Below are 54320 nucleotides of genomic sequence, written 5' to 3' on the forward strand. Positions count from 1 at the left end.
AAAACTGAATTGAGTGGTCTAATTAACGGAACCACATCAGTATAGAAAAAGAAATAAAAGTCATTAATTATGATACAAGGATTAAAATAGTGAAAAATAATTTATTAAGTTGTTGATTGTAAATATTTAATTATTTGTATTGAATGGTTTTTTGATGATAAGGATAATGTAAATATATGAAAAATCAAAAAATAAAATTAGTAATTTTTTTATTTTAAAATATTAGATTGTAAATTGTAAGGTTTTGTAAGATTTTAATATTTAATGAAACTATTTTTTATTGAATATAAATAAATTAAAAAACAATAACTTATTTTTAATCTATTTTTTTAATTAAAAATATTGGTAGAAAATTGGTTTTTATAAATTTATCTTTAATTTGCTTTAATTCTAAAATTCGAAAAAATAATTCTTTAGAATATAGTGATCTAAGACAAAAGTGTGCCTTTGTTAAAGAATAATAAAACATATTGTGAAAGTTATCACATTTGTATGTTTTGGCACTAATAATAATAAGATAAGCCTACGGTTAGGTAGCTGCACTCATAATAATAAGAGTTTTGCATTAACCGTTCTTCGAAATAAATATTTATATTCTTTTAAAAGAATGGAGAAAAAAATGAATAAAATAGTTCTAACAGCATTAGCATCAGTTGTACTTGGCTTAGGATCAGCAAGTGTATATGCAGGTGGCCCAGATCGTGGCCCAGGTCCATCTAAACCGACTAAACCACATAAACCAGGCAAGCATGCTTGTGGTGATAAGTGTGATGGAAAAATTAATGTAGTTCTAGATGTCGCTCGACATTGCGACCTAGATATCGTAGATGAAACCTTAACGCTGGCTCAAGCACAAAATGGTACTTGGACAGATACAGGAACATTTAATGTACGTACAAATGCACCATACAGACTGCAAATCTCAGCACCAAATACCTTAACTGGAGCGGGTGGCGCAGTACCGGTACAAGTGAGCACACGTCAAAATGGCGCTTCTGATGCATACAATGGTGGTACTTTAGCTAGTACAGGCAATGCCGATCAGGCATTTAATGTAACTGCAACAGTTGCACAAAATGATTATAACAACGCTGATGCTGGTACTTACCGTGGTACTTATACAGTAGCGGTTCGATTCTAAAAATAAGAAAATCATTCTTATAAAATAGTTACACCGTTAGGAGATGTTTTAAACATCTCCTACTTTAATATAAAAAATTAATAATAATTATATTTAAATATTTGGAGTCAAAGGTGAATATAAAATTAATAGGGTTGCTAATTATGCTCCTCTACAGTGCTTCTTTGTCTGCAGGAATTAAATTTAATCCGATACAATTAAATATCCAAGATTTTAAAAGACAGAAAAGTACTACGGTTAATATCGAAAGTACTGGTCTATCTAAATCTAAAATCTATGAAGTTAATGCATTTAAATGGCAGCAGGATGAAAAAGGAGAAGATGTTCTCGTAGAAGATAGAACTTTATTATTTAATCCAAAAACTTTTGAACTTAAACCAGAAAGTAAGCAGATTGTGCGTATTGGCTTTAGTCAGCCGCCAGAAAACCTGGAAAAACAACAGTCTTGGAGAGTAGTTTTTAAGGAAGTAACACCGGTTGTAGAGGAGTCTGCAATTAACTTTTTATTTAATTTTTCTTTACCACTTTTTGCTGGAAAGGTAGTTCCTCCAAAGCTCAGTGTGGATCTACATAAAATTAATAATGTAGCCTATCTCAATATCATTAATTCAGAAAATTCTTTTGCGAAAATTACTGAAGTTGTTGTGCTCGATAATAAAAATAATGAATTACTGCGACAAGATTTGGCGTTGTATGTGTTAAGCGGTAATAAAATTAAATTTGAATTAGGTGAAATTAAAACTGGGAATATAGCCAAATTAAAAATTAAGTTAGATGAGCAGGCAGGGTATTTAGAGTTTCCAGTAAAAGGGTGATAGTTCTATCTCATAAAAATAAGAAATAGTAAAAGGATCATGCTATGAAAGCCACAAAACTTTTCCTAATGATTGCATGTGGTATGGGAGCGATAAATACAAATGCAGAACTTAGTCAAGAATCAAATCAAATAAAAAGTCCAGAAGTATTTATCGTTAATATATGGATCAATGGTGTGGATTATCACACTGAAACTGTAACATTTTCTGAGAATGGGAAAAGATTTGTTGAATGTGAAGCTTTGTCTGATATTGGAATACGGGTAGAAAAAATTTCACGACACCTAGCTAAGAAAGATTTTTGTTCATTAACACAGCCAGGAATTACAGTCGAGGATGATTATAGTCTTCAGGCGATTAAAATCTTCTTTCCTGCAGATTTTTTCGTAGGAACCGATTATGAGTTGGAAATAGAAGTTCCGGAAAAAGCAAACTTTGGTGGCTTTGTGAACTATAGTCTGTTCTATGGTAAGGATGAAGAAGATCAGGAGTTTAATACGTTCTCAGAGTTTGGAATCTTTAAAGATTATTGGTTGTTTAAAAATGCGTTTCTCTATCGGAATGAACCTGAGGAAACAGAACAAACGTTTTTGCGCGTAAACAGTACCTTAGATATCGATTTTCCGACAAAATTTTTAAAGCTGACTTTCGGTGATACAACCAGTCCTTATAACTTACTAAATAATTCTTTTCGTTTTGGCGGTTTAAGTTTTGGAACTAATTATATTGATCGTCCTGATTTTGTGTATTGGAATATCCCGGCCTTAAATGGTAGCGCCAGCTTACCCTCTACGGTAGATCTTTTTATTAATGGTGTAAGACTTTACCGGGATTCAATCACCCCGGGTAATTACAATTTACCAGCTGGAGGAGTCGTCAATCAGGCAGGTGATGCTCAAATTGTGGTGGAAGATATACTTGGAAATCGTACTGTTCGGAGTTTTCCTGTTTATATTAATAGCCGGTTATTGAAGCCAAGGTTAAATGAATACCATATTTCGTTAGGAAAGCTGCGTTATAACTATGATCTTGTGGATGATGATTATCGTGATTTTTTTAGCAAACTCTATTTTCGCCGAGGAATCACCTCTTCTACAACCTTGGGCCTAGATTTACTTTATAGTGAAGATGTTAGCAATGTGGATGTGTTGTGGACCCAAGGTATCAGTAAGTATTTTCTTTTAGATACTGCCGTATCAGCAAGCAAGGCAGATCGTATAGATGAGCAGGGTTATGCGGCTGCAGTTGGCTTGAGTCGAAGTTCCCAATACTGGTCAGTTGGCTTAAATAGTCGATATTTTACTCAAGAGTATCAATATTTAAATACTGACTTATATGATTCCGAAATCGAGACTTCAAGTATTTTATATTTTAACTTTTCTAATCTTAAAATTATTGATGGTCTAAATTTTAATTTTATTTATCAATCTTATTATAATGAATTTGATGATTCACCCCGAGAAGACCGTAAGTTTTTTGATATTAGAGCGACAAAAGCTCTAACGAGAAACTTATATACGGATTTTGGCTATTATAAAGATTTTAGTGAGGATGGAGATCAAGGATTTCGTATCGCCTTTTATTATAACTGGGGCGAACGAGGGCGGATTTCTCTGGATCATGATACCGCAGATAATGAAACAAGTTTAAGTTATGCCCATCGAACCATGACCCAGAATGGCTTTGATTATGTCGTGGGTGTAAACCGAAGTGATGAAGAAATTAACTACAATGCTTATGGTTTATGGAAAACCAGCGTAGGTAACTTGCAATTATCTCATGATGAATATGAGGATCGCCGTAATTCACAAGTTACATTTGATGGCGCATTAGTTTGGATGGGGAATAAAGTTGCATTGACCAAATATGCCGATAACGCTTTTGCCTTGGTTAATGTGGACCAACATTCAGATATTGATATTTATCGCTCGGCAACACGTGTAGGAAGTACCAATAAACAAGGGTATATGTTTGTTCATAATCTTATTCCTTATATTCATTATGACATTTCTTTTGATCATAACCAGCTGGCAATGGATGAAACTTTTGAACACTCTTCTAAGAAACTGGTGGGCTTAGATCAACGCGGATATCGTCTGGATTTTCCGATTTATAAAACAAAACGGGTTGCTGTCAAACTTAAGGATGCACAGCAAAATTCGCTGGTTGCAGGGTCTGAAGTTCTTGTAGACGGGCTCAGTCAGGAAGCTTCTTTTGTTGATAGCCAGGGTATGGTCTATCTTTATTTATTTAAGGCAGGGGCATATAACCTGAAAATTAAAACTCAAGGCGGAAAGCAATGCCAGGCACAATTTAATCTGAATGAAATACAATTCCAGAATGCGGACAAACATGTTTTTGAAACGGTTTGCGAGTAGGAGAAAACTATAATGAAACAACTCTTGTTATTAATAGCAGTATCCGCGATGAGCACCATGGCATCTGCTCAATATTGTTCAATTGATGGCTTTGCTAATGATGAGCTTCGTTTGCAAAGCTACCAGCGTAGCCAGGCAGCCACGTCTTTTAATATCAGCTGTGATACTGGTTATTCAATTTTATTTAATAGCCAAAATCTGGTTAGTACTGATGGTATGAGTTATGTATCTAATGGCGCCTATAAACTCCGCACTAAGTTAAATTTAAGAGGAGCAAGCGGTAATGCGTGGGGAGTACCACTCCAGCAGAGTGCAGCCCAGCGACAGAAATTTATCGTATCTGTTCAACTGGTAGATAATCCTTTTAATGGTGTTCCAGCAGGTACTTATCGTGATCGGATTTCAGTCGATATTAATTTCTAAATTTGATTTAAATAATTCGGTAGCTAAGAATCGATAAAATGAACTGAAAATATTACAGGAAGCCAAACGGTGAAATTCCATCACGCAAAACAAAAATTAATGGAGATGGATTTAAAAGGTTGCGTAGTATTAAATCATCTTTCGCATTCTGGACGTGTGGCTGCTTTTTTCAAAATTATCAGCCGGCTTGGCAATGGTGTATTCTGGTACGTGATGATCATCACTACCTGGGCGCTACAAGGTTTATTATATAGCCTACAAATGCTGTATTTAATTCTGGGAAGTACTGTTGGTACGGCAATCTACAAAGTATTAAAAACTAAAACTGTACGCCCCCGACCTTATCAGGTGCATCAGCTTATTCGTCTCGGTGACCATCCTCTAGACTATTACAGTTTTCCCTCAGGACATACCTTGCATGCCGTCATGGCAACGACGATGTTAGGTTATGCAGTTCCAGTTCTACTGATTTTAATGCTGCCTTTTACTGTGTTAGTCGCAGCCTCACGAATGATACTCGGTCTGCATTATCCGAGTGATGTAGCAATGGGGGCTGTCATCGGTATAACTGTGGCGGTAAGTTTTATATCTCTGGCACCGCTCTTGAACATTGTGTTGTAAAAATATAGCTCTGGAACCGCTAAACACTCGCAGATTCTGCCAGATTTGCTAAAGTACCACATCGAAGCAAATGGCTATTAGGAATAGATATGGGTTTACGTTGGACTGATACTCTTGATATCGCAATTGAACTGTATGAAGCACACCCAGACGTGGATCCGCAATGGATTCGTTTTACTGATTTGCATGCATGGGTTTGTGCACTTCCAGACTTTGAAGATAATCCTGAAAAATCAACTGAAGGCCTGCTTGAAGCCATTCAAATGGCATGGATTGACGAGGCACGCTAAGACCTCATCCAAAAAAGCGATTTTTTTACAGAGTAAAAGCAGAAAATTGCGGATTATCTCGGTATAATGCGCCAAATTTTCATGTCAACCATTGACTAAAGGAGCCAATCATGGCTATTGAACGTACATTATCTATCGTTAAACCAGATGCAGTTGCTAAAAACGTAATCGGTGAAATCTTTGCTCGTTTCGAAAAAGCGGGTCTTAAAATTGTTGCGACTAAAATGAAGCACCTGACTCAAGCTGAAGCTGAAGGCTTCTACGCTGAGCACAAAGAACGTGGTTTCTTTGGTGACCTAGTTGCATTCATGACTTCTGGTCCAGTTGTTGTTTCAGTTCTTGAAGGTGAAAACGCAGTTCTTGCTCACCGTGAAATTCTTGGCGCGACTAACCCTAAAGAAGCTGCTCCTGGTACTATCCGTGCAGATTTCGCTGTAAGCATCGACGAAAATGCTGCTCACGGTTCTGACTCTGTAGCATCTGCTGACCGTGAAGTTAACTACTTCTTCGCTCAAACTGAGATTGCTCCACGTACTCGTTAATTCGCAGTATTCAAGCCAGATAAGTGTTATTATACTTATCTGGTTTTTTTATTCCCTGAATAATTCTTTGCTCAGATATTGAGCTTCTCCTTTCATCTTTAGACATGGTTTAGGTAATACACATGAGTACTGAAGCAGTCGCTGTATCAGCAGTTTCTGATGCACAGCAACACACTCCATCCGCTCCAGCACAGCAAAAGGCTGTCGAGAAAGTGAACTTACTTGGCATGTCACGTCCGCAAATGGAAAAATTCTTCGAAGATATGGGTGAGAAGAAGTTTCGTGCCGGGCAGGTGATGAAGTGGATTCACCAATTTTTTGTGACTGATTTTGCTGAGATGACCAATATCTCAGGCAAGTTGCGTGAAAAGCTGGAAAAAATTTGTGAAATTAAAGCGCCAGAAGTGGTGCATAAAAATTATTCTAAAGACGGTACGCGTAAATGGGTGTTCCGTGTCGGTGATGGTGAAGGTTCACTGGTTGAAACTGTCCTCATTCCAGCAGAAGATAAAACTGGCTCACGTAAGACCTTGTGTATTTCTTCACAGGTGGGCTGTGCACTGGACTGTTCATTCTGTTCAACGGGTAAACAGGGTTTCCAGCGTGATTTAAGCCAGGCTGAAATTATCGGCCAGTTATGGATGGCAAACTATTCCTATATGGAAGATGTGCCTGTGGCAGAGCGTGAGCGTTCAGTGACGAATGTCGTCATGATGGGGATGGGCGAACCGTTATTGAATTATGATGCTGTACTCAGTTCAATGCGTATCATGCTGGATGACTTTGCCTACGGTATGTCAAAACGCCGTGTGACACTATCAACATCAGGTGTGGTGCCTAAAATTGATCAACTTGCACAAGACATTGATGTCGCTCTGGCGATTTCATTGCATGCACCTAATGATGAACTGCGTAATGAACTCGTGCCAATCAATAAAAAATATCCGCTTGAGCACCTTATTGCAGCATGTCAGCGCTATATCACTAAAGATGGCAATGAAAGCGCACGTAAACATGTGACTATTGAATATGTCATGCTGGACGGCGTGAATGACAAACCAGAACATGCCCAGCAGATGATTAAATTGTTGAAGAATTTGCCAAGCAAAATTAACCTGATTCCATTTAATCCGTTCCCGCATGCGCCTTATGGCCGTTCAAGCCGTAACCGTATTATTTCTTTCCAAAAAACTTTGTCTGATGCAGGTTTTGTGTGTACGATTCGTCAGACACGTGGTGATGATATTGATGCTGCGTGTGGTCAATTAGTGGGACAAGTTGCTGACCGTACTCGCCGTGCGGAACAATGGAAGAAGAAAATCGCGCAGTCCAATGAGATTATGCGCTCACAAGGATAACAAGAGGTCACCAATTGAGAAATCTGACATCTAAAATTGCTTTTATTTCAACAGTATGTGTTTCTATTGCTCTATCTGGCTGTCAAACGGCAGAAGTGGGTAAAAAGGATCCTAAAAAAGCGACCCAGGTGCGTACTCAATTGGCGGTTGAATATCTGAAGACTGGTGATCTGGATTCAGCGAAAAGAGCGCTAGATGAGGCGCTTAAAATTAATTCACGTGATGCTCAAGCCAATATGATGATGGGTGTTTTGTTACAGCAGGAAGGTAGTAGGCTGAACTTGGATCGTGCCGAAACTTACTTTAAGCGCGCGATTTCAGCCGAACCTAAAAATGCACAGGCACGTAACAATTATGGCACCTATTTGTATCAGCTTGAACGTTATAATGATGCAATTGAACAGTTTGCAATTGCAGGCGCGACACTGGGCTATGACCAGCGTTATCTTGCGCTTGAAAATATGGGGCGGATCTACCTGAAGCAGGGTGATCTGGTGAATGCTGAAAAATCATTCAAACAGGCCCTGCAAGCCAATCGCGATTCTTACATTTCAATGTTAGAGTTGGCAGAGATTTTTTATCTGAATCAGCAGTTCCCGGCGGCGTCGAATATGTATCAACAATTTGCACGTTCAGTGGGACAGAAAAACCAGAGTGCTCGTGCGCTCTGGATCGGCATTCGTACTGCGCGTGCCGAGGGTGATCAAATGGGCATGCAAGTATTGGTCAATCAATTGCGTGCATTATTCCCTGAAAGCCCGGAATACCAACGTTATTTGCAATTACAGTACACTACTGAGGCCGTATGGAAGTAAATCCTAATTCACCATCGAATAATTCGAGCGTAGCGCCAAACGCGTTAGGAAATGTTCAACGTCCAGGTGAGTACTTGCGCCAGATTCGTATCAACCAAAAACTTGAGCTGGAAGATGTTGAAAGTGAACTGAATATTCCAGTCAAAACTTTGACTGCACTGGAACAGGATGATTATAAAGCTTTACCGGAAGCGACCTTTATCAAGGGTTATTATCGTACTTATGCGAAGTTCTTAGGCGTCGATGCATCGAATATCATTCAACGTTTTGATGAGATTTATGCTAATGATACCGGTCTGTTGCCGAATCATGCCTTGAACAACTCCCCAATCAAGATTATGGGTAAATTACCAGGCTCTAATCGTGACCGTAACCGTAAATGGTTAAAACGCGGTTTAATCGCATTAGTGGCGTTAGCAGTTTTAGGTGTATTGGTAACGATAATCCAAAACTGGTCAGGCAATAGTAGCGCTGAAGTAGAACCGGAAGTAATGACTCAGGCATCAGATGTTGAAATCATTAATATGGATTCCAATGCAGCAGTATCTGGTGATCAGCTAAAACTTGAATTTAGCCGTCCTACTTCAGTCCATATTGTTGACTCAACTGGTAAAGTGCTTGCTACTGGTCGTCAATCATCAACATTGGATTTAAATGGTGAAACCCCATTTCAGATCCGTCTTGATGATGCAACCGCTGTGGCCATGACCCTGAATAACGAAAATATTTCATTGTCACCATATACTGTAAACGGAAAAGCAGAATTCCGTTTATCACGTTAATGGCAAGAGAGTAGAAACAAATCATGATTGTGAATCCGATTCAACGCCGTCCAACCCGCAAGATTCGTGTTGGTTCTGTTTATGTCGGTGGTGATGCGCCTATCAGCATCCAGAGTATGACCAATACCGAAACCTGTGATGTAGCCGCAACGGTCGCACAGATCCAGCGCTGCGTCGATGCGGGTGCTGATATCATGCGTGTTTCTGTACCAAGTATGGAAGCAGCGGCAGCGTTTGGGGAAATCCGTAAACAGGTGAGTGTGCCATTGGTTGCAGACATTCACTTCGACTACAAAATTGCCCTAGCAGTAGCTGACTTGGGCGCAGACTGTCTGCGTATTAACCCAGGTAACATCGGTTCAGAAGCCAAGATTCGTGAAGTCGTGGCAGCTGCGCGTCATAACGATATCTCGATGCGTATTGGTGTCAATGCTGGTTCATTAGAAAAAGACATCCAGAAAAAATATGGCGAGCCGACAGGCGAAGCACTGCTTGAATCGGCGATGCGTCATATCGATATTTTAGACCGTTTAGATTTCCATGAATTTAAAATATCGGTAAAAGCATCAAATGTGTTCCTGACCATGGATGCTTATCGCCTGCTCTCTAAACAGATTGATAACCCGCTGCACTTGGGTGTGACTGAGGCGGGCATTTACCGTACAGGTTCGGTGAAGTCTGCAATCGCCCTTGGTGGTCTGTTGATGGAAGGCATTGGTGACACCATGCGTATTTCATTGGCAGCAGAACCTGAAGAAGAAGTGAAAATTGGTTTTGATATTTTAAAATCGCTGGGTTTACGTTCTAACGGGATTAACTTCATTGCCTGCCCGAGCTGCTCACGTCAGGAATTTAACGTAATTAAAGTGATGCAATCGCTTGAAGAACGTTTGGAAGATATTCGTACACCAATGGATGTCTCGGTGATTGGCTGTAAAGTAAATGGTCCGGGTGAAGCTAAGGAAGCCGACATTGGTGTAGTAGGTGCAAGTCCACGTTCGCTGGTGTATCGTAATGGCGAAAAGAGCCATTTAATTGATACCAATCAACTGGTTGATGAAATCGAAGCTATGGTTCGTCAACGTGTTTCCGAGCTTGAAGAAGCTAAATCTAAAGAAATTATTCGTACAAGTTTTCCTGAGTAGATCATGAGTTCAATCGTCGCAATCAAAGGTTTTAATGACATTCTCCCAACGCAAACCCCAGCTTGGAGACGTCTTGAACAGCATTTATCGGGCCTAATGGATGCCTATGGCTATCAACAAATTCGTTTGCCAATCGTTGAACAGACCAATCTGTTCAAACGTTCAATCGGTGATGCAACGGATATCGTTGAAAAAGAAATGTACACTTTTCTGGACAAAGGCAATCCACCGGAGTCTTTGACGCTGCGCCCTGAGGGTACAGCAGGTTGCGTACGTGCCATGCTTGAGCATAACCTGCTGCGTGGTGCGACCCCGAAAGTGTGGTATGTCGGACCTATGTTCCGTTATGAAAAACCACAAAAAGGCCGTTACCGTCAGTTCCACCAGTTTGGTGTGGAAACTTTTGGTGTAGCAACGCCAGATCAAGATGCTGAATTGATTTTAATGACAGCGCGTTTATGGAAACGTATGGGTGTTGCCGATAAAGTCCAGCTTGAACTCAACACTTTGGGTGAGTCGGATGAACGTGCGGCATACCGCGCGGCATTGGTTGAATTCTTGGAAGCGCATAAAACCGATCTGGATGAAGATTCTCAGCGTCGTTTGACCACGAATCCATTACGTATCCTGGATTCTAAAGATGCCAAAACTCAGTCTATTTTAGAAAATGCACCTAAACTGCATGACTTTATGGGTGAAGAAACACTGGCGCACTTTAACCAGTTACAACAGTATTTGACTGATGCAGGCATCAGCTTTGTCATCAACCAGAAACTGGTACGTGGTCTGGATTACTACAACAAAACCGTATTTGAATGGACCACAACACATTTAGGTTCACAAGGTACAGTCTGTGCCGGCGGTCGTTATGACGGTCTGGTGGGTCAGTTAAAAGGTAAGGCGGACCAGTCTGTACCTGCGGTTGGTTTTGCGATGGGGATGGAGCGCTTACTGCTTTTACTGGAGCAAGTTGAAGACAACACACCTGTACGTGATTGTGAAGTATTTCTGGTGGCAGACCCTGCTTCTCAAGGTCAGGCACTGGTCTTGGCTGAACAGATCCGTGACCAGTTAGAAGCTGCCGGGAGTAGTATTCGCCTGAAAGTTGGCTCACAAGGTTCAATGAAATCGCAAATGAAAAAGGCAGACCAGTCTGGTGCGATCTATGCCGTGATTATGGGTGAACGTGAACTGGAAGCACAGACTTTTACCGTAAAAGAGCTGGCAACGGCAGAGCAATCAGATGTGCCATTTACTGATTTTGTGGCATTCTTCACAACTAAAATTTCTTCAAAATAATCGATAAAACATTAGGAAAGGGGTAATCACATGAGCGCAATTGGTGGTGATGAACAACTTGAAAGTTTGAAATCCTTCACAAAGAAGTATGGTTCTTCAATCATTACCGGGATTCTGGTTGCGCTGATTGCCTTTTTTGGATGGGAATATTGGCAGAAGAAGAACCTGGCGGAGTCGCAGAAGCAAACGGCCAAGGTACAGCAGTTAATGGATGATGCACGTTCTACTCAGGGCGATGCGTTTGCTAAACTGTCTGATACTGCGGACAAGATTGTCAAGGAAGCACCTGACTCAGCGCAGGCGATTCAGACTCAGCTAGTAATGGCAAAACTGGCTTATGACAAAGAAGATTATGCAGCAGCTGAACGTGCACTGAAGAAAGTTGAAAACTCCAAGGTGGATGATGCAGGTCTGGTGCAAGTAGTTAAACTTCGTCTGGCATATGCCCAGCTGGCACAGAAAAAATATGATGCAGCATTGAAAACTTTAGAAGCGGTGAATGAGCCTGCTTTTAAAGCAACTGCGGATGAAGCACGTGGAGATATCTATGTTGCCAAAAATGATATTGAAAATGCCAAGAAAGTGTATCAAAGTGCATGGGATACTTTGGTAGAACGCAAAGAAGAACGTCAGATTTTACAAATTAAACTAGAAAGTGTTGGCGTATTGGTCGATGATCCTGAAATTGAACGCCCGATTATAGATACACAAGTGGAAGAAACTGAATGAATAGAAAATACAAACTCACCTGTGCCTTAACCGTTTTAACCCTTGCTTTGGCAGGTTGTGCGGGGAAAACCATTAAAGTGGAAGAAGCCAAGCCAAATCCACTTCCTAAACTTGCACAGGCAAAATCACTAGTTCCTGTATTTTCTAGCAGTGTTTCTTCTACGGATGAAGCAGATCCATTACGTTTACGCCTCGATGCAGACAACGGTGTGATTTTTGCCATTAATCCAAATGGGGAAATTTCTGCTTATCAGGGCAAGCAACGTCTTTGGCAGAAAAAAGTGTCTAAAGCGGGCTTAAGCGCGGGTGTGGAGGCGGCTTCTGGTCTGGTGATTGCAGGCAATACCAAAGGTCAGCTGTTTGCTTTAGATCAGCAGACGGGTGAACAGCGTTGGGCTGCTCAATTGTCGGGTGCCATTATTGCGCCCTCTTTAGTGCATGCAGACCGTGTGATTACCGTAGCGAATGACGGTATGGTCTTCGCTCATGAAGTCAGTACTGGTAAACAGGTGTGGACTTATAAGCTACCTAATGTACAATTCAGCCTGCGTGGTATAGCGGCACCAGTCGCACTTGACCCACGTCATGTACTGATTGCTTCAGCAAACGGCTATATTTATGCTCTGGATACAGTTACTGGCGTGCCAAAAATGCAGCGCCGTGTAGCGGTATCTGATGGTCGCTCCGATATTCAACGTCTGAATGATATTGATGGTGAACCGGTCGTTGCTGGTCAGTTTGTAGTAACAACCAGCTATCAAGGTCAGGTGACTGTGCTTGATCTGGCTTCACAACAGGTGATCTGGAGTGAAGATGCCAGCAGTATCCAGCGTCCAGAAGTTGTAGGTAATGGTGTCTTTGTAGCTCAGACTGATGGTAAAATCACCGCCTATGAAATTACGTCTGGCCAGAAACTCTGGGAAAATGACCAGCTGTTAAACCGTCAGCTGAGCAACCCGGTCATGCTGGGTACAGACCTTGTAGTCGGTGACCTGGACGGTGTATTACACCTGATTGATCCGTCTACTGGACAGATTGTTGGTCGTTCCAAGACTTCTGGTGAAGTTCGCACACTGCGTGTGATCGACAACCAGCTCTATGTGTCGACACGCAAGGGTGCTTACAGTATCTGGCAGAATCGTTAATTTTTCTGTGGCTTATGCTAAAATAAGCCAACCGTATTTTTTACGCGGGGTGATTGAATGTTCAATGCCCCGTGTTTTTATTTATTTTAGGCTTTAATCCTATTCCCATTTTCTTCCAGAACTTTCTGATGTTCAGGCCATTTTTAGACAGCCTGATATTGAATAAAGGTTAATCTATGAAACCCGTAATTGCGCTCATTGGTCGTCCGAACGTCGGAAAATCAACTCTGTTCAACCAGATAACCAAGAGCCGTGACGCATTGGTGGCAGACTTTGCAGGTCTGACACGCGACCGTAAGTATGGTGATGCTGTCTATCAAAATAAATCCTTCATTGTCGTTGATACTGGCGGTATCGGTGAGAACGAAGGTGGGATCGACTCTTACATGGCAGAGCAGTCTAAAACTGCAATCCATGAAGCAGATATGATTATCTTTGTGGTCGATGCACGTGCCGGATTGTTGGCATCTGATGAACAGATTGCCCGTGAGCTGCGTACTTTGGGTAAAAAAGTCTTCCTCGTTGCGAACAAGGTAGATGGAGTACACGCAGAAGCTGCTTTAGTTGAGTTCTATAAACTTGGCATGGGCGAGCCGATGCAAGTGGCGGCGAGTCATGGTCGTGGTGTACAGCAGATGCTTGAAGAAGTACTTGCAGATGTGCCTGAAGATGAGTCTGAAGCTGAACACGATAAAAATACCGGTTTGCGTCTCGCGATTATTGGTCGTCCGAACGTTGGTAAATCAACCTTGGTCAACCGTTTACTGGGTGAAGAGCGTGTGGTTGCATTTGACCAGCCCGGTACAACACGCGACTCGATTTACATTCCATTTGAACGTGATGGCCGTAAATACACTTTGATCGATACCGCAGGTGTACGTCGTAAAGGTAAAGTTGATGAGATGATTGAGAAATTCTCAATCGTGAAAACTTTGCAGGCGATGAAAGATGCGCACGTGGTTGTCGTAGTTGTTGATGCACGTGAAGGGATTGTAGAGCAGGACTTGCACTTGATCGGTTATGCGATTGAAGCAGGTCGTGCCATGGTGATTGCGATCAATAAATGGGACAATATGTCTGAATATGATCGTAAACAGTGTAAGCTGGATGTGGAGCGTCGTTTTGACTTCATTCCATGGGCGAAGATTCACTTGATCTCTGCATTACATGGTACCGGTGTCGGTGAGCTTTATCCTTCGATCCACCGTGCCTATGATTCTTCACACTTGAAAGTCTCTCCTGCAAAAATCACCCAGATTCTGCAAGATGCGACTGAAGCACACCAGCCGCCAACTGTTCAAGGCCGTCGTATCAAAATGCGTTATGCGCACATTGGCGGTCAGAACCCACCGACTATTGTTATTCATGGTAACAAGGTCGATAAAACCCCTGCAGATTACCGTCGTTACCTGGAAAATGTGTTCCGCAAAGTTTATAAACTTGAAGGTACACCAGTAAGAATTGAATTCAAGACGTCTGAAAACCCGTTCGAAGGTCGCAAGTCGCAAATTGATGAACGTACTGCAGCACGTAAGCGTCGTTATGTTCAGAAATTCAAGAAAGCTGAGAAGAAATTCAAACGCGGTTAATCTGTATTTGAATAAAGTAAAAAGCCTGCAATAGCAGGCTTTTTTGTGTTTTTACCAGAGAGGTCTGAACTGTTTTATAATTCACTTGAGCAATAAAGGACCATTTAATGCGTCAGATTCGAATTAATTTACATAAACTGCCGATTCAAGCCACATCTGATGGACTAACGCGTCAAGCGTATCTCCAGCAACGTAAACAACACATCGTTCAATTGCGAAATCAGTATTTATCCAGTGCTTTGAATTTCTTAATTTGCGATCATGATCTTGCACGTGCAGAGCATGGCAAACCCTATCTCAAAGACCACTCAAATATTGCCTTTAACCATAGCCATAGCCAAAATTTTTATGCACTTGCCATGAGCCAAACAGTCAAAGAAATTGGGGTGGATGTTGAAGAATTAAGCCGTAAAGTTCGTTTTGATGCATTGGCACGGCATGCCTTTCACCCTGAAGAATACGCGAGCTGGCAACAGCTGGACTGTGATCCTGAATACTGGTTTAAGGTCTGGACCACCAAAGAAGCAGTATTAAAAGCACATGGTATGGGTATTCGTATGAACTTAAGTGAGCTCAATACTAAAGTACATCCACAGCAGCAGGGTGGCCTGTGTCAGCATGCGCAGCTTGGGGTCTTTGGATTTCAAAACTATGTATTTGGTGATTGTGTGCTCAGCGTGGCATGGCAGGCTGAGCAGTCCTGTCGTGGCTTCAGTTTTCCACAGATTCAGATTTACCAGTATCCGGTAGCATAAACAGGGGGATATAAGAATCAGGGTTTTCGGGCAATTAGCAAATTACTCATGCGGTTCACAAACTGCGGACTGAAACGTGACAAATGGTATAAGAACTGGCTTTTAAAGCCGACTGGCTGATGGGTAGGAACCAGTAAATTGTCCTTGCGCTGTACCAGTTTTAAAATATCCTGAGCGACATCTTCTGCACTCAAATGCACGCCCATTTTCTTGATGCTTTCTGCCTGCATATCCTGAACCATTGCAGTGCGCACAAAAAGTGGCATTACATCCATGACCCGGATGCCATGCTTGTGCCATTCAATATCCAGGCTTTCTGTCAGTCCTCGTACGGCAAATTTACTGGTCGCATAAGAAGCGAGGTCAGCTTGACCATAGATCGCGGAAGCAGAGGAAAGGTTAATGACCCGGGCAAAAGCAGCACGCTCCAGAAAGGGAAAGGCTGCATGACAGCCATTGATCACACCCTTGATATTAATATCGACCGTACGGTGGTGTGCTTCAATGGGGGACTTTTCAAAATTTCCTGAATAGAGAATGCCGGCATTATTCACCAGAATATTGATCTTGCCTGCCCAGGCTTCAAAATCCTGTAAAGCGGTTTGCCAGGACTCATAACTGGCAACATCCAGATAGCCAGCGTGCGCATTCGGGCCTAGCTGCTCAGCCAGTTGTTCGGCAAGGCTAATATTCAGATCGTAAATACCGACCTTGTAATTCTCGCGGCAAAATAGGCTGGCAACAGCAGCACCGATTCCTTGTGCTGCCCCGCTAATAAAGATACTGTGCATTGAGCTCACCTCCATGTTGATTGTTTTTAGAGCATAGCAAACATTGAGCAAAAGATATTTTCTTGTCCGATAAAATAAAGAGGTTTAAAGGTGGAACAATTACTGAGCATCATGCGAGAATTACGTGAAAAATGTCCGTGGGATCAACAGCAGACGCCTGAATCATTAACGCGTTATGCGATTGAAGAGGCGTATGAAGTTGAAGCGGCTGTTCGTTCCGGTAAGACTGAAGATGTACGTGATGAGCTTGGTGACCTGTTATTACAAGTGGTTTTTCAGTCGCAGATGTACAGTGAGCAAGGTGCTTTTAATTTTCAGGATGTAGTGCAGGCGATTAGCGATAAATTAATCCGCCGTCATCCACATGTATTTCAGGCTGAACAGTTTTCCAAACTCAGCCCTGAAGATGTGGCTGTATTGTGGAAAAAGATTAAGGCACAAGAAAAACAGGGTAAGCCCCGTTTCCGTCTGGATGATGTGAAACATGCACCGGCACTCGTACAGGCAGACGAAATCCAGAAAAATGTGGCAAAAATTGGTTTTGATTTTCCTGATGTGGATGGTGCATTCGGTAAGCTTGAAGAAGAGTTAGGTGAATTTAAAGAGGCAATGGTAGGACAGAAATCCGACGAAATTCTGGAAGAATTTGGTGATTGCTTATTCTCTCTGGTCAATGTTGGTCGTAAACTTGGAATTTCGAGTGAGATGGCACTATTAGGTACTATCCATAAATTCCGTACTCGATTTGCCTTGATGGAACATCAGGCAGTACAACAGAATCTGAATATAGAAGACCTGTCACTGACTGAACTGGATCAGTTGTGGGAACAGGCGAAACAAGAATTAAAACAACGGGTCACGCATGAAAATAATAAAAATTCGGTCAATCAGCAGAGAACTGATTAGTATCATCCTTACAATTTTATCTATACTGTACAGTTCGTTTGCAGCTGCTGCTCAAAATGAAAGTTATGCTGACTGGAAGGCCAAACAGCAACAATATGATGCACGGCTGAAACAACAGCAGAATCAGCCATCCCAAAATCATAGCAATCACTATCTGGCGAAGCCAGAGCTTGCAGCTGTTTCCAGTGCAGACAGGATCCGGCTGAACTCCGCTACGGTCGAGCAGTTGCAGCAGCTGCATGGCATTGGTCAGAAGAAAGCAGAAGCAATTATTGAATATCGCAACACGCATGGCAAGTTTAAACGTGTTGAAGATATTCAGTTGGTCAAGGGGATTGGTCCCGCACTATTTGCTAAAAATCAAGCTCGACTGGCGCTGTAAATCATCTAAATTTAAAGTGAATCCTCTATCATTGCTGGATACAGGATTGACATAATCAAATTGCCCTTTAGCCGTGTAAGCGATATGATTAGCGTCATCTTAGAATTTTACGTTCAGACGTAGGAGACAGCGTCTTTTGCAAACTTTGCGCGCGTCAAAATGTGGTTTATCAACCGCTCAATTACCTTCTTATATCCTCGATGTGATTGATGCCTTAAATAAGGCCGGCTATGAAGCTTATATTGTTGGTGGTGGTGTACGAGATCTGATGCTGGGCTTGAATCCCAAGGATTTCGATGCTGTCACTAACGCAACTCCCGCTCAGGTCAAAGAAGTATTCGGGCGACGTTGTCGTATTATCGGGCGTCGTTTTGAGCTGGCTCATGTCTATTCTGGTCGCGAACTGGTAGAAGTCGCGACTTTCCGGGCACCGCCGAAAAAGGCCGTCACTTCGGCGCAGGGCATGATTCTGCGTGACAATAACTGGGGAACTATCGAGCAGGACTTTGCTCGCCGTGATTTCTCGATTAATGCAATGTATTACCAGCCACGTAAAGGTATTGTGCTGGATTTCTGCAATGCAGTAGATGATATTAAACATAAAACACTGCGCCTGCTGGGTGATCCAACACTCCGCTTTGAAGAAGATCCAGTCCGTATGCTGCGTACGTTGCGTTTTGCAGCAAAATTAAATTTCAATATTGATGAAGCGATTCTGGATATTTTTACACCAGAAATGACCCAGCTGCTTCGTGATGTATCTCCGCATCGTCTTTATGATGAGTCACAGAAGCTGTTCACCATGGGGCATCTCAACCGCGTCTTACCAATGCTGATTGATTTCGGGATCTGGCGTCAGCTGTTTGCAGAGATCAAGCCTGAAATCACACCGTTTATTGAACGTGCTGCGACCAATACCGATCAGCGTATTTCGATTGGCAAGACGATTAATCCCGCGTTCTTCTATGCTGTATTGTTATGGAAGCCATTCCTGGAACGTTGTGATTTCTACTTGAGTAAAGGCATTATTCCAGCTGAAGCACGTGCTCAAGCAGGCCTGGATGTGCTGAAGCGTCAAGCAACCCGTACCATCATTCCACGTTTTGCGGAAACCTTTATCCGTGAAGTCTGGGAAATGCAGACCCGGCTGTTGAATCCAAAACCGCAGCAGATTGAAGCGCTGTCTGGTCATGCGCGTTTTCGTGCCGGCTTTGACTTCCTGTTACTCCGCGAAAAATCAGGTGATGAAACGGCACAGGGCATGGGGAGCTGGTGGGATGCTTATCAGCAAATGGGCGGTGACGAAAAAGAACGTGCCATTGCACAGTATAACCGTCAGCGTGCCAAGAGCCGTCGTAAAGCGACTCAGGAAGAGCATCTGGAACAGCGTCTGGCTGTTCAGGAAACCACTGAGATTGAGCCATTAGTCAATGAGCCGGAACCACGTAACCGTCGTACCCGCAAACCTAAGCCAGCAGCAGAGAAACCAGTTTCTCATGCAGCAGCGAGTGCAAGCGGTGAGATTGGTCCGGATCATCCAATTATGAAACGTAAGCGTGTACAGCGTGATTTAAACCAAGTTGTTTTTGGACCGACACAATGACCATTACTTATATTGGCTTAGGCAGTAATCTTGGTGATTCGCGCCAGATTATGGCTGAGGCGGTACAGAAACTGGCAAGCTTGGGAACAGTGAAAATATCCCATTTGTATCAAAGTCCACCGATGGGTCCACAGGATCAGCCAAATTATCATAATGCTGTGGTGCAGTTGATTACCGATCTGGCACCACTCGATTTACTGGATCGTCTACAGGCATTGGAACAGGAAGCGGGTCGGGTACGTTTACGCCACTGGGGTGAACGTACCCTGGATCTGGACCTGCTTATTTACGGTGATGAACGTATTCAGAATGAGCGTTTGACTGTGCCGCATATCGGTGTAATGGAACGTGATTTTGTATTATTGCCGTTGTTGGATCTTGATACTGAATTACAGCTGAATGGACAATCATTAAAAGACCTAGACATCGTAAAACAATCGACCTTGACGGTCCTTGATCGCACGAATTGGGCAAATATTTAATTTTTAGTTATTGGTATGTTCGCGAGAACTTCAATAAGAGAGGAACACCTTCATGATCAGTCTGAGCGACTTAAGACGATTCAAGGCGGACGGCCGTAAATTCTCCTGCCTGACCTGCTACGATGCCAGCATGGCCAAAGCCATGGAAATTGCCGAAGTAGATACGATTCTGATCGGGGATTCCCTGGGTATGACCATTCAGGGGCATGATTCTACTTTGCCAGTGACTGTAGCCGATATGGCATATCACACCGCTGCAGTGCGCCGTGCAAATCAGCATGCCTTTATCCTGACTGATCTGCCATTTATGAGTTATGCAACATTGAATGATGCCTTGCAAAGTGCCCGTACCGTGATGCAGGCGGGTGCTCAGATGGTCAAGCTGGAAGGTGGAGCATGGCTGGCTGAAACCGTACAGGTCATGACGCGTAACGGTATTCCAGTTTGTGTACACCTAGGTTTGACACCACAATCAGTGAATGTATTTGGTGGTTATAAATTACAGGCACGTAACCGTGCAGCGGCAGATCAGCTGCTTGCTGACTGTAAGGCTGTGGTTGAAGCCGGTGCTGCCTTGTTATTGCTTGAATGTGTGCCTGCACAACTTGGCAAAGAAGTGGCTGAGTTATTCCCGGAGATTCCAGTGATTGGTATTGGTGCGGGTGTAGATACGGATGGTCAGGTGCTTGTAGTGCAAGACATGCTGGGCCTGAACTTTGGTCATACAGCTAAATTTGTACGTAACTTTATGAAAGAACAATTAGGTGCCAATGCAATCCTGGATGCATTCAAGGCCTATCATGCTGCTGTACTAGACGGCTCATTCCCTGCACCTGAACATACATTCCAAGTTGAGTTATAAGATGAAAACAGAAACTACCATCCAGGGTTTGGCGGCCTCATTAAATCCGGCTCGTTCAGCACGTAAAATTATTGGCTTCGTACCCACCATGGGGAATCTGCATCAAGGTCACTTAAATCTGGTACGTGAAGCCCGCAAGTTATGTGATGTAGTCGTGGTCAGCATCTTCGTGAATCCGATTCAGTTTGGGCCAAACGAAGATTTTGATAATTATCCACGTACCTTGGAGCAGGATCAGCAGTTATTGGCTGAAGTAGGCTGTGACATCGTCTTTACTCCAAGTGTGGAACAGATGTATGGCAACAAGCCGCGTCTGACCAATATCAGTGTTTCGGATATCACTAATGACCTGTGTGGTTTACAGCGTCCGGGGCATTTCGATGGCGTAGCAGTTGTCGTGACAAAATTGTTTAACATGGTTCAGCCAAATTATGCTTTCTTTGGTGAAAAAGATTATCAGCAGCTGGCAGTGATTCGCCAGTTTGTGCAAGACCTGAATATTCCACTGGAAGTAATTGGGGTGCCGATAGCGCGCGCTGAAGATGGTTTGGCACTGAGTTCACGGAACGGTTATCTGACCGAGCAGGAACGCCAGACTGCACCAGTGATCTACCGCAGCTTAAAAGCAGCGGAACAGCAGCTGCATGAAGGTATAGTGTTAGATACTGTGTTGACTGGTATTCGCCAGACCCTCACAGAGGCTGGTTTTGTGGTAGATTATATTGAGGCACGTACGCCAGAATTGCAAAAGATTGATGAATTTAATCAGGATCTTGTGTTATTCATTGCGGCGAAATTAGGTAAAACACGTTTGATCGACAATCTGCAGGTAAAATATTCTGCACGTCATTAATAGGGTAGCAGGGCATGAAGCGCATCTTAATTGTGACAGGCCAATCTGGTTCAGGTAAGTCATCTGCCTTGCAGGTGCTGGAAGACCTGGGTTACTACTGTATTGATAACCTGCCGCTGGCACTGCTTCCTGAAATTGTCGCGAAACTGGATCAGGAAAATAATCTGGAACAGTTGGCATTAGGGGTGGATGTTCGTAGTACGCGGGCGGATCTGCAAGAATTTGATCATGTGTTTGAACAGCTGCAACAGCATGGCACAGTCGATGTTATTTATCTGACTACGCAGGATCAGGAGCTGATTGCACGTTTTAGTGCTTCACGCCGTCCGCATCCGCTGGCTGCACGTTTCAAGAGCTTGAATGAGTGTATTCAGGAAGAAAAATTACTTTTGCTTCCGATCCAGTTGCGCTCAACGGTACATATCGATACTTCTGACAAAAGTGTACATGACCTGAAGCATACCCTGCTGCATAAGCTCGGTCAGACTGATAACCTAATTCTGATTTTACAGTCCTTTGGTTATAAGCATGGTATTCCATTGGATGCTGATTATGTCTTTGATGTGCGTCATCTGCCTAACCCGCACTGGGATTTGGAACTACGTAAATTTTCCGGACTGGATCAGCCTGTGCAGACTTTCCTAGAAAAGAGTGAGCAGGTAGAAGACATGTTCCAGGACATTTACCACTTTTTGGAAAAATGGCTACCGGCTTTTGCTGAAGGGCACCGTCACTACATCACAGTTTCTGTGGGTTGTACCGGTGGTCAGCATCGTTCTGTTTATATTGTGGATAGACTAAAAAAAGCGCTTGAGGCAAAATGGTCTGTTCAAGTCCTCCACCGAGAAATGAAGCACTGGTCATGATTGATACGACGGTTGACGTAATTAACAAATTGGGTTTACATGCGCGGGCATCGGGTAAGCTCATTGAAGTCACCACCAAATTTCGTTCCAATATTCAGATTGGAAAGGGTGACAAGCTCGTCGATGCAAAAAATATCATGTCCTTGCTCATGCTAGGAGCGGGCAAAGGCACAACATTACGCTTGGTACTTGAAGGAGCAGATGAAGAAAAAGCTTTATCTGAAATTCAGGCACTGTTTGCGGCAAAATTTTATGAGGCAGATTAATCGTGGCACGTCGACCGAGCAGTTTAACTGAAGAAGATTTCGAATCTTTAGAGGGACGCGCAAGTAAAACCGAACAGAAAAAAGCAGTTCAGCGTATGGCTGCTTTAGGCGCACAGTTGGCAGAACTAAGTGCGAAACAAATCAAGAACCTTCCTGTTGAAGAGCGTTTGATTGAAGCCTTGCTGGATGTTCAGCAAATTAGTTCACATGAAGCACGTCGTCGCCAATTCTCACGTATTGGCAAATTACTACGTAACGAAAATGAAACCGTAATTCTGTCCTATCTGACCCCAAAACAGGGTTTGAAAAAGACAGCACAATTACAGCGTTGGGTTGACCGTATTGTCAAAGATGGTGATCCGGCGATTAACGAATTTACCAAAACCTATAATGCAACAGAACGTCATACCTTACGTCAGCATTATTTGCGTGTACATCGTGATCTAAAAAATCAGGCATCTGAAGAAGAGGTTGCAGCATCAAAGCTGAAACTGTTCAACTATGTACAGCAAGTAGCATTGATTTCAGATAATTGATTTCGTGTCGATAGAGAAGGCGATCCTAGAAGGTCGCTTTTTTTATATCCGTATTTTACCAGACGGAAAATTATATAAGATTCATGATCTGGAATTATGAACCCAAGCATAACTTTTAAAGAAACAATTTATAAGAATTGTAGTGGCTGCTTACAATTAACAGTAAGGAAATCTCAGTCATTAACAAAAAAAATTGGTACTTTATGCCAGTTTTATTGTGCTTAATTAACAAAAATTAGACATATCAAAGAATTAACTAAATTACATGGTTAGTTAGAAGATTAATCATTTGAGCATTATGAAGCAAACAATAGGATATTTACTCGTAAAAGATTAGTTTTTGAAGAAATTCTTAATAATATTAATCTAAAGAATTTATTTTGGTGCTATTATTTTAAATTAAATTAATTATCTATAGGCCTGGCACTAGTATTTAGTTTAGGTGCATGTTACAAGTGGTGATGAAAAAATAGACATTTCAGTGACATTATCAGGGTTGTTTATAGGTTTACAAATAACGGTTAATGTCAAATTTGTTTTACATTTTTTAAAGAAAAAGTGAACGTATACGTAGTTAAATGTAATGAAATCAATTAATCTAGATGTTAGGAAATGTTGTTGAGACTGTTTAGATTCTTTGTTATTGATTGTATAAAATTGGTCGAATAAATAAACATAACCATGAGAGGCAGAGATGAAGCTTAACCTTCTGGAGATAGGTCAAAATACTGAACAGCTAAGCTCATGCCGCCTGTCTCTTATTTTGGGCGTAAATACTTCCAATAACCTAATTAATACATTTGCTCGAGTTGCACGTCGGCTACTCAAGACTGAAAAATGTTTACTGGGTTTTCATAAAGAACCTTATATCTGGTATTCCACTGCTTCAGAATTTTGGGGGTTTGAAACGCCGCCCGAATTAAATCTGCTCAATTATCTTAAAAATGATGACTGTCTGGATCGTACGCATCCTGCCTATACAGAAATGTCAGAATATATTCGTAGTCTTGGCGTAGAGCATAAGCGCCTGATCTCCTTTAATCTGAAAGCCAGTGATACCCATTCAATTGGTCATGTGGTATTTTTTGATCAGGAAGAAGAGGGCTTTGATCAAGAAGATATTCGTCTGGTGCAGGAGTTTGCCGATGGGCTGGTCGGACGGATTCGCTTGCATGAAGACTATAATGAACTGAAGGAAATGTACGAGCAGCAATGCGCCATGAACTTCAGTAAGACGAAATTTTTCCAGATTATTGCTCATGACCTGCGTGCACCCTTTCATGGTTTACTTGGATTCTCGGAAGTATTGGCTGAAGAACGTCATACACTGGATGATTCAAGTGTTCAGAATATTGCCGATTATATCTGTGAAAATGCCAAGTCAACTTATAACTTGCTGGAAAGCCTGCTGACTTGGGCGATGGCTGAAGGGGGACGTTTCGTTTACCATCCGATCAACTTTGAGCTAAAACAGTCCAGCAAAATTGTTTGCGATGTACTCAAAAGCTTAGCATTAAATAAAAAAATCGACCTGATTGACCGCATTCCTGAAGGAGTGAAAGTCAATGCTGATATCAACATGATTACTTCAGTGCTGCAAAACCTGGTCTCCAATGCACTGAAATTTACCCCAACCGATCAGCAAGGTCAGGTCATTTTGACTGCTGAAGCTGAAGACGAACTGGTCAGAATCAGCGTGCAGGATACCGGTCTGGGCATGACTGAAGAGCAGATGCAAAATCTGTTTAAGCCAAATCTGACAGTAAGTGTGAAAGGCACAGATAACGAAAAAGGCGCGGGTCTTGGTCTAGTATTGTGTAAGCGATTTGTCGATCTGAATCATGGTCAAATTTATGTGGACTCTAAAGAAGGTCAGGGTACGACCTTTAGTGTATTGTTGCCAAAAGCCACCAATGAACATCAGGCACTGGCACTTGCTGAACCGGCAGGTGCATTAAAAGAAAAAAATTAATTTCCGTCCAAGGCATTCACAGCGCTGCCAGTCACCTGTTATAACTAGAAAAAATCTTGCAGGTGACAAGGACTGGAAATGAACGACGTACAATTGCAGAAAACTTTAAGGGCAAGCCAATATGCCGAGCAGGTATTGTCCAGACACGCTGCCTTGCTGCAGCAGGACTATGCAGTTGACCATTTTCAGCATGCTTTAAGTACTGAACAAATCAAGCAATCTGTCACAGATACCCTTACCAATATTAGTGATGAAGACAAATGGATGAGTACGTTACGTACTCTGCGTGCTCGCCTGATGTTTCGCTGGATCTGGCAGGATGCCAATCAACTTACTAATGTCATTACTCTCACTCGTGAACTTTCTGATTTTGCCGATGCCGCCATTTGTGCCGCCAAAGATTTTGCCCGTATTCCCTTGGTTGCAAAGTATGGCCAGCCGATTGGCTACAATGGAAAGGTGCAAGACTTAATTGTAATTGCTATGGGTAAGCTCGGTGCTCAGGAACTCAATCTTTCTAGCGATATTGATCTGATTTTTGCTTTTGACGAGCAAGGGGAAAGCGATGGGCGAAAATGTATTGATGTGCAGCAGTTTTGCATTCTGTGGGGACAAAAGCTGATCTACCTGTTAGATCATATTACCTCAGATGGTTTTGTTTTCCGTGTCGATATGCGCCTGCGTCCTTGGGGGGATGGTTCACCATTAGCAATTAGCCATGTCGCGCTGGAAAAATATCTCAGCCAGCATGGTCGTGAATGGGAACGTTATGCCTGGATCAAGGCGCGGATTGTCAATCCAACGCCTGAAGGTGATGAGTTACTAGAGATGACACGTCCATTCGTGTTCCGTCGCTATGTGGACTACAGTGCTTTCGCTGCTATGCGTGAAATGAAAGCGATGATCCAGCGTGAAGTGCAGCGCCGCAATATTGAAGATGATATCAAGCTTGGTGCTGGCGGGATTCGTGAAGTTGAATTCATTGTTCAGGTGTATCAGCTGATTTATGGTGGTGCCAAGCTGGAATTACAGGATCGCCAATGTCTGGTCAGTCTCAAGCACTTGGTTACGGCTGAATTACTAGATGAACAAGCAGTAGAAGATCTTGAGGATGCTTATTTATTCCTGCGCCGGGTTGAACATGCGATTCAGGCGCTGAATGATCAGCAAACTCAGTCATTACCAACCGAAGATGACCCTCGCCAGCGCATTGCTGATACTTTGGGTTTTGCTGACTGGGCAGCATTTATGGATGTGTTGGATCAGAAGCGCGCCAAAGTGATTTACCAGTTTGAACATCTGATTAAAGAGAATGGTCCAGAAACTCAACTCTCAAGTTTTAGCCAACTGGAACAGCAGTTAAATGCAGTACTAGATGTAAATGCCCGAAATCTGGTGCATGAGTTCTGGAACAGTAATACCTTAAAAAATTGCCGGCCAAAGCCTTACAGCGTTTAAAAACATTTTGGCCTTATCTGATTGAAGCAATTTTGCAATCTGATCAGCCGCAGACGGCTTTAGTGCGTCTGATGCCATTGGTTGAATCAGTCATGCGCCGCACTGTGTACTTGGTCATGCTGATTGAAAGCAAAGGTGCACTTCAGCGTCTGGTCAAGATGGCAACTGTCAGCCCATGGATTTGTGAGGAATTAACCCATTATCCGGTGTTACTGGATGAATTCCTGTCTATGGATTTTGAGCTGCCAAAGCGTAAAGATCTTGAAGATTCTCTACGTCAGCAGTTGCTGCGTATTGAGCTTGATCAGGTGGAAGACCAGATGCGGGTATTGCGTCTGTTTAAAAAATCCAATGTGCTGGCTGTTGCTGCCAGTGATGTGTTGGCAGAAAGTCCTTTAATGAAAGTATCAGATGCTTTGACTGATATTGCTGAAGTGTCTGTAAATGCTGCCTTGCATTTAGCCTATCAAATTGTGGCCAAAAAGCATGGTTTCCCACTTGATGCCGAAGGGCAACGCTGTTCAGTCGATCATACTGCTTTTGCCGTGATTGGCTATGGCAAGGTGGGCGGGATTGAACTCGGTTATGGTTCTGACCTGGATTTGGTATTTATTCATTTTATGAATGAACAGGCAGATACTGACGGACTGAAACCAATTAGTGGCTTTGAATTTGCCATGCGTGTGGCGCAAAAGCTGATGTCACTGATGACTACACAAACCTTGGATGGGCGGGTTTATGAAGTTGATACCCGCTTACGTCCTTCAGGGAAGGCAGGTTTATTGGTTTACCAGTCTGAAAGCTTTTGTAACAGTATCAGTTTAAGAGCGCCTGGCTCTGGGAACATCAAGCCTTGGTACGTGCCCGTCCAATCGCAGGGGAAATGAGTTTACGTAAAAAATTCGAGATATTGCGCTGTGATATCTTGACCCAAAAACGGGATATCGGTCATGTGCGTGAAGAAGTATTAAAAATGCGTCAGAAAATGAAAGATCATCTGGGTTCTTCAAAAGAGCAAAAAAAAGATGGAATTTTTCATTTAAAACAAGATGCAGGTGGTATCGTTGATATCGAATTTATGGCACAGTATGCGGTGTTAGCTTGGAGTGGGACGAATAAAGATCTCGCCCATTACTCGGACAATGTACGAATCCTTGAGGATGCCGCAAAATCAGGTTGCTTATCCAGCGACGATGCGACTGCTCTGATTCAAGCTTATCTCCGTGAACGCGCCGAGAGCCACCGCTTAGCCCTTGCAAATCAATCCATGCAAGTGTCTGCAAGCGACTGGCACGATACCCGAAAGACCGTTTGCAAGTTATGGCAAAGACTGATTGATCCAAGTGCAGTATTTGCACTGGATAGTGAATAATTGTGAAAAATTGGAGTTTGTGGCATGAATTTGGCTGATCGTGATGGTTTCATTTGGCAAGACGGACAACTGGTAGATTGGCGTGAGGCAAAAACTCACGTATTAACACATACCTTGCACTACAGCATGGGGGTGTTTGAAGGTGTCCGTGCTTATGAAACCCCGAATGGAACGGCTATTTTCCGTCTGAAAGAACACACCAAACGTTTACTTAATTCTGCAAAAATTTATCAAATGAAAGTTCCATTTGATCAGGCAGCGTTAGAACAAGCTCAAATTGATGTCGTTCGTGAAAACAAATTAGCGTCTTGCTATTTACGTCCAATTATCTTTATTGGTTCTGAAAAACTGGGTATTGCCGCAACTGACAATACCATTCATGCAGTGGTTGCTGCGTGGAGCTGGGGTGCTTACCTGGGTGATGAAGCAATGGCGAAGGGTATTCGCGTAAAAACTTCTTCATTTACCCACCATCACCCTAACGTGACCATGTGTAAAGCCAAAGCATCAGGTAACTACACATTATCTATCCTTGCACATCAAGAAGTAGCACATTCTGGTTATGACGAAGCAATGCTTCTAGATCCACAAGGTTATGTATGTCAAGGTTCAGGCGAAAACGTATTCCTGGTACGTGATGGCGTGATTCATACACCTGATATCGCAGGTGGTGCGCTTGATGGTATTACCCGTCAAACGATTATTACCATTGCCAAAGATCTTGGTTATGAAGTGGTTGAACGCCGTATTACCCGCGATGAATTCTATATTGCTGATGAAGCATTCTTCACCGGTACTGCTGCTGAAGTAACGCCTATCCGTGAATACGATGACCGTCAAATCGGTGAAGGCAAACGTGGTCCGATCACTGAGCAAATCCAGACTGCATTCTTTAATGCGGTTCAGGGTAAAGACCCTAAATATGCACACTGGTTAACTTACGTAAAATAAGTTCAACAGATAGAAAAAGGACTCAAATGAGTCCTTTTTTTATGGCTAGAAGAATCTATTAAACCTGATAGAAATCCCGATACCAGTCAACAAACTGTTTTACGCCATCTTCAACAGAAACGGAAGGTTTGTAACCTACACTTTGTTCCAGCGCTGAGCTATCCGCAAAAGTATCTGGTACATCACCGGGTTGTAGTGGCAGTAAGTCCAGAATGGCTTCTTTGCCGACTGCTTTTTCAATGGCATGGATATATTCAATCAGTTTGACTGGTGAATTATTGCCGATGTTAAAGATCCGGAACGGGGCATTGCTGGTGGATGGGTCAGGATTGTTGCTATCCCAGTCTGGATTTGGTGCAGCAATCTGGTCACTGGAACGGATCACGCCTTCAGCAATATCTGCAACAAAGGTGAAATCACGGGTATGGTTGCCGTGGTTAAAAACCGGAATAGATTTGCCTTCAATAATGTTCTTGGTGAACTTAAAGAGAGCCATATCCGGACGACCCCAAGGACCATAGACAGTAAAAAAGCGCAAGCCTGTAGTTGGTAGTTTGAATAAATGGCTATAGCTATGTGCCATCAATTCATTGGCACGCTTTGTTGCTGCATAGAACTGGATTGGATGGTCGACACCATGCTTTTCACTAAAAGGCATGGTGGTGTTGGCACCATACACGCTACTAGTACTGGCATAGGTCAGATGTGGTGTTTTGGTATAGCGGCAGGCTTCAATGATATTGGTAAAACCGACAATATTGCTTTCCACATAACTCATCGGATTTTCAAGCGAATAACGTACGCCTGCCTGTGCAGCAAGATGAATCACGCGATCAAATTGATGTTCCTGAAAACACTTGTCAACTGCGGCTTTATCTGCAAGGTTGGCATGATAAAAGTCGAACTGCCCCGACTGCTGTTCTGCGGTTTGAATCAGCAGATCTACACGTGCCTGTTTTAAAGCTGGATCGTAGTAGTCATTCATGTTGTCAAAACCGACCACATCATCACCACGTTCTAAAAGCTTTTTGGAAACATGGAATCCAATAAAACCTGCTGCACCTGTTACCAGAATTTTCATTCATCGCCTCCAAAAATATCACGGGTATACACTTTATCTTCAACCTCACTCAGATCTTTGGATTGACGATTGGTGATAATCACATCTGCCCGCTGTTTAAAGGCTTCTAAATCAGTAATCACTTCAGATTTAAAGAACTCGGTTTCTTTTAATGCCGGTTCATAAACAATGACTTCAACTCCCTTGGCTTTAAGGCGTTTCATTACCCCCTGAATGGCAGAGGCACGGAAATTATCTGAGCCACTTTTCATAACCAGTCGATAAATCCCGACCACCGACGGATTCCTTGCCAAAATAGAATCGGCAATAAAGTCTTTACGGGTACGGTTAGAATCCACAATAGCTTGAATCAGATTGCTAGGTACCTGACTATAGTTCGCCAATAGCTGCTTGGTATCTTTTGGCAGGCAGTAACCGCCATAACCAAAGGAAGGGTTGTTATAGTGATTGCCAATTCGTTGGTCCAGACAGACACCTTCAATAATTTGCTGAGTATCTAAACCAAACGTTTGTGCATAGGTATCCAATTCATTGAAGAAAGCTACGCGCATAGCCAGGTAGGTATTGGCAAATAACTTGATTGCTTCTGCTTCGGTTGAGTCAGTGAACAGAACAGGACTGTCTTTTTTTGATTGCACCTTCAATCAGCATATCTGCGAATTGTTGAGCACGCGCTGACTTTTCCCCAACAATAATACGTGATGGATAAAGGTTGTCATGTAAGGCTTTACCTTCACGCAAGAATTCTGGAGAGAAAATAATATTTTCTGTATGGAATTTCTCTTTGACCGTTTTGGTGAAGCCTACCGGAACCGTAGATTTAATAATCATGACTGCTTGAGGGTTGATCTCGGCCACATCACCAATGACGCTTTCGACGCTTTGGGTATTAAAATAATTGGTTTTGGTATCATAATCCGTCGGTGTCGCAATAATGACAAAATCAGCATTCTGATAAGCTTCATATTTTTCAGTTGTTGCACGGAAGTTTAGTGGCTTTTCACTTAAAAAAGTTGAAATGTCAGGATCCTGAATCGGAGAAATCTTCTGATTTAACATTTCAACTTTATTGTCAATAATATCTAATGCCACGACTTCATGATGTTGTGAGAAGATCATGGCATTGGAAAGGCCGACGTAACCGGTGCCTGCAACTGCTATTTTCATATCAACCTGATTATGTATTTTTAATAGGGGAGCCAGAGCCCAAGCCAATAGTGGTGTTCTCAAGGCGGTTTCATATCATACCATAAAGTATTTTGAGTATTATGAAGGTGTTGAAAAGCGGGGGAGTAACTTTGCTTTAGAGATGGTATGATATGGCGCAGAATGCTGGTGGAAGATGAATACATGCAGGAAAACGTAAACGACTCACTGTCAGGTCAGGCTCATACACAGTCTGAACAGAATATTGTGCTATGCATGAAGTGGGGCACCAAATATGGGGCAGAGTACGTCAATCGTTTATACAACATGGTCAAGCGTCATACTACGGTTGACTTTAAAATGGTGTGTCTGACAGACCGTACCGAGGGCATTGATCCTGCTGTTGAATGTTTTCCTATTCCGCCATTGGCCTTGCCAGCAGGTAGTCCTGAACGTGGCTGGAATAAGTTATCGACCTTTGAACCTGATTTATATGGTTTAAAAGGAAATGCACTTTTCCTCGATTTAGATGTTGTGATTGTCGATAATATTGACAGTTTCTTTACCCATCCGGGTGATTTCCTGATTATTCATGACTGGAAACGTCCATGGCGTATTACCGGAAATAGCTCGGTTTATCGTTTCAAGCTGGGAGCTTTTCCTGGTTTAATGCCATATTTCCGTGAACATTTTGATGAAATCCGTCAGAAGTTTCGTAATGAGCAGGCTTATTTATCCTGGTATGTCGATCAGGAAAAGAAACTGAGTTACTGGCCGGATTCCTGGTGCAAGAGCTATAAATATCACTGCCTGCAAAAAATTCCAATGGCTTATTTCAAGCCGCCTGTGAAGCCGGAAGGCGTCAAAATTATTATTTTCCACGGTGAAATTAATCCACCTGATGCAATCAATGGTGGTGGTGGTAAATGGTATCGTTATGTATTGCCATCAGATTGGATCAAGGATGCTTGGCAGTAAATCTGTATTTATGGAAGGTTTTGATTTATGAATCAGGGTTTGCATCCGCTTGATATCGTCATCGCATGGGTCGATGGGAATGATATCTCTCTGAAAAATAAACGCCGTCAATTTATGAATCAAAACGAACCATCAAATGCTTTGGATGATACTCGTTTTGCAAGTAACGATGAAATCTATTTCTGCATCGCCTCAATTCTTAAGTATGTTCCATATGCAGGCACGATTTATGTCGTGACGGATCAGCAAACACCTTTGTGGTTAGACCAATTTTCCCAGCAAGGTTTATGTCCTGTTGGAAAAATAAAAATCGTTGATCATCTAGAATTATTTCGTGGATATGAGTTTGCTTTACCGACATTCAATTCATTAAGTATTGAAAGTATGTTGTGGAATATTAAAGGGATTTCAAATCATTTTATTTATCTGAATGATGATTTCTTTTTCAATCAACAGTCTGATTTAAGTGATTTTCTTATTGATGGTCAGATGGTGATATATGGACATTGGCAAGCAACACTCATCAAGAAAATGAAATATATTTTCCGAAAATTCTTACAGCAGAATTTTGGAATGGTAGCTGAAGCGAAATATTCAACGGCTCAAATGCTGAGTGCAGATCGTGTGGGAATGACTAGATATTACGAAATCCATCATCGCCCTCATATTCTCAGTCGTGATTTGCTCAGTACTTACTTTAAGAATAATAAAGAGCTTTTAGAGCAGCAAATTCAGTTCAAATTTAGGAACATTGATCAACTGTTACCAGTGGGATTGTCTAATCATTTAGCAATTCAATCTGATCAAGCCATTTTAAAAGATGATATTGATATTGCTTATTTAAAAGATGGTCGTGATTTGGAAAAATTTATATTAGCTTTATCTAATTCTGAGATTAAATTTGGCTGTATACAAAGTCTAGATCAATTGGAATCATTAGCTGAAGGACGCATCCGAGCCGCACTGATTCAAAAATTTACAGGGTTTTTACCCAGCCAAATTCAACCGACTACTGTGGTCTAAACGAAGGAAAGCAAATGAAAGTTGTGACTTATCTTATTAATTTAGACGGCAGTGATCAACGTTTAGCAAGTGCGACAGCTCAGCTCAATCAAGCGGGATGGGATTTTAGCCGATTCTCTGCTTATGATGGGCGAGGTAAAGCCTTATCTGAATTTGAAAACTACGATGATCTTGCTGCTCAGAAAATATTAGGGCGTAGTTTAATGAATTCTGAGTTGGGTTGTTATCTAAGTCACTACGGTTGTGCTGAAAAATTTCTAGAAACGGATGCCGATTATTTAGTTGTCTTAGAAGATGACATTGAAGTGTTGCCTAACTTTAAACAGAAGCTTGAATCTTTATTAAGTTATTTAGATCAACATAAAGAGTTGGATTGGTATACCGTCAATATTGCTGACTAAAAAGAAAAAATTAGCAAAAGACATTGTTGAGTTTGATCATTATACCTTGTGGCATGCATATTATTTCCCAATACGTGGTGTAGGCTTGGTTTGGTCTCGAAAAGGAGCTGAACAGTTTGTACAACTGGGTAAAATCATGACCGTTCCAGTCGATATTTTCTTCCAAAGTTGGTTAAGTAAAACAGGAAAAGGGCTTGGCGTTTGGCAGCCATTTGTGCAGCCAGCAGGTCTGGATAGTGATATTTTAGGTACTGTTGCTGCTCAAGGTATCAAACGGAAGCAACTTGAGAATCGAAGTGCTTCTCATGGATTTAAGAAACAGAAGCGTATGTGGCGTGATCGCTTTTATGCAATTAAACATTTAATGTCTTGAGTCCTAGTTATAGACTGTAATAAATAATTTTCTTTATTTTGTTGAGTACATTTTATGAAGTTTTTTAAGAAGCTCTTCTATCTTTTGAAATTTTATACAATGTATTCAAACCAAAAAAGAGAAATCAATGAGTCAATAGATAACTACGCGGACCTGATCGTTCTCAATCCTGGTCAGAAAAATGCAGTTATTCCCAAAATTATCTGGATGTATTGGGAAGGCTCACTCCCTGAGTTTGTGCAGAAGTGCGTTGATAATATAAAAAAGAACAATCCAAACTATGTTGTAAACTTTCTAACACCTAATAATGTCAAAGAGTTTTGTGATATTGATTATGGTCGTTTAAAGCATGCGACACCACAACAGAAAGCTGATCTCATTCGATTTGAATTAATTTATCAACACGGTGGGATATGGTTAGATGCCAGTACAATTGTTTATGAAAATCTAGATTGGATTGAAAAGTTAGTTGCTCAACATCAAACGAACAGTTTTGCCTACTATCGAAAGAAAAATACTACTTGCCCAGACTTTCCTGTTTTAGAGAATTGGTTATTGGCAAGTTCTGCCAAAAATATGTTTTTTAAGTCTTGGTTTGAGGAGTTATTTAAAGCTATAGAATTAACACCAAAGGTTTATATTCAGCAGATTAAAGAAAATAACGAAAATTATCAGGACTATTTTCAAGAGATAGGCCGTTTAGAATATTTGGTTGCTTATGTTGCCTGCCAAAAAATTATGCGTACCACTTTACCGAGTATGACCTTGATTAACTGTGATCGGAATGCTTTTTTCTATCAAGTAAAAAATAAATGGATGAAAGAAAAAGTGTTGATTGATCTTGCCCTCAATTATCCGCCAGTTGAAAAGCCTAAGCTGATCAAACTGGCAGGAAAAGAAAGGGGAATATTAAGTCGTTATTACTGTAAGAAAATGTATTTTAACGACTCGTTTATTGATATCTAAAAATTGCTAATAGGAGGAATATCTTTAAAGTTGATTTGAATCAATTTTTTCAAATGATTCGACTGCACTATTTTTAGATAAATTAAAAACATTAACTTCATTTTTTTTTAAAAATAAAGCAGCTGTGTCGAAAGCTTTTATAACTGTAGGTGTATGTATGTCTAACAAAGTAGTTTGCTTATTTTCTTTTGTTTCATAAAATCTAGGTTTATTGAAGTTACTCATATCAAGTCCTGCAATATATATATGTTTGTAATTTAGCTTGTAAATAATTTGTAACGAAACATATGCTACTGTGTAATAGTCAAATACGCCATAAAATATTTCCTTTGAGAAGCCGAAATTGTTGTGAAAATAATAATAGCTCATATTTTTATTAATTTTAGTTTCTTTTTGCAGAAATGCTTCAATAGTATTTTCTTTAATAGTTTCAATTAATTTTATTTGACATAAAATATTCTCGAACGCAATCTTTCTTAAAATAGCATCAAGACAACGAGGGGTGGTGAAAAAGATACAATTTGAGTCTAATACTTTTTTTACTAAATCAAATCTAGATTCAATAAAGTTGTGATCAATAATAATATATCTTGAGAATTTAACTTCCTGCATGGAAATAGCGCCATTTACACCAATATAATCAATATCTTTTTTTTTGAATATATTAGGATCAAGTGTTTTTATAGAAGGACCCGTAGCAATTAGCATACATTTTTTGTTATTGCTTGGAGTAATGTAAGTGTTATCAGAAATAAGTATTTTATTGAAATATATTCTTTTCAATTGACCATCTGGGCTTCTTTCTGATTGATAAAGTGGCCAAAAACGACGGTTATGCTTATAAGTTTTTGGCATGAAAGTTTTATAAATAAATTTATAAATATTTCGTAAGATATGGTGTGAGAAAAAATAATTCATTAAGTAACCGCATTAAAAATTAAGATATTTTTGGATTTACATTCTATTCAAAATCGCATGAATATAAATTCAAACGTGAAATACGTTTGTTCTATTAAAAAAGATGAAATTTCTAATGCTAGAGTATTAATCTAGTAGGGAAATCTGATAAAAACCTTCTCATCTTGATTATTTATTCATTACTAATCTAATGAAAAACCTTTTTTTATTAGTTTAGATTTTAAATTTGAAATAGAACGACTTAACCAATTCCTATCTTGTTGAGGGCGCGTGACTTTATTGCCTTTGTAATTAATCTGAGTTGCTTTTTGAAATGTTCCATAAGCTTTTACTAAATAGTCTTCAGGTTTATAACCATTATCCAACGCTTCTTGATAATATTGATCAAATAACTCAACTAAGTCTTGTCTTGGATGAGGCATGATTTTTCCATCAAACCAATGTTTTTGATTGTTTTTTTCTAGGCGCGGTAACGAGTATTTATGGCTAAACTGAGTACCCATGTCGGAGTAATGAAGAATCTTGATATCTTCTATTTTTAAGCCTTCACCATCAATACAGTTGTATGAACTATTGTAGTTTTGGACTAGATGTGGTTGGTCTTTGATTAGTTGCATTAACTTCTTGTGACCATCTGGATCAGATTGCAACGTTTTAAGTGAAGGTAAATATTGTTTAGCTTTTTCACAATCCCAAACACAAGTACATAAACGAGCTGAACTTTTGCCACCTTTGGCGATGACGATTGCATCATCTTTCATCGGATGCGACCATAACTCTGCGATATCACATAAAACGATGACATCAGCATCCATATAGATTGAACGCCCTTCAAAGTTGGATGATTCTGGAATTGCCCAACGGAAACCAGAAAATGGGGTTGCCCATTTCTCAGTATGCCATCCTTCATGCGTTTCTTGATTGCTATACCACGGACTAGCAGGGTCATGGCTCAACTGCATCCATGTAATTTCTACTGGATGCTGTGTATTTTTACGGATGCTATAATCAAGCACCATCATTTGTTCTAAATCACAGTTATTTGGATCACAACCAACAAAAACTTTTATTACATCATCGTTCATATTCACGTTGAGCCCTCGTTATATGTAAATATCAATCTATCATTTGTAGGTGAGAAATGTACCATTGCTGATTGAAAGACTAAAATATTTGTAATTTTTGTATTGTAAATATAGAAATGTAATTTTACTAGAAAATTATTTTTTGCTTTTAGTATTTTTAATTTTTTACTTGTAGGTAATATGTTAAAAGTCAAAAGTAGTTAAAGTCTGTAAATTTTCAGTTGTGTTGCTATTCATAAAAATTAAAATAAGTATAATGTATTTAAATAATAGATTCTAGGTTTGCTATGTTAACAATTTTCGGTTTCCATACAGATGATAAGTTGTATACTAAACATGCACAAATTCTGACATGCTCAGCAAAAAAATTCGATATTAATGTTTACTTTCATCAAGTTTCTAAAGATGATTGGCAGAAAATTATTGCATTTAAACCAAAGTTCATCGCAAAAATGAGAAGAGAGTTAACGGGTAAAATTCTATTTGTTGATGCTGATGCGATTATTCTTCAAGATATTCGTCCATTTTTTGAAACAATTGTAGAAGATATTGCTGTTCACTATATTAACGGTACGCGTTTGATTAGTAGTACAATTTTTATTAATGATACCCCAAATGCACATTTGTTGATGGATGAATGGGAGCGTAGACAGTTGCAGCAACCAGAAGTATGGGATCAAATTGTATTGCAAGAATTAGTTGATGAATGGGTTGAAAATAAGAAAGTAACTTTGAATAAGCTACCTCCTAACTATACTTTTATTTTTGATACATCTCGTCGTACATATGGTGATGCTTACGAACCTATTATTGAGCAATTGCAGGCAAGCCGTGATATGCGTTGGTTGAAAAAATATAAAGAAAGAAGTCGGTTTGAACAATGGTATAAAAAATATCCATTATTGTCTAAGAGCACGAAAAAAATTGCAAACAGACATGATGTTGTGAATGCTAGAACTAAGCAATTAGGTATTGATATACAATTAAGTTTTTCTGATCTGTTGGATTAAATAAAATTTTTTAATCAAAAAAGTTTCATAAATATTTTGTTAGTTTTTATCTATAGTAATCTTTTTGATAATCACCTCTAAATCTTTTATACCCCCACATGTATTCAGTTGGGAAGCGGTTGATCATTTGCTCTACCGCTTTATTTAATGCAGTTGTTGCAACTTCTATATCTCGATCATAGAGTTCAGGATCATTGAGATCATCACAGTAGACCTCAAAACCTTCACCATCCTCTCTACGGAAACAACTTAATCCCACTAAGCGGCATTGAGTTTTTTGTGCCATTTTGCTGGCTAAAGTACTGGTTAAGCAAGGAACTCCAAAAAAAGGAACCACGACACCACCAGAGGGTTGAGGAACATGATCTGGCAGAATTACACTGAAACCACCTTGTTTGAGGTTTTTGAATAATGCTTTAACACCGTTGGCATCAGTTGGAACAAGTGTCGCGTTTAACCGTTGGCGAGCATGTAAAGCAAAAGCATTAAATCCTGAGTCTTTCATGGGTTTATACATAATGGTAGGAATACCATATTGGTGTACCCATGCATTCATCATTTCCCATGTACCCAGATGTGGGGTAATAATCAGTGCACCTTTCGGGTCTTTTAGCGCATCCGTCAGGACTTCTAAGTTATGCACAGTATGGATTTGCTGGATGCTCCATTCGGGAGGCATAGCCCAGCATTTTCCAGACTCAATATAACTGAGACATTGTTTGGTGACGCTTTCCCGTGCCAATTGTTCTTTTTGTTCTGGGTTAAGTTCTGGATAGGCGAGAGCAATATTGACGCGGGTTTTCCACAGCATACTTTTATTAGGATTTTGATTGATAAAGTAGGCTGCCACTTTTGCGATACTACGCAAAAATGTTAAAGGTAGAATACGTAGTAGGGTAATGTAAAACGACATGACCATCAGTCTTGCTTATCGGTATTGCCCTTGAGCACCATATAGATCAGTGCCACAAAAATCAGAAGTGCACCTGCAAGGCTGCTGATACAGAAATATAGAATACGTTGATTGGTGGTCATATTGAAAAGTTCATTGGCGAGGATGTAACGCATAAAGAACCACTGAGCCAGTGAAAACACAATAATTACAATCGTGTGTCGACGTACATCAGGACGCATTGCCATAAGACTGACCTCTCAATAAAAAGCAGCCTATTATGCCACTAGCAGACATGATCGCAAAGTAAAACTCGAATATAAAAAACCCTGCATCAAGCAGGGTTCCATTGCATCATAAACCTAAAGTTTATTTTTCTTCAGCTTTTGCTTTTTCGCGTAAACGAATACCAAGGTCACGCAATTGATTTGCTTCAACTGGTGCTGGTGCTTGAGTCAATGGACATTCAGCCGTTTTGGTTTTTGGGAAGGCAATCACATCACGAATAGACGATGCACCTGTCATCAACATCACCAAACGGTCTAAACCAAATGCCAAACCACCGTGCGGAGGCGCACCGTATTTCAACGCATTCAGTAAGAAGCTGAATTTCTCTTCGGCTTCTTCTTCTTCAATACCTAAAGCTTCAAAAATTGCTTTTTGCATTTCTAAAGTATAAATACGCAGTGAGCCGCCACCAATTTCAGTACCATTCAAGACCATGTCATAGGCAACAGATAAAGCTTCACCTGGGTTGCTCTTCACATCTTCAACGCTTGATTTTGGCAAGGTGAATGGGTGATGCACAGAGGTCCATTTACCATCATCTGTTTCTTCAAACATTGGGAAGTCAACCACCCAAAGCGGTGCCCATTCGCAAGTTGCAAGGTTTAAATCGTGACCGATTTTGACACGAAGTGCACCCATCGCATCGTTTACCACTTTGGCTTTATCTGCACCGAAGAATACGATGTCGCCATTTTCAGCGCCAACACGTTTCAATAGATCCAGCACGATTGGCTCGATGAATTTTACGATTGGAGATTGAAGACCTTCAGTGCCTTTTTCAAGTTCGTTGACTTTAATGTAAGCCAAACCGCGTGCACCGTAAATGCCTACAAATTTGGTGTATTCATCAATCGCGCTACGTGGCAGTGAACCAGCGCCTGGTACGCGAAGCGCAACGATACGACCTTTAGGATCTTTTGCAGGACCTGCAAATACTTTGAACTCAACGTCTTGCATGAGGTCTGCAACGTCAACCAGTTTCAAAGGAATACGTAAGTCTGGCTTATCAGATGCATAGTCACGCATTGCATCTGCGTAGGTCATACGTGGGAATTTTTCGAATTGAACGTCTAGAAGTTCTTTGAACATCTTGATCGTCAATGTTTCCATCAAATCCATAATGTCATCGTCACTCATGAACGATGTTTCAACGTCGATTTGGGTGAATTCAGGCTGGCGGTCAGCACGTAAGTCTTCATCACGGAAACATTTTGCGATTTGATAGTAACGATCAATACCGCCCACCATCAACAACTGTTTAAATAGCTGTGGAGATTGTGGAAGTGCATAGAAGCTACCATTTGATACACGGCTAGGTACTAAATAGTCACGTGCACCTTCAGGAGTCGCGCGAGTTAAGATCGGAGTTTCAACGTCCAGGAAACCATTTTCTTCGAAGTAGTTACGAATCAGGTTAGTCAGTTTAGAACGGAAACGTAAACGGTCTAACATTTCAGGGCGACGGATGTCCAGGAAACGGTACTTTAAACGTACTTCTTCAGAAATGTTGGTATTTTCGTCATTCAATGGGAATGGCGGAGTTTCTGACGCAGCAAGAACTTCAATTTCTTTACCAAGAACTTCGATTTGACCGCTGGTGATATTTGCGTTTTCAGTCCCTGCATAACGACGACGTACGCGGCCTGTAATTTTTAATACAAATTCTGAACGTGATTTGTCGGCAGTTGCGAATGCTTCAGGAGTATCTGGGTCAATAACCACTTGAACAAGACCGTCACGGTCACGCATGTCAAGGAAGATTACACCACCGTGGTCACGGCGACGGTGAACCCAACCGCATAATGTTACGGTTTGGTCAATTTGAGCTTCGGTTAATGAACCGCAGTAATGAGTTCGCATCATAGCGTTAAAAATCCAACTATATGGTTTAAGGTCAGCGAATACGTAAACAGCGTACCGCTTTTCGTAAAGGTAGGATTATGCCTCTTTGGGCATGTAGTCACAAGAACCTGGGTCAAAAACAATATCATTTTAAAGTGAATAGACGAAAAGCCAGCGCTTTATCTAACCCATCCTGCGACCTCTGTCTAAAAATAAAAACAATAAACAGCCTAGGCTGAAGGTGATCAGAAAGCCCTGACTAAATTCATTAATAGATCGTCCAGTAAAATAGTAGAGATCTGATTGCCAGACGTCTGTAGGAATATAGCGTGCATAATCCCAGACTGAAAACAGCGCGGTTAATATAGAAAAGAAAAATAAGCCCCAGGCAAATGACTTGATTTTTAGGCTAACTGCGAGATATTGGCGATGCTTTTTATAGTAGTGCACACTCATCCACAATATAAAAGGTAAGGCTAGAAAAGAGGTGCCAATCTGTAAAATCCGGTGCAGCGGATAACTTTGTCCAAACAACTGAAACTGTTGTGCTAAAACTTCATGGAAGGCAAAAGTCCGAAAATCGACGTGGGTCAGACCATCCCAGATTAAATGAGTGGCTGTGCCGATGATCAGTGCTAAACACATCGCCAAGATGAATCTCAAAGCTGAAAGGATGCTGCAAATCTTTAACTCATGCTGAATACCGATGAAACGGTAAATTACGGGCCGGTAAACCAGATACCAGATGCTACAGAAAGCCAGCCCAATCCAGAGGTCTGGATGAATCAGCGAAGACCATAAATGAGTGATATTAGAATTTTTGTGGGTAAAAAGACGATACAGATCGGGAACCATACTGCCAATGGCCAGCGCAGCAACAGGGAGTCTATTTCCAGTCAAATATGAAATAGGTGGAGCAAGCACAGCATGCGATAAGGTAAAGGGCATAAAGACAATGTTTTAATGTAATCAAAAATATTCAAAGGACATTCTAATAAAATATAGCACTGAGTATCGTAAAGGATTGCAAAAATAATGAAATGTTATATTATAACATTATTCTATTTTAGTCATTTTGAGCTTGGGTCATGTCTTTTCATAAGAATTTAATAACACTCTCTATTTTTGCGGTTATTACACCATCAGCATTCGCACAACAAGAAGAAGCGACAGTAGCTGTACAAACGCTGGAAACCATCCAGGTTCAGGCCCATCCATTGATACAAACCGCAGCAGATTTTGCGGTTGCGGATCATGTGGTGGATCAAAAAGCATTATCTGAGCGTGCGACGACTATTGGTGATGCACTGGCAGATGAATTGGGTGTCTATTCAAATCAGTTTGGTACAGGTGCAAGTCGTCCGGTCATTCGAGGTCAGGATGGCCCACGTGTGAAAGTGTTGCAGCATGCTTCAGAAACTGCTGATGTTTCGACCTTGTCTCCGGATCATGCTGTCACCGTCGATCCGATTCTGGCGAAACAGGTCGAAGTGATTCGCGGTCCATCTACATTGCTTTATGGCGCTGGTACAGTCGGTGGGTTGGTGAATGTCACTGATCAAAAAATCCCAACTCAAATGCCTGAAGATGGTTTGGAAGGTACAGTCGGTCTACGTTATAACTCAGGCAGTGACGAAAAACTGGCAAGTGCTGGGGTAACAGCGGGTATTGGTGAAAACTTTGCTTTGCGTGTAGAAGGTTCAAAGCGTAAAGCCAATGATTATATTGCACCGGATTATTTTCATGAGCATGATGACGAATTAGAAAAAGAACGTCGTGTGGGCAATACTTTTGCTGAAGGGCAAACAGTCAATATTGGTGGATCATGGATTCATGATCGTGGTTTTGTTGGTCTATCTTATAGTAACCGGCAAGACCAATATGGTTTGCCAGGGCATAGTCATGAATATCATGACTGTCATCCACATGGTAATGAATTGCACTGTGGCGGACATGGCCCAGCACCACAACCGGATCCAAATGCAGTTGAAGAAGAACACGCACATGGTGGTCCATGGGTTGATCTGGAATCACATCGTTATGATATGCGCACTGAGTTAAATAACCCATTTGCCGGTTTTGACAAGTTGCGTGCCCATGCCAGCTTTACTGACTATGAACACAATGAACTGGAAGAAAATGAAGTCATCAGTAACTTTAAAAGTAAAGGTTATGATGCTCGTTTAGAACTTGTGCATAAACCAGTCGCTGGTTGGGAAGGAGTCATTGGTACTCAATATAGCCAGCAAAAAATTAATCTTGCCGGTGGTACAGATGAACATGAGGGCCATTCCCATAGTAGTGTTCTGATGGCAGATACCAAAACTGAAAAATATAGTTTATTTGGTCTTGAGCACAAACAGATCGGGGATGTGCATGTTGAACTCGGTGCACGAGTAGAACATCAAAAAATTGATGTGGATTCAACTCAAAAAAATTACTCAGATACCGGTGTTTCAGGTTCAGCAGCAGCCAATTGGGAATTTGCGCCCAACTATAAGCTTTCTGTGGTTGGCTCGCATCAGCAACGTTTGCCTTTGGCGCAAGAACTTTATGCAGATGGGGTTCACTTTGCCACCAATACCTACGAGCGTGGGAATCAGGATTTAGATGTTGAGAAATCAAATAATCTTGAATTAGGTCTGCATTATGAAGGCGATAAGCTGGACTATCATGTGCATGTCTATCACAACTGGTTTGATAACTACATTTATGGTTCAACGACTGATAGTGAAGGTGACTTCCGCTTGGTCGACTATACACAAGACAAAGCTCGATTCTATGGGACTGAAGCACAAGCTGGTTATCAGATCAATGACATGTATAAGCTCAGTGTCTTTGGTGACTATGTACGTGGCAAGATTGAAGCTGAGAATGCCCCACGTGTACCGGCAGGTCGCTTAGGCACCAAAGTCGAAGCAGACTTTGCCGATGGCTGGTCAGGTCTGGCTGAGTATTATCATGTCTTTAATCAGGACAAGATCGCCAGCTATGAAGATGAAACCCAAGGCTACAATATGGTGAATGTTGGCCTGAGCTATGCCAATAGCCTTGCAGATAACAATGCTTATCGGGTTTATTTCAAGGCCAATAACCTGCTTGATGATCAGGTCTATTCACATACTTCCTTCCTGTCGAATATTCCGCAGGTGGGTCGCAACTTTACTGTCGGCGTGCAGTATGATTTCTAATAAGTCAGATGAAGTAATCGACGAAATCAAATAGATGTCACTGAAATCTACTTGAAAAATCATAAGATAAAACCTAGCCTGAGTATATTGGGTTAGGTTTTTTCTTATGCGTATCTTTCAACGAATTCACAATAAATTGAACTGGTCGAATCGCCGTTATGCGACTTTGATCATTAGTATGCTGGCCGTGGGTTATCTGGCTTCAGCGATCTACCACACGTATAAGCCTTTGCCGGAAGGTCTGAATTATACGGGCAAGCTGCGTCATGCCGAAGTCAAGTTTCTGGCTGATCAGACTTATCTGGATGCACAAGGCAAGCAGCAGCTAGATCATCGCATTTTTAATGAAATGCTGAACATGATTGAAGAAGCCAAATCGCTGATCGTGCTTGATATGTTTTTATTTAATCAGCAAACTGGGGCATCTACGCAGGAACATCAGGCATTAAGTCAACAACTGACGGATGCTTTAATCAGTAAACGTCTGTTGCAACCTGAAGTCGAAATCAAATTTATTACCGATCCGATCAATTCGGTCTATGGCGGAATTCGATCCGAGCAGTATCGAGCCCTACGTCAGCACGGTGTTGATGTGATTGAAACCAATCTGATGCCATTGCGGGCTTCCAATCCAAGCTGGTCCGGCTTCTGGTATATCTGTTGCCAGGGCATTGGCAATAATCCGGAAAAGGGCTGGTTGCCGAATCCATTTGGAACAGAAAAAATTACCCTGCGCAGTTATTTTGAGCTGTTTAACTTTAAAGCCAATCATCGCAAAACTATGGTGGTGGATACCGATCAAGGCTGGAAAGCACTGGTCACATCCATGAACCCGCATGATGGCAGTTCGCGGCATTCCAATATTGGTTTATTGGTCTGGGGTAGCACCGCTGTGGATATCCTGAAAACAGAGCAATCTGTCGGCATGATGTCACAAGCCAATATGCCTGCCATTGTCGCCGGGGATTTTCAGGCAGACAGCAGCCAGCCACAAGTTCAGGTGCTAACTGAAAAAGCTATTTATGATGCGATTTTGAATCTCATTCAGACCGCCAAAGCCAATGAGCAGATTGATCTGGCGATGTTTTATCTGTCTGAGCGCAAAATTATTAAAAGCCTGATCGCGGCACATGAGCGTGGTGTCAAAGTCCGGGTTTTACTCGATCCAAATAAAGATGCTTTTGGCCGTGAGAAAAACGGAATTCCAAACCGGCAAGTGGCTTGGGAACTGCATAAAGCAGGTATTGATGTGCGCTGGTGCCGTACTCAGGGTGAGCAATGTCATAGCAAAATACTGATGAAGCGCAATGCTCAGCAAGCTGAAATGATTTTAGGCTCGGCTAATTTTACCGTACGGAATCTGAAAAACTATAATCTGGAAACCAATATGCGCGTGCTGGGGCAGCCTCAGGCCGAAGTGTTCAAGGATGCCCAGCAATATTTTGACGGTGCATGGTCAAATCTGAATGGTCGTTCCATGAGCGTGGACTATACGCAATATGCAGAAGATTCGTTCTTTAAATACTGGCTATACCGTTTTATGGAATGGAGTGGCTGGTCGACGTTCTAGATGAGAAATCAAAAGGAAGTCGAGATGACTTCCTTTTTTTATCGAATAATAATGGATTAGCTAAACTCACCAGTTGAGCGTTCTTTGGCCCATTCACGCAGGACAAATTTTTGCAACTTGCCAGTCGAAGTTTTTGGAATCTCAGTAATCACCACATCTTTTGGCACTTTGAAACGCGCCAAATGTTCACGGCAGAATTCAATAATTTCTTCTGGTGTAACTTCGAAGCCCTGTTTGAGTTCAATAAAGGCACACGGCACTTCCTGCCAGCGTGGATCTGGTTTGGCGACTACCGCTGCAGTCAGAATCGCAGGGTGCTGATACAGCACTTCCTCTACTTCTAGCGAAGAAATATTTTCACCACCTGAAATGATGACATCTTTGGAGCGGTCAGTGATTTTGGCATAACCGTCTGGCTGGCAAACAGCGAGGTCACCGGTATGGAACCAGCCACCGGCAAAGGCTTCTGCCGTAGCTTCCGGATTTTTCAGATAACCCTTCATGACGATGTTACCGCGGAACATGATCTCGCCCAGCGTTTTACCATCATGTGGCACTTCCTGCATGGTTTCAGGATCAAGCACTTTCATACCATCCTGCAATGGATATGGTACACCTTGACGTGAGTGTAACTGGGCCTGTTCCTGAATAGTGAGATCGGACCAGCCAGCTTGAGATGCACATAGGGCAGAAGGACCATACGTCTCGGTTAAACCATAGACGTGCGTTACATTGATACCAATATTGCGCATGCCTTCAATAATGGCTGCTGGAGGCGCAGCACCTGCCACCATGACTTCTACACGGTGATCAAATTTGGTTCTTTTCTCTTCCGGGGTATTGATGAGCATCGACAGGACAATTGGTGCACCACAGAAATAATCGACTTTATGTGTGGCAATCAGCTGAAAGATCAGTTCAGGATCAACTTTGCGTAAGCAGACATTGGTTCCGCCGTTGGCCGCCATGGTCCAGGCAAAACACCAGCCATTACAGTGGAATAATGGCAGGGTCCAGAGATAGGTTGCACGTGGCATCATGCCACAGGCAATAATGTTGCTGGCTGCATTAATATACGCACCGCGATGATGATAAACCACGCCTTTTGGGTTGCCAGTTGTACCTGAAGTATAGTTCAGGCTGATTGCGTCCCATTCATCTTGTGGCAAGTGCCATTCAAAATTGGCATCGCCTTGAGCCAGCCAGCTTTCATATTCAATCTGACCAATACGATCAGCAGCTTCTTCATAGTTCTCATCTGCTACATCGATGATATAAATATCCTGCTTGATCAGTGCCAGCGCTTCCTGCGCCACAGCAGTAAATTCAGGATCGACGAGCAGAACTTTAGTTTCCGCGTGTTCTAGCATAAAAGCCAAAGTCTTGGCATCTAAACGGGTATTTAAGGTATTCAGTACAGCACCTGCCATCGGAACAGCGAAGTGCGCCTCGATCATGGCTGGGACGTTAGGTAAAAGGACAGATATGGTATCATTTTTGCCTACACCAAGCTGTTGCAACTGGTGAGCGAACCGACGACAGCGCTGATAAGTGTCACGCCAGGTAATTTCACGCTGGCCATGAATAATGGCATTCTGGTTGGGATAGATATAGGCCGCACGTTCTAGATAGCGTAAAGGTGAAAGCGCTACAAAGTTTGCTGGTGTGCGTGGTAATTCATCATATGCACTGACCATTATTCTACTCCATGAATAAATAATTATTGTGTAATTACTCTAAATCTAGCAATTTTTAGTGATTGTGACATTTATGCTTTAGTCGAGCGTGAATGAAAGATCAAGCTTTTAATATTTATATAATTGTTTTTATTAAACTTTAATGGGTAAAATGAACTGTTACTTTCCATGTCTGTCACCATAATAAACAGAATAAATTTGGCTCAAATAGAATCCGGTGTGCAATTTAGCTTCAAAGACCAGTGCAAATAGATAAAATGACTGGCTTTTATTTTTGTGGATTAGTGACTGATAAAATCAAATTATTTTGCAAGTATTTATAAAAAAACGAGTTTTACAAATTTACATAGACTTTAAAATTGACTTGTTTCTGTAAATGGCTGCATGATGATTTCTAAATAAAAAGATATTCATAACAACAAAAATAAGAGCAATTATGTCCGGGTTTTATTGACTTAAAACCGGGTAAAAGGAAGCCGCTATGGAGATAGCACGTGCAGAGATGTGGGCCAACTGGTCAGGTTCCCAGCGATCCAGTCCCAGTATTTTTCATCCTTACAGCATTGAGATGCTGCAGGGGCTTTTGCGTGTCTATCCAAAATTACGTGTTGTGGGTGCAGGCCATTCCTTTAGTGCCTTGGCAAAAACCAGCGACGTGCTGGTTTGCCTAGATCAGCTTAAAGGGATGTGTGACTATGATCGAGAACAGTGTCGCAGTACTTTTTGGGCGGGGACCCGTTTGTATGATGTAGGCGAGAAGTTGGCCACCATTGATCAGGCATTGGCAAACCAGGGGGATATTGACCGGCAAAGTCTGGCAGGTGCCATTGCTACAGGTACGCATGGAACCGGGGTGGAGTTACCTTGTCTTTCTGCTCTGGTTTCTGAATTTGAATTGCTGACTGCGGACGGTCACTTGCTATGCTGTAACTCTGAGCAGAATGCAGATATCTTTGCTGCAGGACGGGTGGCATGTGGCAGTCTGGGCATTATGACCCGTATCCAGCTACAAAACCGGCCCATGTACAGGTTGCAGGAGCAGATTCGACTTTGCTCACTCACCGATCTATATGCAAGCATCGATAAATGGAAGCATCAGCACCGGCATATAGAGTTCTGGGCCTTTACCCATAGCGATAATGTCATTCTAAAAAGTCTGGATGAAACCCAGGAAGAAGCACAGGCAAGACCGGATGGTTGGCTGGATGAGGACTTCATGTTGAACATGTGCTGTGAGCTGAATCGAATTTGGCCAGGACTGAATCCCTGGTTACAGCGTCTGTTAAATATAGCGATCCGGCCATCGAAAGCAGTGGACTGGTCCAGCCGTATTTTTCCTAGTGTACGTAATACCCGTTTTAATGAAATGGAATATCAGCTGCCGGTGAAACAGGGACTGGCCTGTTTTGAGGAGGTTATGGAAATACTACAGCAACAGAAAGCGCCGGTATTTTTTCCAATTGAATTTCGTTATGTACGTGGGGACGATATCTGGCTAAGTCCATTTTATCAACAAGATTCAGTTTCGATCTCCGTACATCAATTTTACAAACAGGATTATCAGGTGATTTTTGATCTGGTAGAACCGATTTTCAGAAAATACGGAGGACGCCCGCACTGGGGCAAGCTGCATTCGCTGGAAGCCCGACAGCTTTGTGAACTCTATCCGAAATGGGATGAGTTTATGCAGTTACGAAAATCCCTTGATCCACAGGATAAATGGCTCAATCCTTATCTGGAGCGCCTGTTCATTCCATCTTGAATGAGCTGAGGAGGAATACAGTATGCTATATCTTGACTACTTTCAGGAACTCCAGAAAACTCTGCATGAGCAAGGAAATGGACAACCTCAATTGATTCTGGATTTGTCTAAGCTGGAACAGAATATTGACTGGTTACAACATAAGATGCCGACCCATCTGAAACCGCGTCTGGTGGTGAAATCATTAGCCAATTCAATATTGCTAAAACGAATTGCTAAAGCCTTTAATACCCAGTCTTTTATGGTGTTCCATCTTCCGCATGCGGTCCATATCCTGCAAGCCTATACGCAGGCAGATATTCTGATGGGCAAGCCAGTGCCTTTGCAATGCCTGAAAAGCTTTACCGAAGATCAGGCTGAGCATCTGCCGAAAGTGCAGTGACTGATTGATTCAGCTGAGCGTCTGAAAAATTATCTGACATATGCCAAGGAGCGGAATCTACAGCTGCGGATCAATCTGGAAATTGATATTGGCCTTCATCGTGGTGGGTTGTCAGATCTAGAGCAGTTTATGCACTGCCTGGCGATTATCAAAAGCCATTCGGAATATCTGAGTTTAAGTGGTCTGATGGGTTACGATGCTCATGTTTCTAAGTTGCCTAGTGCATTATTTCCTCCCATCCAGAGCTATCAGAAATCTCAACAGTGTTATATGAACTTCATGAATGTCATGTGCCAGATGCTGCCTGAGCTGGATCTGTCTGCTCTTTGTCTGAATGGAGCGGGAAGTGGTACCTTGCATCACCACTTTATCCAGACGGTCTGTAATGATGTATCCTTCGGTTCAATGTTGCTCAAGCCAACTGATTTTGATCTGGAAGGCCTAGAGCCCATGCAACCGGCTTTATGGATTGCTGCACCAGTATTGAAAGTGCTGGACCAAATTCAGTTACCTGGATTAGAGCGATTAAAGCGGTTTCAACCGCGGCAACGGGCGGTATGTATTTATGGTGGTTACTGGCGCGGGAAATGTATCTATCCGCCAGGTGCGAAGCCACATTTACTGTATGGACGCAGTAGTAATCAGGAATTGTTGCAGATTCCATCTAGTTGCCGGATTCAGGTCGATGATTATGTATTTTTCCGGCCCGCCCAAAGTGAATCGATTCTGCCACAATTTGCTTCGCTGTATGCTTATGAGCAGGGACAATATCAAAAGTGGGAGAATTTTAGGGAATAACAGGATGGATCATGGTGGCTATCTCCCAAGTCATTCTGAATATCCTGCAAGGGATTGGCAGCAAAGCATGTTTTCAGCCGAGAAAAAAGGATTAACGGTTTATTAAATGGCCCGAGACGTGTAAAATTCTAGGCGATTTTTATTTATCCACCGTTTTTATCTTTTGAGGTTCTCCTCGATCATAATCTCGCGGTGACATGCTCCATTGTACGGGGCATCACTCCTTAAGGATTTCATATGCCAATTATCACTTTGCCAAATGGCGATCAAAAACAGTTTGATCAAGCCGTATCTGTGATGGAAGTTGCTCAAAGCATCGGTCCTGGTCTAGCAAAAAATACTGTTGCAGGTCGTGTGAACGATCGTTTAGTAGACGCTTGTGATCTTATTACTGAAGACGCAACCTTACAGATTATTACGCCGAAAGACGAAGATGGTGTTCATATCATTCGTCACTCTTGCGCACACCTAGTGGGTCATGCTGTTAAGCAATTGTTCCCAGAAGCAAAAATGGTAATTGGTCCAGTCATTGAAGAAGGTTTCTACTATGACATCTGGATGCCACGTCCATTTACTCTAGACGACATGGCAGCGATTGAAGAGCGTATGAAAAAGCTCATCGATCAAGACTACGATGTCATCAAAAAAATGACACCACGTGATGAAGTGATCAAAGAATTCACTGCACGTGGTGAAGAATACAAACTCCGTCTGATCGAAGACATGCCTGAAGAAACACAAATGGGCTTGTATTACCATCAAGACTATCTGGATATGTGCCGTGGTCCGCACGTTCCAAATACTAAATTCTTAAAATCGTTCAAGCTGACTAAAATCTCGGGTGCTTACTGGCGCGGTGATGCTAAAAATGAACAGCTGCAACGTATTTACGGTACAGCCTGGGCAGACAAGAAGCAGTTAGCGGCTTATATCAAACGTATTGAAGAAGCAGAAAAACGTGATCACCGTAAAATCGGTAAAGCGCTAGACTTGTTCCATATGCAGGAAGAAGCACCGGGTATGGTGTTCTGGCATCCGAATGGCTGGACCATTTACCAGGTTCTTGAACAGTACATGCGTAAAGTTCAGCAGGACAATGGCTACGAAGAAATCCGCACACCACAGGTGGTTGATTTCACGTTATGGGAAAAATCAGGCCATGCTGCCAACTATGCAGACAACATGTTCACGACGCATTCTGAAAACCGTAACTATGCGGTGAAGCCAATGAACTGTCCTTGTCACGTACAAGTGTTCAACCAAGGCTTGAAGTCATACCGTGATCTTCCGGTACGTCTGGCAGAATTCGGGTCATGTCACCGTAACGAACCATCAGGTTCTTTACATGGGATTATGCGTGTTCGCGGCTTTACCCAAGATGATGCACATATTTTCTGTACCAAAGAACAAATTGGTACTGAAGTTGCAGACTTTATCAAATTGACACTCGATGTATACAAAGACTTTGGCTTCGAAGAAGTACAAATGAAGTTGTCGACTCGTCCTGAAAAACGTGTTGGTGATGATACACTTTGGGATATGGCAGAAAAATCTTTGGCGGATGCCTTAGATGCTGCTGGTCTGGAGTGGGAATTGCAGCCAGGTGAGGGTGCGTTCTACGGTCCGAAGATCGAATTCTCATTGAAAGACTGCTTGGGTCGTGTATGGCAATGCGGTACCATTCAATGTGACTTCAACCTTCCAGAACGTCTAGATGCATCTTACGTGACCGAAGACAACGACCGTGATCAGCCAGTAATGTTGCACCGTGCAATTCTTGGCAGTTTCGAGCGTTTTATTGGTATACTTATTGAACACTACGCAGGCTTTATGCCACCTTGGTTATCACCAATTCAGGCGTGTGTCATGAATATTACCGATTCTCAAGCTGAGGCTTGTGAGTCAGTCGTCGCAAAACTTAAAGAAAGCGGTATCCGCGCGATTTCCGACTTGAGAAATGAGAAAATCGGCTTTAAGATTCGTGAACGTACTTTAGAGCGTATTCCTTATCTACTGGTACTTGGGGACCGTGAAGTAGAGGAAGGTACGGTAAATGTCCGTACCCGCTCAGGAACAAATTTGGGTACCATGTCAATCGATGCTTTCGTTGATCTGGTAAAAACAGCCGTTGCCGAACGCGGCCGGTACATTGTGGAGTAACAGCGATTAAACAGCCTGACCGTAATCAACAGGGCGGTAACAAATCAAACCGTCCTGCGTTGAATGATGAAATTCGTGCAAAAGAAGTCCGTCTTGTAGACGAAAATGGTGAGCAAAAAGGTATCGTAAGCTTAACTGAAGCTTTACGTGCAGCAGAAAGCGTAGAGCTTGATCTTGTAGAGATCGTAGCAAATGCTGAGCCACCTGTTTGTAAAATCATGGACTTTAACAAGCATTTGTTTGATCTTAAACAAAAGCAGAAAGAAGCGAAGAAAAAACAACATCAAGTACAGGTGAAAGAAATCAAGCTACGCCCTGGTACTGATGTAGGTGACTACAACGTAAAACTGCGTGCCATTTTAAAGTTCTTGGAAGAAGGCAACAAAGTCAAAATCACACTGCGTTTCCGTGGTCGTGAGATGGCTCACCAACAGTTGGGTCTGGCTCAATTACAAAAAATTGAAGCTGATGTAGCGGAAATTGGTGTAGTTGAACAGTCTCCAAAAATGGAAGGCCGTCAAATGGGTATGCTGCTTGGTCCTAAAAAGAAAAAGTAAGCACTCATTGAGCGAAAAAAGCCCTGCACTTGCAGGGCTTTTTTATTTTATAGCCATAAAATAGACAATCTAGTTTCTGCTATCAGTTTAAAGCTTAAAAAATAACTCAACTATGATGCACATTAGTTGTGCCGAAATAATTTTGATCAGAATTATAGTTATAAACATCACAAATATGAGTGAATACGAGTGGAGAAGAGATATATTTTTTAAACTTGGTATAAATTGCTGGATAACTGGCTTATGGCTTTTTTAAATAATCGCGTTGTACCGTATCAACTGGTCATTTTTGATATAGATGGTACTCTGGTTGATTCCTTTGAACAGTTTATCGAGTTGCTGAATTGCTTTGCCGGTAAATATCGCTATGCATTGATGCATAAAGATCAGGTCGAGCATTTAAGAGCTTTACCACCACGACAGATCCGTCAGGCACTCAATCTGTCAATATTTCAGACCTTTCGCTTAATGTATGACTGTAAACGGGAGATGCGTCGTAGTGGCAAAATGCCAGAATTGTTTGAAGGTATTGCGGATTTGCTTCGCCATCTCAAACAGCAGGGCGTTCGCATGGCAATTGTCACCTCCAATACTCCGAATAATTGCCGAAAGTATCTAGGTGCGGAACTGTTTCAGCTATTTGAGTGGGTCGAAAGCAATGCTTCAATTTATTCGTTGGAGCGTAAAACTTCGGGGTTCAGCCCGAGGATATAAGCGACTGGCGTAAGCCATTAATGCGGTGTTTGCTGTTGCTGAATATAGTGTTTAATAATTCCGATTGGCGCACCTCCGCATGACGCAGCGAAGTAACTTGGGGACCACAGGGCATTGCCCCATAATTTGCTCTTAATTTCAGGATGCTTAGTGCGTAGAATGCGACTAGACGCACCTTTTAAGCTATTCACTAAACTAGAAATGGCGACTTTAGGTGGATAATTGACGAGCAAATGTACATGATCATGTTCACCGTCAAATTCTATCAATTCAGCTTCAAAGTCTAAGCAGACACGTTCAAATACTTCACGCATCGTTTCAAGCATGGCATTGGTGAAAACATCTCTACGATATTTCGC

47 protein-coding genes and 4 pseudogenes are annotated in these 54320 nt (G+C 41.8%); 40 read left to right on the plus strand and 11 right to left on the minus strand.

What is annotated here, in order from left to right; all coding sequences use genetic code 11:
* Positions 1-619 precede the first annotated feature (619 nt).
* The 16 genes from HADU_RS02810 to HADU_RS02885 all read left to right on the plus strand — a co-directional run bounded on the left by HADU_RS02810 (position 620) and on the right by HADU_RS02885 (position 15827).
* A complete protein-coding gene (locus HADU_RS02810; protein WP_008303393.1) occupies positions 620-1141 on the plus strand; it encodes a DUF4402 domain-containing protein in 522 nt (173 codons plus the stop codon).
* Positions 1142-1254: 113 nt separating this feature from the next.
* The gene (locus HADU_RS02815; RefSeq protein WP_004813121.1) at positions 1255-1956 is read left to right on the plus strand and encodes a molecular chaperone; all 702 of its coding nucleotides are present in this window, start codon (positions 1255-1257) and stop codon (positions 1954-1956) included.
* Between the two features lie 44 nt (positions 1957-2000).
* The gene (locus HADU_RS02820; protein ID WP_008303397.1) at positions 2001-4334 is read left to right on the plus strand and encodes a fimbria/pilus outer membrane usher protein; all 2334 of its coding nucleotides are present in this window, start codon (positions 2001-2003) and stop codon (positions 4332-4334) included.
* A gap of 12 nt (positions 4335-4346) precedes the next feature.
* Positions 4347-4757, plus strand: coding sequence for a hypothetical protein (locus HADU_RS02825; protein ID WP_004890015.1), 411 nt, complete (start codon positions 4347-4349; stop codon positions 4755-4757).
* A gap of 69 nt (positions 4758-4826) precedes the next feature.
* Positions 4827-5378 carry a phosphatase PAP2 family protein gene (locus HADU_RS02830; protein ID WP_004813115.1) on the plus strand — a complete coding sequence of 184 codons (552 nt, stop codon included), beginning with the start codon at positions 4827-4829 and terminating at the stop codon, positions 5376-5378.
* An 89-nt stretch (positions 5379-5467) separates the two neighbouring features.
* A complete protein-coding gene (iscX, locus tag HADU_RS02835) occupies positions 5468-5668 on the plus strand; it encodes a Fe-S cluster assembly protein IscX (RefSeq protein ID WP_004813114.1) in 201 nt (66 codons plus the stop codon).
* A 110-nt stretch (positions 5669-5778) separates the two neighbouring features.
* A complete protein-coding gene (gene ndk / locus HADU_RS02840; RefSeq protein ID WP_004813112.1) occupies positions 5779-6210 on the plus strand; it encodes a nucleoside-diphosphate kinase in 432 nt (143 codons plus the stop codon).
* Between the two features lie 122 nt (positions 6211-6332).
* On the plus strand, positions 6333-7568 hold the full coding sequence (rlmN, locus tag HADU_RS02845; RefSeq protein ID WP_008303403.1) for a 23S rRNA (adenine(2503)-C(2))-methyltransferase RlmN: 1236 nt from the start codon (positions 6333-6335) through the stop codon (positions 7566-7568).
* A 14-nt stretch (positions 7569-7582) separates the two neighbouring features.
* Positions 7583-8383: a type IV pilus biogenesis/stability protein PilW gene (pilW, locus tag HADU_RS02850; protein WP_008303405.1), complete on the plus strand. Its 801-nt coding sequence runs from the start codon at positions 7583-7585 to the stop codon at positions 8381-8383.
* Positions 8374-9165, plus strand: a complete 792-nt coding sequence (locus HADU_RS02855; protein WP_008303407.1) for a helix-turn-helix domain-containing protein — start codon at positions 8374-8376, stop codon at positions 9163-9165. Before pilW ends, HADU_RS02855 begins: the two co-directional genes overlap by 10 nt.
* A 23-nt stretch (positions 9166-9188) precedes the next feature.
* Positions 9189-10310 carry a flavodoxin-dependent (E)-4-hydroxy-3-methylbut-2-enyl-diphosphate synthase gene (ispG, locus tag HADU_RS02860; protein WP_008303409.1) on the plus strand — a complete coding sequence of 374 codons (1122 nt, stop codon included), beginning with the start codon at positions 9189-9191 and terminating at the stop codon, positions 10308-10310.
* A 3-nt stretch (positions 10311-10313) separates the two neighbouring features.
* The gene (hisS, locus tag HADU_RS02865; RefSeq protein ID WP_008303410.1) at positions 10314-11609 is read left to right on the plus strand and encodes a histidine--tRNA ligase; all 1296 of its coding nucleotides are present in this window, start codon (positions 10314-10316) and stop codon (positions 11607-11609) included.
* A gap of 30 nt (positions 11610-11639) precedes the next feature.
* Positions 11640-12338: a YfgM family protein gene (locus tag HADU_RS02870; RefSeq protein WP_004813100.1), complete on the plus strand. Its 699-nt coding sequence runs from the start codon at positions 11640-11642 to the stop codon at positions 12336-12338.
* On the plus strand, positions 12335-13483 hold the full coding sequence (gene bamB, locus HADU_RS02875) for an outer membrane protein assembly factor BamB (protein WP_008303412.1): 1149 nt from the start codon (positions 12335-12337) through the stop codon (positions 13481-13483). The genes HADU_RS02870 and bamB overlap by 4 nt, the downstream gene beginning before the upstream one ends.
* Positions 13484-13659: 176 nt before the next feature.
* On the plus strand, positions 13660-15072 hold the full coding sequence (gene der, locus HADU_RS02880; protein WP_004889995.1) for a ribosome biogenesis GTPase Der: 1413 nt from the start codon (positions 13660-13662) through the stop codon (positions 15070-15072).
* Between the two features lie 107 nt (positions 15073-15179).
* Positions 15180-15827, plus strand: a complete 648-nt coding sequence (locus HADU_RS02885) for a 4'-phosphopantetheinyl transferase family protein (RefSeq protein ID WP_004813094.1) — start codon at positions 15180-15182, stop codon at positions 15825-15827.
* A 17-nt stretch (positions 15828-15844) separates the two neighbouring features.
* Here HADU_RS02885 and HADU_RS02890 read toward each other — a convergent pair whose 3' ends face one another.
* Positions 15845-16618, minus strand: a complete 774-nt coding sequence (locus HADU_RS02890) for an SDR family oxidoreductase (RefSeq protein ID WP_004813091.1) — start codon at positions 16616-16618, stop codon at positions 15845-15847.
* Between the two features lie 90 nt (positions 16619-16708).
* Between HADU_RS02890 and mazG the strand changes: the two genes are divergently transcribed.
* The 12 genes and pseudogenes from mazG to HADU_RS02950 all read left to right on the plus strand — a co-directional run bounded on the left by mazG (position 16709) and on the right by HADU_RS02950 (position 29127).
* Positions 16709-17524, plus strand: a complete 816-nt coding sequence (gene mazG, locus HADU_RS02895; protein ID WP_008303413.1) for a nucleoside triphosphate pyrophosphohydrolase — start codon at positions 16709-16711, stop codon at positions 17522-17524.
* Complete coding sequence (locus HADU_RS02900) at positions 17481-17906, plus strand: ComEA family DNA-binding protein (RefSeq protein WP_008303414.1); 426 nt, start codon at positions 17481-17483, stop codon at positions 17904-17906. Before mazG ends, HADU_RS02900 begins: the two co-directional genes overlap by 44 nt.
* Positions 17907-18042: 136 nt before the next feature.
* A complete protein-coding gene (pcnB, locus tag HADU_RS02905; protein WP_008303415.1) occupies positions 18043-19509 on the plus strand; it encodes a polynucleotide adenylyltransferase PcnB in 1467 nt (488 codons plus the stop codon).
* Positions 19506-19991, plus strand: coding sequence for a 2-amino-4-hydroxy-6-hydroxymethyldihydropteridine diphosphokinase (gene folK / locus HADU_RS02910; protein WP_008303416.1), 486 nt, complete (start codon positions 19506-19508; stop codon positions 19989-19991). The genes pcnB and folK overlap by 4 nt, the downstream gene beginning before the upstream one ends.
* Positions 19992-20043: 52 nt before the next feature.
* Positions 20044-20853 carry a 3-methyl-2-oxobutanoate hydroxymethyltransferase gene (gene panB, locus HADU_RS02915; protein ID WP_008303417.1) on the plus strand — a complete coding sequence of 270 codons (810 nt, stop codon included), beginning with the start codon at positions 20044-20046 and terminating at the stop codon, positions 20851-20853.
* Position 20854: 1 nt separating this feature from the next.
* Entirely contained in the window at positions 20855-21706 is an 852-nt protein-coding gene (gene panC, locus HADU_RS02920) for a pantoate--beta-alanine ligase (RefSeq protein WP_008303419.1), read from the plus strand.
* 14 nt (positions 21707-21720) lie between these two features.
* The gene (rapZ, locus tag HADU_RS02925; protein ID WP_008303422.1) at positions 21721-22572 is read left to right on the plus strand and encodes an RNase adapter RapZ; all 852 of its coding nucleotides are present in this window, start codon (positions 21721-21723) and stop codon (positions 22570-22572) included.
* A complete protein-coding gene (locus HADU_RS02930) occupies positions 22569-22838 on the plus strand; it encodes an HPr family phosphocarrier protein (RefSeq protein ID WP_008303424.1) in 270 nt (89 codons plus the stop codon). The genes rapZ and HADU_RS02930 overlap by 4 nt, the downstream gene beginning before the upstream one ends.
* 2 nt (positions 22839-22840) lie before the next feature.
* On the plus strand, positions 22841-23374 hold the full coding sequence (gene yjgA, locus HADU_RS02935) for a ribosome biogenesis factor YjgA (protein ID WP_005220967.1): 534 nt from the start codon (positions 22841-22843) through the stop codon (positions 23372-23374).
* Between the two features lie 694 nt (positions 23375-24068).
* On the plus strand, positions 24069-25346 hold the full coding sequence (locus HADU_RS02940; protein WP_008303426.1) for a sensor histidine kinase: 1278 nt from the start codon (positions 24069-24071) through the stop codon (positions 25344-25346).
* A 78-nt stretch (positions 25347-25424) separates the two neighbouring features.
* Positions 25425-28176 (plus strand): annotated as a pseudogene (glnE, locus tag HADU_RS02945) (bifunctional [glutamate--ammonia ligase]-adenylyl-L-tyrosine phosphorylase/[glutamate--ammonia-ligase] adenylyltransferase).
* Between the two features lie 24 nt (positions 28177-28200).
* Complete coding sequence (locus HADU_RS02950) at positions 28201-29127, plus strand: branched-chain amino acid transaminase (RefSeq protein WP_004813074.1); 927 nt, start codon at positions 28201-28203, stop codon at positions 29125-29127.
* A gap of 58 nt (positions 29128-29185) precedes the next feature.
* Here HADU_RS02950 and HADU_RS02955 read toward each other — a convergent pair whose 3' ends face one another.
* On the minus strand, positions 29186-30208 hold the full coding sequence (locus tag HADU_RS02955) for an NAD-dependent epimerase (RefSeq protein WP_008303431.1): 1023 nt from the start codon (positions 30206-30208) through the stop codon (positions 29186-29188).
* Positions 30205-31375, minus strand: a pseudogene (locus HADU_RS02960) (nucleotide sugar dehydrogenase). The gene HADU_RS02955 and the pseudogene HADU_RS02960 overlap by 4 nt, the downstream one beginning before the upstream one ends.
* Positions 31376-31558: 183 nt before the next feature.
* Between HADU_RS02960 and HADU_RS02965 the strand changes: the two are divergent.
* The 4 genes and pseudogenes from HADU_RS02965 (at position 31559) to HADU_RS02980 (ending at position 35095) form a co-directional block, all read left to right on the plus strand.
* Positions 31559-32332 (plus strand): hypothetical protein, encoded by a 774-nt coding sequence (locus HADU_RS02965; protein WP_050977183.1) that lies wholly within the window; start codon positions 31559-31561, stop codon positions 32330-32332.
* Between the two features lie 27 nt (positions 32333-32359).
* Positions 32360-33355 carry a Stealth CR1 domain-containing protein gene (locus HADU_RS02970; protein WP_008303438.1) on the plus strand — a complete coding sequence of 332 codons (996 nt, stop codon included), beginning with the start codon at positions 32360-32362 and terminating at the stop codon, positions 33353-33355.
* Positions 33356-33369: 14 nt separating this feature from the next.
* Positions 33370-34129 (plus strand): annotated as a pseudogene (locus HADU_RS02975) (glycosyltransferase family 25 protein).
* A 54-nt stretch (positions 34130-34183) separates the two neighbouring features.
* Complete coding sequence (locus HADU_RS02980; protein ID WP_008303440.1) at positions 34184-35095, plus strand: glycosyltransferase family 32 protein; 912 nt, start codon at positions 34184-34186, stop codon at positions 35093-35095.
* A 24-nt stretch (positions 35096-35119) separates the two neighbouring features.
* On the opposite strand, the gene HADU_RS02985 is transcribed toward HADU_RS02980, so the two are convergent.
* Positions 35120-36013: a hypothetical protein gene (locus tag HADU_RS02985; protein ID WP_005402067.1), complete on the minus strand. Its 894-nt coding sequence runs from the start codon at positions 36011-36013 to the stop codon at positions 35120-35122.
* Between the two features lie 182 nt (positions 36014-36195).
* A complete protein-coding gene (locus HADU_RS02990; protein WP_008303447.1) occupies positions 36196-37098 on the minus strand; it encodes a hypothetical protein in 903 nt (300 codons plus the stop codon).
* Between the two features lie 287 nt (positions 37099-37385).
* Between HADU_RS02990 and HADU_RS02995 the strand changes: the two genes are divergently transcribed.
* Positions 37386-38108 carry a putative nucleotide-diphospho-sugar transferase gene (locus HADU_RS02995; RefSeq protein ID WP_005402069.1) on the plus strand — a complete coding sequence of 241 codons (723 nt, stop codon included), beginning with the start codon at positions 37386-37388 and terminating at the stop codon, positions 38106-38108.
* Between the two features lie 46 nt (positions 38109-38154).
* Here the strand turns inward: HADU_RS02995 and HADU_RS03000 are convergent, their stop codons facing one another.
* The 4 genes from HADU_RS03000 to HADU_RS03015 all read right to left on the minus strand — a co-directional run bounded on the left by HADU_RS03000 (position 38155) and on the right by HADU_RS03015 (position 42078).
* Positions 38155-39021, minus strand: a complete 867-nt coding sequence (locus tag HADU_RS03000; protein WP_034592142.1) for a lysophospholipid acyltransferase family protein — start codon at positions 39019-39021, stop codon at positions 38155-38157.
* A 5-nt stretch (positions 39022-39026) separates the two neighbouring features.
* Positions 39027-39248 carry a hypothetical protein gene (locus HADU_RS03005; RefSeq protein ID WP_004675553.1) on the minus strand — a complete coding sequence of 74 codons (222 nt, stop codon included), beginning with the start codon at positions 39246-39248 and terminating at the stop codon, positions 39027-39029.
* 121 nt (positions 39249-39369) lie between these two features.
* The gene (gene aspS, locus HADU_RS03010; protein ID WP_034592139.1) at positions 39370-41151 is read right to left on the minus strand and encodes an aspartate--tRNA ligase; all 1782 of its coding nucleotides are present in this window, start codon (positions 41149-41151) and stop codon (positions 39370-39372) included.
* A gap of 162 nt (positions 41152-41313) precedes the next feature.
* Complete coding sequence (locus HADU_RS03015) at positions 41314-42078, minus strand: DUF4184 family protein (protein ID WP_008303462.1); 765 nt, start codon at positions 42076-42078, stop codon at positions 41314-41316.
* Between the two features lie 140 nt (positions 42079-42218).
* On the opposite strand from HADU_RS03015, the gene znuD reads away from it, so the two are divergent.
* Both znuD and HADU_RS03025 read left to right on the plus strand, forming a co-directional pair.
* Positions 42219-44321 (plus strand): zinc piracy TonB-dependent receptor ZnuD, encoded by a 2103-nt coding sequence (znuD, locus tag HADU_RS03020; RefSeq protein ID WP_008303464.1) that lies wholly within the window; start codon positions 42219-42221, stop codon positions 44319-44321.
* Positions 44322-44427: 106 nt separating this feature from the next.
* Positions 44428-45891, plus strand: a complete 1464-nt coding sequence (locus HADU_RS03025) for a phospholipase D-like domain-containing protein (RefSeq protein ID WP_008303466.1) — start codon at positions 44428-44430, stop codon at positions 45889-45891.
* A gap of 56 nt (positions 45892-45947) precedes the next feature.
* Here HADU_RS03025 and HADU_RS03030 read toward each other — a convergent pair whose 3' ends face one another.
* Positions 45948-47588 (minus strand): acyl-CoA synthetase, encoded by a 1641-nt coding sequence (locus HADU_RS03030; protein WP_008303469.1) that lies wholly within the window; start codon positions 47586-47588, stop codon positions 45948-45950.
* Positions 47589-48069: 481 nt separating this feature from the next.
* Between HADU_RS03030 and HADU_RS03035 the strand changes: the two genes are divergently transcribed.
* The 5 genes and pseudogenes from HADU_RS03035 to HADU_RS03055 all read left to right on the plus strand — a co-directional run bounded on the left by HADU_RS03035 (position 48070) and on the right by HADU_RS03055 (position 53961).
* The gene (locus tag HADU_RS03035; RefSeq protein ID WP_008303470.1) at positions 48070-49350 is read left to right on the plus strand and encodes a D-arabinono-1,4-lactone oxidase; all 1281 of its coding nucleotides are present in this window, start codon (positions 48070-48072) and stop codon (positions 49348-49350) included.
* Positions 49351-49372: 22 nt separating this feature from the next.
* Positions 49373-50530 (plus strand): annotated as a pseudogene (locus HADU_RS03040) (alanine racemase).
* 237 nt (positions 50531-50767) lie between these two features.
* On the plus strand, positions 50768-52690 hold the full coding sequence (gene thrS, locus HADU_RS03045) for a threonine--tRNA ligase (RefSeq protein ID WP_008303473.1): 1923 nt from the start codon (positions 50768-50770) through the stop codon (positions 52688-52690).
* A 5-nt stretch (positions 52691-52695) separates the two neighbouring features.
* A complete protein-coding gene (infC, locus tag HADU_RS03050; RefSeq protein WP_081398996.1) occupies positions 52696-53247 on the plus strand; it encodes a translation initiation factor IF-3 in 552 nt (183 codons plus the stop codon).
* Between the two features lie 243 nt (positions 53248-53490).
* Positions 53491-53961, plus strand: coding sequence for an HAD hydrolase-like protein (locus HADU_RS03055; protein WP_004889909.1), 471 nt, complete (start codon positions 53491-53493; stop codon positions 53959-53961).
* Positions 53962-53978: 17 nt separating this feature from the next.
* Here the strand turns inward: HADU_RS03055 and tnpA are convergent.
* The coding region (tnpA, locus tag HADU_RS03060; RefSeq protein WP_008303476.1) for an IS200/IS605 family transposase at positions 53979-54320 on the minus strand (342 nt) is incomplete at its 5' end.

The organism is Acinetobacter sp. HA (genome assembly GCF_000264725.1).
Lineage (GTDB): Bacteria > Pseudomonadota > Gammaproteobacteria > Pseudomonadales > Moraxellaceae > Acinetobacter > Acinetobacter schindleri.

Bases quoted from the DNA above. Each gene is read 5' to 3' on its own strand.
- HADU_RS02810 (WP_008303393.1), top strand. From the start codon at position 620: ATGAATAAAATAGTTCTAACAGCATTAGCATCAGTTGTACTTGGCTTA.
- HADU_RS02820 (WP_008303397.1), top strand. From the start codon at position 2,001: ATGAAAGCCACAAAACTTTTCCTAATGATTGCATGTGGTATGGGAGCG.
- HADU_RS02825 (WP_004890015.1), top strand. From the start codon at position 4,347: ATGAAACAACTCTTGTTATTAATAGCAGTATCCGCGATGAGCACCATG.
- iscX (WP_004813114.1), top strand. From the start codon at position 5,468: ATGGGTTTACGTTGGACTGATACTCTTGATATCGCAATTGAACTGTAT.
- ndk (WP_004813112.1), top strand. From the start codon at position 5,779: ATGGCTATTGAACGTACATTATCTATCGTTAAACCAGATGCAGTTGCT.
- rlmN (WP_008303403.1), top strand. From the start codon at position 6,333: ATGAGTACTGAAGCAGTCGCTGTATCAGCAGTTTCTGATGCACAGCAA.
- HADU_RS02855 (WP_008303407.1), top strand. From the start codon at position 8,374: ATGGAAGTAAATCCTAATTCACCATCGAATAATTCGAGCGTAGCGCCA.
- ispG (WP_008303409.1), top strand. From the start codon at position 9,189: ATGATTGTGAATCCGATTCAACGCCGTCCAACCCGCAAGATTCGTGTT.
- hisS (WP_008303410.1), top strand. From the start codon at position 10,314: ATGAGTTCAATCGTCGCAATCAAAGGTTTTAATGACATTCTCCCAACG.
- HADU_RS02870 (WP_004813100.1), top strand. From the start codon at position 11,640: ATGAGCGCAATTGGTGGTGATGAACAACTTGAAAGTTTGAAATCCTTC.
- bamB (WP_008303412.1), top strand. From the start codon at position 12,335: ATGAATAGAAAATACAAACTCACCTGTGCCTTAACCGTTTTAACCCTT.
- der (WP_004889995.1), top strand. From the start codon at position 13,660: ATGAAACCCGTAATTGCGCTCATTGGTCGTCCGAACGTCGGAAAATCA.
- HADU_RS02885 (WP_004813094.1), top strand. From the start codon at position 15,180: ATGCGTCAGATTCGAATTAATTTACATAAACTGCCGATTCAAGCCACA.
- HADU_RS02890 (WP_004813091.1), bottom strand. From the start codon at position 16,618: ATGCACAGTATCTTTATTAGCGGGGCAGCACAAGGAATCGGTGCTGCT.
- HADU_RS02900 (WP_008303414.1), top strand. From the start codon at position 17,481: ATGAAAATAATAAAAATTCGGTCAATCAGCAGAGAACTGATTAGTATC.
- folK (WP_008303416.1), top strand. From the start codon at position 19,506: ATGACCATTACTTATATTGGCTTAGGCAGTAATCTTGGTGATTCGCGC.
- panB (WP_008303417.1), top strand. From the start codon at position 20,044: ATGATCAGTCTGAGCGACTTAAGACGATTCAAGGCGGACGGCCGTAAA.
- panC (WP_008303419.1), top strand. From the start codon at position 20,855: ATGAAAACAGAAACTACCATCCAGGGTTTGGCGGCCTCATTAAATCCG.
- rapZ (WP_008303422.1), top strand. From the start codon at position 21,721: ATGAAGCGCATCTTAATTGTGACAGGCCAATCTGGTTCAGGTAAGTCA.
- HADU_RS02930 (WP_008303424.1), top strand. From the start codon at position 22,569: ATGATTGATACGACGGTTGACGTAATTAACAAATTGGGTTTACATGCG.
- HADU_RS02940 (WP_008303426.1), top strand. From the start codon at position 24,069: ATGAAGCTTAACCTTCTGGAGATAGGTCAAAATACTGAACAGCTAAGC.
- HADU_RS02950 (WP_004813074.1), top strand. From the start codon at position 28,201: ATGAATTTGGCTGATCGTGATGGTTTCATTTGGCAAGACGGACAACTG.
- HADU_RS02955 (WP_008303431.1), bottom strand. From the start codon at position 30,208: ATGAAAATTCTGGTAACAGGTGCAGCAGGTTTTATTGGATTCCATGTT.
- HADU_RS02965 (WP_050977183.1), top strand. From the start codon at position 31,559: ATGCAGGAAAACGTAAACGACTCACTGTCAGGTCAGGCTCATACACAG.
- HADU_RS02970 (WP_008303438.1), top strand. From the start codon at position 32,360: ATGAATCAGGGTTTGCATCCGCTTGATATCGTCATCGCATGGGTCGAT.
- HADU_RS02980 (WP_008303440.1), top strand. From the start codon at position 34,184: ATGAAGTTTTTTAAGAAGCTCTTCTATCTTTTGAAATTTTATACAATG.
- HADU_RS02985 (WP_005402067.1), bottom strand. From the start codon at position 36,013: ATGAATTATTTTTTCTCACACCATATCTTACGAAATATTTATAAATTT.
- HADU_RS02990 (WP_008303447.1), bottom strand. From the start codon at position 37,098: ATGAACGATGATGTAATAAAAGTTTTTGTTGGTTGTGATCCAAATAAC.
- HADU_RS02995 (WP_005402069.1), top strand. From the start codon at position 37,386: ATGTTAACAATTTTCGGTTTCCATACAGATGATAAGTTGTATACTAAA.
- HADU_RS03000 (WP_034592142.1), bottom strand. From the start codon at position 39,021: ATGTCGTTTTACATTACCCTACTACGTATTCTACCTTTAACATTTTTG.
- HADU_RS03005 (WP_004675553.1), bottom strand. From the start codon at position 39,248: ATGGCAATGCGTCCTGATGTACGTCGACACACGATTGTAATTATTGTG.
- aspS (WP_034592139.1), bottom strand. From the start codon at position 41,151: ATGATGCGAACTCATTACTGCGGTTCATTAACCGAAGCTCAAATTGAC.
- HADU_RS03015 (WP_008303462.1), bottom strand. From the start codon at position 42,078: ATGCCCTTTACCTTATCGCATGCTGTGCTTGCTCCACCTATTTCATAT.
- znuD (WP_008303464.1), top strand. From the start codon at position 42,219: ATGTCTTTTCATAAGAATTTAATAACACTCTCTATTTTTGCGGTTATT.
- HADU_RS03025 (WP_008303466.1), top strand. From the start codon at position 44,428: ATGCGTATCTTTCAACGAATTCACAATAAATTGAACTGGTCGAATCGC.
- HADU_RS03030 (WP_008303469.1), bottom strand. From the start codon at position 47,588: ATGGTCAGTGCATATGATGAATTACCACGCACACCAGCAAACTTTGTA.
- HADU_RS03035 (WP_008303470.1), top strand. From the start codon at position 48,070: ATGGAGATAGCACGTGCAGAGATGTGGGCCAACTGGTCAGGTTCCCAG.
- thrS (WP_008303473.1), top strand. From the start codon at position 50,768: ATGCCAATTATCACTTTGCCAAATGGCGATCAAAAACAGTTTGATCAA.
- HADU_RS03055 (WP_004889909.1), top strand. From the start codon at position 53,491: ATGGCTTTTTTAAATAATCGCGTTGTACCGTATCAACTGGTCATTTTT.